The sequence below is a fragment of the Seohaeicola zhoushanensis genome, assembly GCF_014656415.1.
GTDB classification, from domain to species: domain Bacteria; phylum Pseudomonadota; class Alphaproteobacteria; order Rhodobacterales; family Rhodobacteraceae; genus Seohaeicola_A; species Seohaeicola_A zhoushanensis.
In genome coordinates this window covers 1-55,795 of the sequence record NZ_BNCJ01000005.1, presented here as the reverse complement: position 1 = coordinate 55,795, position 55,795 = coordinate 1, and the positions used below count along the sequence as shown (strand labels likewise).

Sequence of the window (55,795 nt, the reverse complement as noted above, 5' to 3'; positions counted from 1 at the left end):
CGCCTTTGATAGAACACCCATATCAATCTTTGGATTCCCGTGCGTTCTGGAAGGCTGCTGTCGCAACCAGGAACATGTTTGATATTTCCGGCCTTTACCAGCCGAAATTCAACCTGCTTCCGCGGCACAAGGTTGCCGCATATGGCTCCTGCTTCGCGCAGCACTTCGGGCGGGCACTTGCCGCGCGCGGTTACAGCTGGCTGCGCACCGAGAAGGCCCCGAGCGGCCTGAGCACCGAAAACGCGAGGTGCTTCAATTACGACATCTTCTCCTCGCGGACGGGCAATATCTATACCACTTCCCTGCTCTTGCAGTGGATGCGCTGGGCTGCCGCGAAGGCCGAAATTCCCGAGGAAATCTGGGAGAAAGACGGACGGTTCTACGATCCCTTCCGGCCGCGCGTCGAGCCGGATGGCTTCGAGAGCGTCGAAGAGTTGCGGATGTCGCAAACGCATACCGTCAGGTGCTTCGGGGAGAGCATCCGCGAGGCGTATGTTCTCGTCTTTACGCTCGGACTGACCGAAAGCTGGAAGAACGCCAGGGACAACTACGAATACCCGATGTGCCCCGGCACTGTGGCTGGGACATACGATCCGGAAGCGCATCAATTCGAGAACCAGTCATTTCCCGATATCCTGCGCAATCTCCGAGCGGCCATCCGGATTGCGCGCGGGCTGAATCCCGCGCTGAAAGTCATCCTTACGGTTTCGCCGGTTCCCTTGACGGCGACGATGTCGGGACAGCACGTATTGGTCGCCAGCAGCGCGTCGAAATCGATCCTGCGCGCGGTGGCTGATCAGGCAGTCAGCGTGATGCGTGACGTGGCTTATTTCCCGTCGTATGAAATCATCAACAGCCCGGTCTTTCGGGGCGCGTTCTTCGAGCCAAATCAGCGAGATGTAAATCAGAGAGGGGTCGCGCTGGTCATGGACCATTTCTTCGAGGGAATGTACGCGGCCTTCGGAAAGCCCAGAGCGCTTCAGCGCAAGGGGGGCGGTTCGGGAGCATCCGACGAGGACCTCGTATGTGAAGAGGCTCTGCTGGGAGCTTTCGGCTGACATGCTGATCTGCGTTCTCGGCAACAGCCACAGCGCGGCCCTCAAGCACGGCTGGGATACGAAAGTGCTGACAGGGTCAGAACCCGAACTGCATTTCTTCTCGAAGAAGGGGCAGGGTCTCGGAAATCTTCAACTCGATGGCGAAACGCTTCGCCTGGGCGGTACGGAGAACCTGCAGAGTTTTCCCGAAGCTGCGGGCCAGACCGTTCGGATCAGCCGGTATGATGCCTTCATCCTGCATGGTCTCGGTCTGCGCGCGGTTCCGCGGGATATGGGGGCCCACTTCTCCAACGCCTGCCGCGCTTGCGCGGTGGCTGATTCCATCCGGGGAACCGCTGCATGGTCCTTGCTGAACAGCATTCGCGAGGTGTCGAAAGCGCCGGTCCTGGTCGGTTCAACGCCGCTGCGCGCTGCGGAACGTGTTATGTCGCGCGGACCCGGCGAGGAGATGCGGCGGCACACGAGAACTCTGACAGCTGAATTCGGAAGCCTTGGGGCCCGGTTCGTTCCGCAACCCGACAGCACCGTGGTCAACGGCCGCGAAACGGATCCTGTCTTCAATCATGGTGTCTACGGTCTCAAAAAGGGAGCTGCGGCGGACGGCGCCGAAGCTGGCGGCGGGGACCGCGTGCACATGAACCCGGCCTACGGTCTGCTCATGATGGAGGCCTTTCTGGACGCGCTTTCGGCAATGAAGCCTGCACGGGTCAGCCTTCGAGCCGGGCTGACAGGCTAGTCTGGACCAGACCCTTCCGTGCCATTCAGGACTCGAATGGGCAAGATCACAGGTTTGCGTTTGGCGTTGGATAGCCTAAATGCCTATCCTGTGCAGAGCAAAGGGATGGATTTGCCATGGTTGAAACCCGCACCAAGATTACTCCGGTCGATCCCGTCTGGAGCCGGATCACCGCCGAAGCCCAGGAGGCCGTCCGCAAGGAACCGCTCATGGGCGGGCTGGTCCATGCCTGCATCCTGCACCACAAGACGCTGGACAAGGCGCTCTCCTATCGGATCGCCGCCAAGCTCGCCTCGAATGAGATGTCGATGGCGATCCTGCGCGAGATCGCGGACGAGGCCTATGCCCGCGCCCCGGAGATCGTCGAGGCGGCCCGCGCCGACCTTATGGCGGTCTACGAGCGTGACCCGGCCTGCCACCGGCTGCTGCAGCCGATCCTCTACTTCAAGGGCTACCTCGCAGTGCAGTCCTACCGCATCGGCCACTGGCTCTGGACGAACGACCAGCACGACCTGGCCTATTTCTTCCAGATGCGGATTTCCGAGATCTTCGGTGTCGACATCCACCCCAATGCGCGTATCGGCAAGGGCATCATGATCGACCACGCTCATTCCATCGTGATCGGCGAAACCGCGGTGGTGGGCGACAACGTCTCGATGCTGCATTCGGTGACGCTGGGCGGGACCGGCAAGGAAGACGAGGACCGCCATCCCAAGATCGCCGATGGGGTGCTGATCGGGGCCGGGGCCAAGGTGCTTGGCAATATCAAGATCGGCCATTGCTCGCGCGTGGCCGCCGGTTCGGTGGTGCTGCAGGACGTGCCGCCCTGCAAGACGGTTGCCGGCGTTCCGGCGAAGATCGTCGGCGAGGCGGGCTGCGAGCAGCCCTCGGTGGTGATGGATCACCGGCTCAAGGGCTGCACCGACTGCGGCGAGTGATCAGGCCGTCAGCTGATCATAGGCGGCGAGTGCCTTGGCCCCGTACATGAAGGCCGGCCCGCCGCCCATATACATCGTCACGGTGATGGTTTCGGCGATCTCTTCGCGGGTTGCCCCTGCCGCGATGGCGGCCTTGACGTGGAAGCCGATGCAGTCGTTGCACTGGCGTACGATGCCGATGGCAATGCACATCAGCTCTTTCTCCTTGGTGCCGAGCGCACCTGGTCCCATCGCCGCCTTGTGCATGGCCGAAAAGCCTGCTGCCCCCTCGGGCGCAGCGCGGCGATAGGCGGCGAGCATCTGGTTGGCGTCGGCGAGGTCAGCTTTCCAGTCCATGGGACAGTCCTTTGTTTGTTGCTTGCAGGACTGCTAGCGCGCCGGGGCCGGGCCGGCCTTGCGCCAAATCAAATGCGCCCCGGCCTGGACCTGGGCGCATGAGTTTCGCTCCGAGGGTCGTCGTCAGGCCAGCATGGCGACCGGGTTTTCCAGGTTATCGACGATGGCCTGCAGCAGCTGCGCGCCAAGCGCGCCGTCGATCACCCGGTGATCGACGCTGAGCGTCACCGACATCACCGTCGCCACGCCGATGGAGCCATCGGCCTCGACCACCGGCTTCTTCACCCCGGCACCCACGGCGAGGATCGCGCCATGCGGCGGGTTGATGACCGCGTCGAAGTTGTCGATGCCGAACATGCCGAGGTTCGAGATGGCAAAGCTGCCGCCCTGGTACTCATGCGGCGCGAGCTTGCGGTCGCGGGCGCGGGCGGCGAGGTCCTTCATCTCGGCCGAGAGGGCCGAGATCGACTTCATGTGGGCATCCTTCAGCACCGGCGTGAACAGCCCACCCTCGATGGCGACGGCGACCGCCACGTCCGAGGGCTTGAGCTTCAGCATCCGGTCGCCGGCCCATACGGCATTGGCATCCGGCACCGCCTGCAGCGCCAGCGCGCAGGCCTTGATGATGAAGTCGTTCACCGAGAGCTTCACGCCGCGCTTTTCCAGCTTGGAGTTCAGCTCGGCCCGGAAGGCCATCAGCGCATCGAGCTTGATGTCGCGGCGCAGGTAGAAATGCGGGATCGACTGCTTGGCCTCGGTGAGGCGGGCGGCAATCGTCTTGCGCATCCCGTCAAGCTTGACCTCTTCAAAGGCGCGGCCCTCGTACATCCGCATGACCGTATCGGCCGAGGGGCCAGTGGCGAGCGCAGGCTTGGCGGCTGCGGGCGCCTCGGCCTTGGCCGGAGTCGCGGCGGCAGGGGCTGCCGCAGGCGCTGCGCCCGGCTGGGCGCTTTCCACGTCGGCCTTGACGATCCGCCCATGCGGGCCCGAGCCTTTGAGCGCGGCGAGGTCGAGGCCCTTGTCGGCGGCGATCCGGCGGGCGAGCGGCGAGGCGAAGACGCGGCCGCCGTCCGCAGCCTTGGGCGCTGCGGGAGCCGGGGCAGCAGGGGCCGGCGCCTCGGCCTTGGCGACGGGGCTAGGGGCCTCGGCCTTGGCCGGGGCCGCCTTGGGCGCGGGCGCGGCATCGGCGCTTTCCCCCTCGGCCAGCAACACCGCGATGGGGGTGTTCACCTTGACCCCCTCGGTGCCCTCGGCCACCAGGATCTTGCCGATCACGCCTTCGTCGACGGCTTCGAATTCCATCGTCGCCTTGTCGGTCTCGATCTCGGCCAGCAGGTCGCCGGAGGAGACGGTGTCGCCCTCCTTGACCAGCCATTTCGCCAGCGTGCCCTCTTCCATGGTCGGAGAGAGGGCGGGCATCAGGATTTCGGTTGGCATGGTCTGCGCTCCTTACCTGTAGGTCACTTGCTTGACCGCCTCGATCACCTCGGCGGTGGTCACCAGCGCGAGTTTCTCGAGATTGGCCGCATAGGGCATCGGGACGTCCTTGCCGGTGCAATTGATCACCGGCGCGTCGAGATAGTCGAAGGCCTGCTGCATGATCACCGACGAGATATAACTGCCGACCGACCCCTGCGGCCAGCCTTCCTCGACCGTGACGCAACGGTTGGTCTTCTTGACCGATTCGATGATCGTCTCGGTGTCCATCGGGCGCAGGGTGCGCAGGTCGATGACCTCGGCGCTGATCCCCTCTGCCGCCAGTTTGTCGGCGGCTTCAAGCGCGTATTGCATCCCGATGCCGAAGCTGACGATGGTGACATCGGTGCCTTCGCGCCAGATACGGGCCTTGCCGAAGGGCACGGTGTAATCCGCGATGTCCGGCACGTCGAAGCTGCGGCCGTAAAGGATCTCGTTCTCGAGGAAGATCACCGGGTTCGGGTCGCGGATCGCCGATTTCAGCAGGCCCTTGGCGTCGGAAGCCGAATAGGGCATCGCCACCTTGAGGCCGGGGATCTGCATGTACCACGCGGCGTAATCCTGGCTGTGCTGCGCCGCCACCCGTGCCGCCGCGCCGTTGGGGCCGCGGAAGACGATGGGGCAGCCCATCTGCCCGCCGGACATGTAAAGCGTCTTGGCGGCCGAGTTGATTATCTGGTCGATCGCCTGCATGGCGAAGTTGAAGGTCATGAACTCGACGATCGGTTTCAGTCCGCCAAAAGCGGAACCGACGGCGATGCCGGCAAAGCCGTGCTCGGTGATCGGGGTATCGATGATCCGCTTGGCGCCGAACTCGTCGAGCAGGCCCTGGCTGATCTTGTAGGCGCCCTGATACTCGGCGACTTCCTCGCCCATCAGGTAGACGTCGCCGTCGTTGCGCATCTCTTCGGCCATCGCGTCGCGCAGCGCCTCGCGGACGGTCTGCTGCTTCATCGCGGTGCCCTCGGGCCAGTCGGGTTTGCGCTCGACCTTGGGGGCGGCGGCGGCCTTGGGCGCTTCGGCCGGGGCGGGGGCCGGGGTCTCGGCTTTGGGCGCGGTGGCCGGCGCGGCATCGGCGCTTTCGCCTTCGGCCAGCAGCGTTGCGATGAGGGTGTTCACCTTCACGCCCTCGGTCCCCTCGGCCACCAAGATCTTGCCGATGGTGCCTTCGTCCACCGCCTCAAACTCCATCGTCGCCTTGTCGGTCTCGATCTCGGCAAGGATATCGCCGGATTTCACGCTATCTCCTTCCTTCACCAGCCATTTGGCCAGGGTGCCTTCCTCCATCGTCGGGGACAGGGCGGGCATGAGAATTTCGGTTGCCATGGTCTCTTACTCCCCCTCAGGCCGCCGGTGCTTCGGCATAGATGTCGGTCCAGAGTTCGGAGACGTCGGGCTCGGGGCTCTCCTTGGCGAACTCGGCCGAGGCGTTGACGATCTCCTTGATCTCCTTGTCGATCTCTTTCAGCTGGTCCTCGGTCGCGTGCTTGCCGGTCAGCAGCATCGCGCGTACCTGCTCGATCGGGTCACGCTCCTCGCGCATCTTCTGAACTTCCTCGCGGGTCCGGTATTTCGCCGGATCCGACATCGAGTGGCCGCGATAGCGGTAGGTCTTGACCTCGAGGATGTAGGGGCCGTTGCCCGCACGGCAGTGCGCCACGGCCTTCTCGCCGGCTTCCTTGACCGCGAGCACGTTCATGCCGTCGACCAGCTCGCCGGGAATGCCGAAGGCCTCGCCGCGCTTGTGGATCTCCTCTGTCGAGGTCGACCGCTTCTGCGCGGTGCCCATGGCATACTGGTTGTTCTCGATCACGAAGATAACCGGCAGCTTCCAGAGCGCCGCCATATTGAAGCTCTCGTAGACCTGACCCTGGTTCGCCGCGCCATCGCCGAAATAGGTGAAGGTCACGCGGCCGTTGTCCTTGTAGCGGTCGGCGAAGGCGAGGCCGGCGCCCAGCGGCACCTGCGCGGCGACGATGCCGTGGCCGCCGTAGAAATGCTTCTCTTTCGAGAACATGTGCATCGAGCCGCCCTTGCCCTTGGAATAGCCACCCTCGCGGCCCGTGAGCTCGGCCATCACCCCGCCGGCGTCCATACCGCAGGCCAGCATGTGGCCGTGATCGCGATAGGAGGTAATCCGCTTGTCGCCTTCCTCGGCGGCGGCTTCCAGCCCGACCACCACGGCTTCCTGGCCGATGTAGAGGTGGCAGAAACCGCCGATCAGGCCCATACCATAGAGCTGGCCGGCCTTTTCCTCGAATCGCCGGATCAGCAGCATGTCGCGGTAATAGCCGAGCATCTCCTCGGCAGAAACGTTTGGATTCTTTGTGGTTTTACGCGCAGCCATAGGCGTGCCTCCCCCTCTCCAAAAGATAGTTTAGCTTTAAACTATCTAATAAGCGAAAATCGCCAGCAAAGCGAGAGCCTATTTGACGCGGGGGTGTGACAGGTCAGCGAATGACGAGTTCGTCCGAGCGCAGGTAACCGAGCACGGAACGGGCCTGCTGGTCGAGCAGGTCGAGGTCGAGGAAGTCGTCGGACAGGCGCCGGGTCAGGTTCTCGGCTTCGGCGATCTGGGCCTTGAGATCGGCGAGTTCACGTTTCAGCTCGCTCGCCTCGGCGGAAATCTCGACGCGCCGGAACACGCCGTAGTCGCCCTGCACCGCGGCAAAGGTGAAATAGGCACCGAGGCCGAAAGCCAAGGTAAAGAAGATAGGTCCGCCGAATCCCGGGCGTGTCGAACGGTTCACTTGCTGCCTCTTCCGGCGCTCTTTGATGGCACCTTCGGACACTATGGCACAGCCGATTCGCACTGTGAATCCCCCTCGCGGGGAATTCACGGCGATATGACGGATGTGGCCCGGAGGACTCAGCCGGCGATGGAAGCCGCGTGGATGCTGTCGATGGTGCCGGCGATGGTGCTGTTGAAGTCGGCGTCGGCCTGCTGCGCCGAAAGCCCCTCGGTCAGGGCACGACTGAACGAGGCGATGATGCCGCTGTTCTGCGCGAGGCGTGCGTTGGCCTCGTCCCGCGAATAGCCGCCCGAGAGCGCAACGACCCGCATGACGCGCGGATGGTCGACCAGCGGCTTGTAGAGGTTGGCCTTCTCGGGCAGCGTTAGCTTGAGCATGACCTGCTGGTCGGCTGGCAGGGCGTCGAGGCAGCGCAGGATCTCGGCCAGCAGGATGTCCTCGGCCTCGGCCTTGTCGGAGATCGAGATGGTGACTTCCGGCTCGATGATCGGGACGAGGCCCTTGGCCAGCACCTGGCGGCCCACGTCGAACTGCTGCTCGACGACAGCCTTGATGCCCGAGGGCGAGGCGGCGTCGATGACCGAACGCTCCTTGGTGCCGAAGATGCCCTTGGCAACCGCGCGGTCGAGCAGCGCGTCGAGGTGGGGCATCGGCTTCATCAGCTTGACGCCGTCCTTTGCCTCTTCCAGGCCCTTGTCGATCTTGAGGAAGGGCACGACGCGGCGCTTCTCCCACAGGAACTGCGCGGCCGGCATTCCTTCGATATCGCGGTCCATGGTCATCTCGAACAGGATCGCCCCGATCACCTTGTCGCCGGTAAAGGCCGGGGCGGTAGCGATACGGGCGCGCATCGCGTGGATCAGGTCGAACATCTCGGCCTCGGAGGTGTATTCGCTTTCCTCGATGCCATAGAGCTTGAGCGCCTTCGGGGTCGAGCCGCCGCTCTGATCGAGCGCGGCGATGAAGCCACCGGCGGAGGTCATTTGCTTGATCTGTTCGGCATTGGGCATTGGGGAACTCGCTCTCGGAAAAAAGGGGTGATTTCTGCGGTGTCTAGGCCAGCACGCGCGGCGTTTCAACTCGCGCGTTGGCTGTTTGCGCCAACAGCGCGCGGCTCAGCGCAGCCGGCTGGGAACGTCCTTGGCGATCCAGTCGCGCAGCACACCGTTGTCGATACTGTTGGCCTCCTTGGCCCAACCTTCCGCATCACCGCGCAGGCGCATGATCTCGCCGATCTCGTCCCGCAGGGCGGCGCTCGACGCATCGCCGGCGGCCGCCGCCATCGAGGACCAGTAATAAGCGGCGAGCCAGGACCGTGGCCGCCGCGTCCCACCAAGGAACTCGCGCGCAGCACTGCGCATCGCGGCAAGGTCGCCGTAGAGCGCATCTTCCGGGTCGCCCAGCAGGCTGCCCTGCAGCTTGATGACCTCGGCGAAGGGCACGTCACGCTCGATCCGGTCGAGCAGGGCAAGGCTGCCGGGAATGCCGCTGGCCGCGGCGCGCAGGGCGTGGCTGTAGGCATCGACCGGATTGTAAGCGGCGATTTCGGTCGCGATAAGGAAATTGGCCTCGGTATTGCCGCCGCGCGCCAGCGGCAGCAGCAGGCGGATCCCCCCGTTCGGGTTCTTGGGCGCACCGATGCCGGTGATCAGCGCGCGCCCGATCTCGAAGGCGTTCTCGGGCGGCGTCTCTGCCTTCATCGCGGCGTCGAGCTCGGCCACCGAGACCGCCGAGGCCAGTTGTGGCTGGCTGTGCGAGACGGTCGGGTTCAGCGCGTCGAACAGCGCTGCGAAGGCAGGCTCCTGCGTCAGGTCGATGCGCAGCGGGGCCTTCTCGATGGCAGTTGCGACGACGACCTGCCGGCCGGAGGTGAGGAAGCTTGCCGTCACCGCCCCGGCCGAACGGGCAAAGGCGCGCTGCTTCTCGGTTGCCGCCACACCTGGGCCATTGGCATCCTCAAGGGCCGCTTCGATCCCGGCGCCGACAACCGGGGCAAGCTCCTCGGGATTCACCTGCCCGGGCATAATGAACTTGCGGGCGATATCCCAGGCGCCCCGGTCCTGGATGGCGACGACGACCGAGTTCAGATCGACCGCACCGCGCGGCTCCGGATTCTCGCGGGCAAAGTCCATGCGGTAACTGACATAGTCGAGGTCGACGTCGGCATCGACAGTCGCGAGCCGGTCGATATCGGCGCTGACACGGGCGAAGAGGCCGCCACTGGGGTAGTCATAGGTCAGGTCGGCCTCGATCCGCCCGGCCGTCAGCTGCGGAAAGCCCAGGCCCCGCAGCATCCCGGCCGCCTCGAAGGGCAGGCAGCCAGCCTCCATCGCCACACCGTCCAGCGCGACGCGCATACGGCGCGTATCGCGCACGTCGATCGGCTGGCCGTTCATAGTGAGCCGTTCGACCCGCAGCTGGCACTGGCCGTCAGGCCGGTCGGGCAGATAGGGAGATATCCGGACGCCGGTCAGCGTGACCTTCAGCGCCACCGGATCGACGCTGACCTGGTCATAGCGGATATCGGCCAGCAGCCGCGCCCAGCTCATCACCGAATGCAGGGCAATAGTGCCGATGGCTTCGACTGTGAAGGCGTCCCAGAAGTTCGGGCGCTGGCTGTCCTGTGCGGTGGCGGGGCTCGCAATCGCCACCGCCGTGGCAAGAATCGTCAGGGGCTGTCGCATCCGGGCTCCTCCTCGATCGGGCCCGGACAGGTTAGCTCATTTCTCCAGCGCGGCAACGCCGGGGAGGGTCTTGCCCTCCATCCACTCGAGGAAGGCGCCCCCGGCGGTGGAGATATACGAGAAGTCGTCGCCTGCGCCTGCCTGGTTCAGCGCCGCGACCGTGTCGCCGCCGCCGGCCACGCTGACCAGCTTGCCGGCGCGGGTCAGTTCGGCGGCCTTCTGTGCGGCGGCATTGGTTGCGGCATCGAAAGGCTCGATCTCGAAGGCGCCGAGCGGGCCGTTCCAGATCAGCGTCTTGGCCCCCTCGAAGGCAGCGGCGATCTCGGCCACCGTCTGCGGGCCGGCGTCCAGGATCATCGCGTCGGCGGGGCAGGCGTTCGCCGGCACCGTCTCCGAGGCCGCATTCGCCTTGAACTCGCGCGCGACGACCACATCGACCGGCAGCAGGATGCGGCACCGGGCGGCCTCGGCCTTGGTCAGGATCTCGCGCGCGGTTGCGGCCATGTCGTGCTCGCAAAGCGACTTGCCAACGTCGATCCCCTGCGCGGCGAGGAAGGTATTCGCCATGCCGCCGCCGATCACCAGAGCGTCGACCTTGGCAACGAGGTTCCCCAGCAGGTCAAGCTTGGTCGAAACCTTGGCGCCGCCGACAACGGCCACCACCGGGCGCTGCGGCTTGCCAAGCGCGGCGTCCAGCGCCGAAAGCTCGGCCTGCATCAGGCGTCCGGCGCAGGAGGGCAGCAGGCGGGCGACGCCCTCGGTCGAGGCATGGGCGCGGTGCGCGGCCGAGAAGGCGTCGTTGCAATAGACATCGCCAAGCGCCGCGAACTCGGCCGAAAGGCCAGCGTCGTTCTTTTCCTCGCCGGCGTGGAAACGGGTGTTCTCGAGCAGCACCACCTGGCCCGGCGCCATCGCGCCAATGGCGGCCTCCGCGGCGGGGCCGCGGCTGTCGGCGCAGAAGATGACAGTGGTGCCAAGCGCCTTTTCCAGCGAGGGAACCAGCGGCGCGAGCGACATCTCGGGGACGACCTTGCCCTTGGGCCGGCCGAAGTGGGCCAGCAGGATCGGCTTGCCGCCCCTGGCGATGATATCGGCCACGGTGGGGGCGATCCGCACGATCCGAGTGTCGTCGGTGACGCGGCCATCCTCGATAGGCACGTTGATATCGACCCGCACCAGCACGCGCTTGCCGTCCAGGTCCATGTCGTCCAACGTGTTCCAGCCCATGTCGCGCTCCTATCCGGTTTTCAGGCGGTTTTTCCCGCAAATCGCGGCGCGGTCAATCCCGTGACTTGGCTTTCAGCCCTTGCGGGCTTAGGTATCGGCGCAAAGTGATCAGACAGGAGGGCCAGATGGCCGAGATCAAAGACCCCGAAAACACCATCCTGATCGAGCTGAAGGGCGGCACGGTCGTCATCGAACTCCTCCCGGACGTCGCCCCCAAGCACGCCGAGCGGATGAAGGAACTGGCCCGTTCGGGACAGTATGACAACGTCGCCTTCCACCGCGTGATCGAAGGCTTCATGGCGCAGACCGGCGACGTGCAGCATGGCGACATGGAAGACGGGTTCAACCTGCGCATGGCGGGTACCGGCGGTTCCGACCTACCCGACCTGCCGGCAGAATTCTCGGGCATTCCGCACGACCGTGGCACCCTGGGCGCCGCTCGTTCGCAGAACCCGAATAGCGCGAACTCGCAGTTCTTCATCAACTTCAAGGACAACCACTTCCTGAACCGGCAATACACGGTCTATGGCCGCGTGATCTCGGGCATGGAGCATGTCGATGCCATCACCCGTGGCGAGCCGCCGGCGAACCCGGACCGGATGATCTCGGTCAAGGTGGCCGCGGATGCGTAACCTCCTCGCCGCCGCGTTCCTCGTCGCGGCGACCCCGGCACTGGCCACCGGCCTCAAGATCGAGATCGAGGGCGAGGGCGCCAATGGCACCGTCGTCATCGACCTGCTGGAAGATGTCGCGCCCAAGCATGTGGAGCAGATCGCTGCGCTGGCCGCTGAAGGCGCCTATGACGGTGTGGTCTTCCACCGCGTCATCGAGGGCTTCATGGCGCAGACCGGCGATGTCGAGTTCGGCAAGATGGGCGGCGACATGCGCATGGCAGGACGCGGCGGCTCCAGCCGCCCCGACCTGCCGGCCGAGTTCTCGGATCTGCCCTTCGACCGTGGCGTCGTCGGCATGGCCCGTTCGCAGGACCCGAACAGCGCCAACAGCCAGTTCTTCATCATGTTCGACGCAGGCCACTTCCTGAACGGCCAGTACACCGTCGTCGGCAAGGTGGTCGAGGGCATGGATGTGGTCGACAAGATCAAGCGCGGGGCTGGGCCCAATGGCGCGGTGATCGGTCAGCCCGACGTCATGAAGAAAGTCACCGTCACCGAGTGACGGCGATCCAGCTTCGCAAAATCAAAGCGCCGCCGGGATGACCGGCGGCGCTTTTCGTTTCAGCGGGTGGCTGGCTCACTCTGCCTTGGCAGGGGCCGCGCCGGGGTTGCTCACGCCGGACTTGCCCTGGCGGTTGGGGTTCAGCGGGTCGTCCTGACGCTGCACCGAACCCTCGAAATGCGCACCGCTCTCGATGGCGATGGTCTTGTGGATGATGTCGCCCTCGACCCGTGCGGTTGCGGTCAGGCGCACCTTGAGGCCACGCACGCGACCGATGATGCGGCCGTTGATGACGACGTCATCGGCAATCACTTCGCCCTTGATCGTGGCCGACTCGCCGATGGTCAGCAGGTGCGCGCGGATGTCGCCGTCGACCGAACCCTCGACATTGATGTCGCCCGAGGTCTTGATGTTGCCCGTGATGTGCAGGTCGGCCGAGAGGGTCGACGCCGGCGGCTTGGGCTTCGGAGCGCTGGCCTTGAACTCGTTCGGCGAAGGCGTGCTCGCCGGAGTCGACAACGTCATCGGCGCCTTTTCCTCAGCGCTCGGCTTGGCGGGCTCGTTGATTTTGCTTTTTGAAAACATTGTTCGCAGCCTTGATGTAGATCATGGGGTTAACAGGTGTTCCGTCCACGTGCACCTCGTAGTGCAGGTGTGTGCCGGTCACTCGTCCAGTGTTACCCATATCAGCTATGTGGTCCCCGCGCGAGACCCTTTGGCCGACCTTCACCAGAATGGCCGAGCTGTGGGCATAATAGGTTTCAATGCCGAAGGCATGGCGGATCTTGACCAGCTTGCCGAAACCCGACTGCCAGCCGGCATGGGTGACGACGCCATCGGCGGTGGCATAGATGTTGGTGCCGTAGTCGCCGGCGAAATCCGAACCGTTGTGCATCCGGCGGCCGCCGGTCTTGGGGTCGCGGCGGACGCCGAAGCCGCTGGTATAGCGGACAGCGGCCTTGATCGGGCTGGCGAAGGGGGCCTTCTCGGCCGCCATCCGGTACATGTTGAGCACGTCCATCTGGTTCAGCAGCTTGTTCGCGCGCAGATCGTCTGCCGAGGGCTCTTCTCCGCGGGTCGAGATCGAGATCGGCGTCAGCGGGCCGCCCTGGCCGCTGTAGCCGCGGCGGATCTCGTTCAGCAGGCGGTCGGTCGACATGCCCGCGCTGCGGAACATCGCATCGAGCGGGGCGACCGAGACGGTCATCGCCTCTTCCAGCTGGCGGAAGATCTCGTCGTTGCGCTCCTGGAGAAGCTTGTATTCGTGTTCGATCTCGTCACGCTCGTCCATCGCGTTGCGCGCATCGGCGACGACCTGGTCCCGCTCGGCGGCGGTTTCCTCGAGCGCCTCGGACATCAGGGTCAGCGGGGCAGGGGCGGCTTCGGCAGCGGCGACCAGTGCGCCCGACTCGGCGGTCTGCTGGCGCAGTTCGGTGAGCGCGCCGCGGGCGGCTTCGCGTTCGCGGATGGTGTCACGAAGGGTCGACTGGATCACGTCGATCCCGGTCTCGGCCTCGTGGCGGCGGGTTTCCGACGTCAGCAACTCGGTCTGCATCGCCGAGATCTGCTTCAGCGCGGTGTTGAAGCGTTCCTGCGCGGAGCGGGCCTCGGCGGCGCGGGCGTCACGTTCCGCCGAGAGCTGGTTCAGGCGTTCCTCGAAGTTCTTCTGGTCCCGGATCGCCTGGTCGCGGAAGTTGGAGCCACCGATCGAGTCCATCAGCAACACGGCGGTTGCGATGATCGCCCATCCCACCACCAGGCTGACGCCCAGGTAGGCGAAGAGCTGCATTTCCGGTTTCAGGCGGATGAACCGCGTGTCCGATTCCGATTTCAGAAAAAGCCGCCGCTCCGGGAACATCCGTTCCAGCAAGGCGTGTGTCTTGATCGCCAGACGAGTCCGCACGCGTGATATTCCTGTCCCATCCCCTCGACGCCGCACAACGTCCCAAGTCCTGCAGCCCCGGCGGAAACGCATAAAGAGAGGAATCCGATCGGGCAACCAAAACACTTAACAGATGACGCTATGTGCCGGTTTTCCGCCGATTTTGGCAGATTCTTGCCGATGGCCGGATTAGCACGGATTTAACCTGTTATGCATCGGATGCAGGGCTCGTTTCCGGGCGGGTCTAATGGGCCTCGGCGAGGGGCCAGTAGAAGTCTGGCGGCAGCCCGGCCTCCGCGCGTTTTTCCTCGTTGAACGGCGGTTTGAGCGCACCATGGAAATAGTGCCGTACCAGCTCGTGAAACACATCCTTTGGGTCGCGGTCTTCGCGTCCGCACAAGAAGTGGAACCATTTGGAGCCATAGGCGACGTGGGAGACCTCTTCGGCATAGATCGTTTCAAGCGACTCGACGGCCTTGGTCTCGGCGGCCTTGCGGAACACCGCGACCATGCCCGGCGTGACATCCAGACCGCGCGCTTCGAGCACCATCGGAACCACCGCCAAGCGGCCCAAAAGGTCGATTTTCGTGTCCTCGGCGGCCCGCCACATGCCGGCATGGGCAGTCAGGGCGCCGTAGGAACTGCCCATCGCCTCGAGGCACTCGCTCACCATCACGAAGTGGCGTGATTCGTCGTCCGCCGCCCGCACCCAGTCGTCGTAAAACCCCATCGGCATTGGAACATGGGCGAAACGCGCGATGATATCCCAGTGCAGGTCGATGGCGTTCAACTCGATATGCGCCACCGCGTGCAGCAGCGCGATCCGCCCGGCGGGCGTGCCGGGGCGGCGGCGCGGAACATCGCGCGGCGCCAGCAGTTCGGGCCGATCCGGGCGCGCGGGGCGGTCGGGCGGATTGGCCCGGCCGATTTCCATCGCCGGGCCGCTGCCATCGCGCGCGGCCAGCCAGGCGGCGGCATGTTCGCGCGACAGCGCCGCCTTGGCGCGACCATCGGCGGTGCGCAGCACCGCCTCGGCCCGCTCTGCCAGCGTGAGGCTCACAGTGTCTTCACCGCGTCGAGCACCTCGGTAACGTGGCCGTCGACCTTCACCTTGGGCCAGATGCGCGAAATCCTGCCGTCGGCATCGATCAGGAAGGTGGTCCGTTCGATGCCCATGAATGTCTTGCCGTACATGCTCTTTTCCTTCCAGACGCCATAGTCCTCGCAGACCGATCCCTCGGCGTCCGACAGCAGCGGCGTTGTTAGAGAATGCTTGGCCACGAACTTGTCATGGCTGGCCACGCTGTCCTTGGATATACCGAAAACCTTCGCGCCGGCGGCCGTGAAGGCCTCCATGTCGGCCGAAAACCCGACCGATTCCTTGGTGCAGCCCGGCGTGTTGTCCTTCGGATAGAAGAACAGGACCACCGGCGCTCCCCTGAGCTCGGACAGGGTGACACTGCCGCCGCCGTCGCGGGGCAGGGTGAAATCCGGGGCGGGCTGGTTGACTTCGGGCATTGCGGGGCTCCTGCTCATGAGACAAATGTGACTGTAATGATAAGCCACTACCGGCGACAATAAAGGCGTGCAGCTGAAACGAATGCGTCCAGATAACGCGGAGGAGGATTTCCAGTCGCTCCCCCCCGTGCGGGCCGGCCACCGCCGGCACCCGCTGCGTGCCCTTTGGCACGTTCTGGCAGGCACCGCGATCGGTTTCTGCGCCATGGCGCTGGTTGTGGGCTACCTGACTCTGGGCCAGTCGGTGCGCGCGCCCACCTGGGTCAAGGAACGGATCGAGGAACGGGTCTCGGCGGGCCTCGGCAACCTCGGCCTGTCGTTCAGCGCTGTCGAATTCGTGGTGCGCGAGGGCTGGCGTCCACGCGTGCGCCTGCGCGATCTGGTGCTGAGCGATGCCGAGGGGCAACCCATTGTACGGCTCAACCAGGCGGATCTCGGTCTGGCGATGCAACCCTTGCTGCAAGGCAAGATCCAGCCGAGGCGGATCTATCTCTCGGGCGCCTACGCGACCCTGCGGCGCGGCCGCGACGGGCGGCTCGACCTCGCTTTTGTCGAGGGACGGGCAGCCATGGGCGGCGCGCCGAACCTGCCGGCGCTGCTGAAGGGCTTCGACCGGGTGCTGACATCGCCGCAGCTGAACGGTCTCACCGATATCGAGATGGAGTCGCTGACGCTGCGCGTCGAAGACCTGCGCCAGAATCGGGCCTGGACACTGGACGGCGGGCAGCTCGGGCTGACCCGCAAGGGCGACGACCTGCGGCTCTTCGCCGGCTTCGCGCTGCTGGGCGGCGGCGCAAGCGTCGGTTCCGTCGATGCGACCTACACGACGCGGCTGGGCGCCATGCGGGGCGAGTTCGGGGTCACCGTCGCCGAGATCGATGCCACGGATGTCGCCGCGCAAAGCCCGGCGTTGAACTGGCTCGAGGTGCTGCGCGCGCCGATTTCGGGCGCGATGCGCGGACGCGTCGACGAACAGGGAGCACTGGGCGCGCTGTCGGTCTCGCTGCAGATCGGGCGCGGCGTGCTTCAGCCGGACCCCCGCGCGCGCCCCATACCCTTCCGCGGAGCGCGCAGCTATTTCACCTATGACCCGGCGCAGCAGCTGCTCCAGTTCGACGAGCTCGCGGTCGACAGCGCCTGGGGATCCGGCGTGGCCGAAGGCCAGGCGGTGCTGAACGGCATTTCCGAGGGCCGCTTGAGCGAGTTGACCGGGCAGCTGACCCTGTCGGGGCTTCGGCTCAATCCCAGGGGCCTCTACCGCGAGCCGCTGACCATCGACCGCACCACCGCCGATTTCCGTCTCAAGCTCGCGCCGTTCCGGCTCGATCTGGGGCAGTTGCTGATCTCGGATGGCGACAGCCGGCTGCTTGGCAAGGGGCAGTTCGGGGTAGATGCGCAGGGATGGAAGCTGGCCTTCGACGCCGGGCTGAACCAGTTGACGCCCGAACGCCTGATGCAGCTCTGGCCAGACCGTGCGGCCCCGGTGCCGCGCGCCTGGGTGGCAGCGAACTTGAAAGGCGGCTTGCTGCGCGACGCCAATTTCGCCCTGCGTCTCGCGGCGGGAGGCAAGCCGGACATCTACGGTGACTTCAACTTCCAGGACACCGAGGTCAGGTTCCTGAACTACATGCCGCCGATCTCGGGTGCCGCAGGGCAGGCGGTGCTGGATGGCAACCGCTTCGTCGTCACCGCGACCTCGGGCTCGGTCCGGGCCGAAGAGGGCGGCAGCGTCAATGTCGCCGGCACCTCGTTCATCGTGCCCGACGTGGCGGTGAAGCCGAATACACCCGCCATCGTGCGCTTCGATCTCGGCGGGTCGGTGACGTCGATTCTGTCGCTGCTGAATCGTCCGCCACTACGGGTGCTGAAGGATACGCCGCTGCCGGTCGACCTCGCCGACGGAGTGGCCAAGGTGATCGGCACCCTGGCCGTGCCGCTGGCCCCGCGGGTGCCCTTTTCCGACATCACCTTCCACCTGCGCGGCAAGGTGAAGAATGCGGCGAGCACGGTGCTGGTGCCCGACCACCGCCTGTCCGCGAGCACGCTCGACGTGATCGCCAACCAGGATGGCATCGCGATCTCGGGCGATGGCCGTATCGACGAGGTGCCCGCAAAGGTCACATGGCGGCAGCCGATCGGAACCGGGATCGACAAGACCAGCCATGTCGAAGGCAAAGTCGAGCTGTCGAACACGCTGGTCGAGACCTTCAACTTGGGCCTGCCGAAGGGCAGCGTCTCGGGGAAGGGCGAGGGGAATTTCACCCTTGCGCTGGCACCCGGCAAGGCACCGCAACTCTCGCTTTCGTCCGACCTCGTGGGCGTTACGCTGAAAGTCCCGCAGATCGGCTGGACCAAGCCTGCGTCGACTCCGGGTACGCTCCACTTGTCCGGTGTGCTGGGCGAGCAGGCCCGCGTCGACCAGCTCGATCTTCAGGGCGCGGGACTGGCGCTGAGCGGGTCGGTGACGATCCGACCCGAAGGCGGTCTCGACCGCGCCGAGTTCAATTCGCTCAAGGTCGGCAAGTGGTTGGACGCACGGGTCGAGATGGTGGGGCGCGGCACTGCGCCGCCCGACCTGCGCATCCTTGGCGGCACCATGGACATGCGCCAGAGCGATTTCGGCTCATCCAGCGGCAGCAGCGGCGGCGCCTCGGGGGCGATGGATGTGACGCTCGACCGGCTGCAGGTCACCGACAGCATTTCGCTCACCCGGTTCAACGGTTCCTTCGGCACCGCCGCCGGGCTGAGCGGCCCGTTCACCGGGTTCGTCAACGGCGCTACTCAGGTGCAGGGTCAGTTGGTGCCGCGCGATGGACGGTTGGCGGTGCGGCTTGAATCCGACGACGCAGGCGGAGTGTTCCGCTCGGCTGGTCTGCTCGGTCAGGGCCGCGGCGGCAAGTTCAACATGACGCTTGTGCCAGCGGTCGAGCCGGGCCAGTTCGACGGCGTGCTGCGGGTCACCGGCACGCGGGTCAAGGATGCACCGGCGATTGCCGCCTTGCTGAACGCGATCAGCGTGATCGGCCTGCTCGACGAGATGTCAGGGCAGGGCATCCAGTTCACCGAGGTCGATGCCCAGTTCAAGCTCTCTGCCTCGCGGATCACCGTGCATAATTCCAGCGCGGTCGGCCCCTCGATCGGCATGTCGATGTATGGCTATTACGACATACCGAACGACCGGCTAAACATGCAGGGAGTGATCTCGCCGGTCTATCTGCTGAACGCCATAGGCTCGGCGCTCACACGCAAGGGCGAGGGGCTGTTGGGCTTCAACTATTCCCTGCGCGGAAGCGCCGATGATCCGCAGGTCAGTGTCAATCCGCTCTCGGCGCTGATGCCCGGCGGATTGCGCGAAATTTTCCGCCCGCAGAAGCCGACGCCGGAAAGCGAGAGCACGCCGCGCGAACCGGCGCCGAAACGCGACTGGGGTGAAGGAAGATGAATGGTCATTGCCGCGCGACTGGCCTATAGCGCGGCGCCATGAAACTCACCGATTTTGATTTCGACCTGCCCGAAGAGCTGATCGCGACCCGCCCGGCGGTGCCGCGCTCTTCCGCGCGGCTTCTGGTCTCGCGCCCCGAGGGCATCACCGATTCCACCGTCGGCGCCTTTGCCGACTGGCTGCGGCCCGGCGACCGCCTGGTGCTGAACGACACCAAGGTGATCCCGGCACGGCTGTCCGGCCTGCGCCGGCGTAGCGGCGCCGCCGGCGAGACCGAAGCCCGGATCGAGGCAACGCTGCTCGAACCGCGCGCCGATGGCACCTGGGCCGCTCTGGTCAAACCGCTGAAGAAGCTGAAGCTCGGCGAAGTCGTGCATTTCTCCGACCACCTGTCCGCCGAGCTGGAGGGCACCGGCGACGGGCAGGCCTACCTGCGCTTCAATCTGGAAGCCGAGGACTTCGACGCGGCGCTGGCCGAGGCCGGCGAGATGCCGCTGCCACCCTATATCGCCGCTCGCCGTCCGGCGGATGCGCAGGACCGCGCCGACTACCAGACCGCCTGGGCACGGGTCTCCGGCGCGGTCGCCGCACCGACTGCCTCGCTCCACTTCGATGCCGAGGGGCTGGAGAAGCTGCGCGCCAGGGGTGTCGAGTTTACCCATGTTACGCTGCATGTCGGCGCCGGCACCTTCCTCCCGGTCAAGGTCGAGGACGTCGAAACTCACAAGATGCACGCCGAATGGGGCGAGGTGACGGCCCAAGCCGCTGCCGAGATCGCCGCCACCCGCGCGGCGGGCGGGCGCATTATCCCCGTCGGCACAACCGCGCTGCGCGTGATCGAAAGCGCCGCGCGTGGCGGTGTCGTGGCACCTTGGCGGGGAAAGACCGACATCTTCATCTACCCGGGCTTCCACTTTCAGGCGGCCGATGCGCTGGTCACCAATTTCCACCTGCCCAAGTCGACGCTGATGATGCTGGTCGCCGCCTTCGTAGGGATGGACCGTATGCGCGAGATCTACGCCCATGCCGTGGCCGAGCGCTATCGGTTCTTCTCTTATGGCGATGCCTCGCTGCTCTTCCCGTCCGGGCAGGTGTCGAAACCGGCGGCCGATTTGTCGTAAAGCGGGCGGACGCGGTGCAACGCCTGCGTCCATACCGCGCCTGAGAACCGAAGGAGTCGCGCGATGCTGCAAGTCCTGTCCAGCGCCTGGGCCCTGTTGCTCGGCGTCGGGCTCCTGATGGTCGGAAACGGCCTTCAGGGCACGCTGCTGGGTGTGCGCGGCAACATGGAAGGATTCTCGACGCTCGAGATGTCCTTCGTGATGTCGGCCTATTTCGTCGGCTTCCTCGGCGGATCACGCATGGCGCCCGAGATGATCCGGCGGGTCGGGCATGTCCGCGTCTTCGCGGCGCTCGCCTCGTTCATCTCCTCGGTGATGATCCTCTACCCGCTGTTTGCCCACCCGATGGCCTGGGTGCTGGGTCGTGTCGTGATCGGGTTCTGCTTCTCCGGCGTCTATGTCACCGCCGAGAGCTGGCTCAACAACGCCGCCGACAACAAGAACCGGGGCAAGGCGCTGTCACTCTACATGATCGTGCAGATGGTCGGCATCGTCTCGGCGCAGGGGCTGATGCTGATCGGCGACCCTTCCGGTTTTGACAATTTCGTCATCGCCTCGGTGCTGATCTCGATCTCATTCGCGCCGATCCTGCTGTCGGTCAGCCCGACTCCCTCGTTCGAGACAACGCGGCCGATGTCGCTGAAGAAGCTGCTGCATACCTCGCCGCTGGGCTGCGTCGGCATGTTCCTGCTCGGCAGCGTCTTTGCCGCCCAGTTCGGCATGAGCGCGGTCTACGGCGCCAAGGCGGGGCTCAGCGTGGCCCAGATCTCGATCTTCATCGCCTCGATCTATATCGGTGCGATGCTGCTGCAGTATCCGCTGGGTTGGCTGTCCGACCGGATGGACCGCCGCCAGCTCATCATGGCCGTGGCCGCCGCCGGTGGCGTCGGCGCGTTGATCGGCTTCTTTCTCGGCGGCGAATTCGGCATTCTGCTCGCCGCCTCGTTCCTGATCGGCGGCACGACCAATCCGCTCTACTCGCTGCTGATCGCGCATACGAATGACTATCTCGATCATGGCGACATGGCCGCCGCCTCGGGCGGGCTGATCTTCATCAACGGAGTCGGCGCGATTGCGGGGCCGCTCATCACCGGTTGGCTGATGAACGATCACGTCTTCGGGCCGGCCGGCTACTTCGTGCTGATCGCCTTCCTGCTCTTCGCCCTCGGCCTTTATGCCGCATGGCGGATGACGCGGCGGGCGAGCATTCCGGTCGAATATGCCGGGGCGGTATCGCCGATGTCGCCGGTGGGCACGCCGATGGCCGCGGAACTGGCCAAGGATGTTGTACAGGAGCCGCCACGGCACGAACCGGAAATAGAACGAAACCAAGAGACGTGACTTTTCGTTGTAAAAAGTGAACGTGACGCTAAGGCAAACAAATCGTAGAATCTGTCCATGTGCCCGGGGGCGTGGACAAGTGGAGCAGAACCCATGATTGGCCCTGAAGATGTATTGAGTTTCTGGTTGGACGAAATCGGCCCTGACGGCTGGTACACGCAGGACGAAGCGCTGGACGCCACCATCAGAGACAAGTTTCTGAACACCTGGGAGGGCGCCTCCGAAGGCCGCCACTCGCTGTGGCTCACCTACCCCAGCGGGGCCTTGGCCTATATCATCCTGACCGACCAGTTCCCGCGCAACATGTTCCGGGGGTCGGGCAGGGCATTTGCCACCGACCGTGCTGCCCTGATTGCGGCCAAGGCCTCCATCGGCAAGGGCTGGGACATGAAGATCGACGAGCCGGCCCGGCAGTTCTTCTACCTGCCGCTGATGCATTCGGAGAACCTCTGCGACCAGGACCGCTGCGTGCGCCTGATGCGCGAGCGGATGCCCGAAACTGGCGCGCCGAACCTGCTTCATGCCCGTGCGCATCGCCAGGTGATCCGCCAGTTTGGCCGTTTTCCCTATAGAAACGAAGCGCTTAACCGGAACTCGACCAAGGGCGAGTCGGAATATGTAAGCACCGGCGGCTACGGCGAAACCGTCCGCCAACTGCAACTCGCCGGCTGAGCCGGCTTGACGGGCCGGCTGCCAGCCTTTCTGGTGCCGGCCCTCCTGGTCGTTCTGGCGGCCTGCACCCGCACCGATCACATCCAGCCTGATACACGTGTTCTCGCCATCGGCGATAGCGTGCTGGCTTGGCACGGCTTCACGCATGAGGCCCCCCCTGATGTCGTCGCGCAGTTGACCGGTCTGCCCGTCGCCAATCTTGCGGTGGCCGGCGCACGGCTCAGCGCAACCTCGCCGGCGATCATCGCCAAGGGCGGCGACATCCGTCTGCAATACCAGAGCGGTCCCTGGGACTGGGTCATCCTGAACGGCGGCGCGAACGACCTGCTGGCGGAATGCAGCTGCCGGGGCTGCGAGGCCACACTCGATTCGCTGGTCGGACCGGGCGGGCAGGGCGGCGACATTCCTGCGCTCGTGGACCGGATTGTTGCCGACTCTGCGAGGGTGGTGATCCTTGGATATTATGATGCTAACCTGCGTCTGAACCCGTTCAGCCGCTGTGCGGAGGTGGTCGACGTGCTGAACCATCGCCTGAAGGAATTGGCCCGCAAGCGTCGGGGCGTGGTCTATGTCGGTGCCGACGAGGTGATCGACCCGGCCAATCCGGCGCATTGGTATGGCGACCGCGTGCATCCTTCGCGCCTGGGGGCGGCTCTGATGGGTGAGCGCATCGCCGCCGCGATGGCGGCGTACAAGGATTGAGCGAAATGTCGCGGGCGCGGGGCATTGAAGCTTTTGTAAAAATAGTTTAACGCTAAACTAGTTTCGGAATGACATCATCCGGGGGAAACCGATGGCCGAGAAATCCTATGACGTGATCGTGATCGGGGCAGGCCCCGGAGGCTATGTCGCCGCAATCCGCGCCGCCCAGCTGGGCCTGAGCACCGCGATTGTCGAGCGCGAGCACCTGGGCGGCATCTGTCTCAACTGGGGCTGCATCCCGACCAAGGCGCTGCTGCGCTCGGCCGAGGTCTTCCACCTGATGGAGCGGGCCAAGGACTTTGGCCTCAAGGCCGACGGCATCGGCTATGATCTCGACGCCGTGGTCAAACGCTCGCGCGGTGTGGCGGGGCAGCTCTCTGGCGGCATCGGTCACCTGATGAAGAAGAACAAGATCACCGTCTTCATGGGCGCGGCGACGATCCCGGCGAAGGGTAAAGTCAGCGTAAAAACCGACAAGGGCACCGAGGAGCTGACGGGCAAGAACATCGTCCTCGCCACCGGCGCGCGGGCGCGCGAACTGCCGGGGCTCGAGGCGGACGGCGACCTCGTCTGGACCTACAAGCACGCGCTGCAGCCGCCGCGGATGCCGAAGAAGCTGCTGGTCATCGGTTCGGGCGCCATCGGCATCGAATTCGCCAGCTTCTACAACACCCTCGGGGCCGAGACGACAGTGGTCGAAGTGATGGACCGCATCCTGCCGGTGGAGGATGCCGAGATCAGCGCATTCGCCAAGAAGCAGTTCGTCAAGCAGGGCATGAAGATCATGGAGAAGGCGACGGTCAAGAAGCTCGACCGCGCCAAGGGCAAGGTCACGGCCCATATCGAGATCGGCGGCAAGACCGAGACGCAGGACTTCGACACGGTCATCTCGGCCGTCGGCATCGTCGGCAATGTCGAGAACCTCGGCCTGGAAGCTCTGGGCGTGAAGGTCGACCGCACCCACGTCATCGTCGACGAATATTGCCGCACCGGGGTCGAGGGACTTTACGCCATCGGCGACATCGCCGGCGCGCCCTGGCTGGCACACAAGGCCAGCCACGAAGGCGTCATGGTGGCCGAGCATATCGCCGGCAAGCATGTCCACGCCGTGCGCCCCGAAAGCATTGCCGGTTGCACCTATTGCCAGCCGCAGGTCGCCTCGGTCGGCTATACCGAGGCAAAGGCCAAGGAGAAGGGCTATACCGTCAAGGTCGGCAAGTTCCCCTTCATCGGCAACGGCAAAGCCATCGCGCTGGGCGAACCCGAGGGGATGATCAAGACGGTCTTCGATGCGAAGACCGGCGAGCTGCTGGGCGCGCATATGGTCGGGGCCGAGGTGACCGAGCTGATCCAGGGCTATGTCATCGGCCGCCAGCTCGAGACCACCGAGGAAGACCTGATGAATACCGTTTTCCCGCACCCGACGCTGTCCGAGATGATGCACGAGTCGGTGCTCGACGCCTATGGCCGCGTGATCCACATGTGACGTGGGCACACCGGTGCCCCTGCGGGCCCGGTGTGCATCTGCGCACCTATTCCTGACCCGCTCCGCCGTGCTAGGCCGCTGACAAGCGTCGACCTGGCGGCCGGGAACGGAGACACTCATGCAGCGCACCGCCTTTGGCGTGATCCTCGGCCTCTGGGCTGCCGGCCTCGGCGCGGCGGCGCAATTCGGCAAGGTCGCAGTCACATTCCCGATGCTGGGCGAGGTCTATGGCGGGGCAGGGGCCGCGCTGGGATTTGCCGTGTCGCTGGTCGGCTTTGTCGGCATCCTCTTCGGCGTCACCGCCGGGCTGATCGTCGCCCGCTTCGGCCCGCGCCGCTCGCTGATCGCGGCGCTGGGACTCGGGGCGCTGATGTCGGCCTTTCAGGCGACCCTGCCGGCGCTGCCGCTATTCCTGGCCAGCCGCCTTGCCGAAGGCGCCTCGCACCTCGCCATCGTCGTCGCGGCGCCGACCCTGATCGCGCAGCTGAGCCAGCCGCGCCATCGCGGGCTGACCCTGTCGCTCTGGAGCACCTTCTTCGGCGTGGCCTTTGCCATCCTCACTTGGGCCGGTCTGCCGCTGGTCGCCGCCTGGGGTGTCGGTGCGCTCTATGCCGCCCATGCCGCCTACATGACAGGGATGGCGGTGCTGGTTGGCTGGCTGCTGCCGCGCGACGTGATCGGGCCGGGACGCCGAGGCTTTTCGCTGCCGGGGCTGCTGGCCGAGCATATCCGCATCTATGCTTCGCCCTGGCTCAACGCGGCGGCGCTGGGCTGGGTGTTTTACGCCGGGGCCTTCGTCGCGATCCTCACGGTGATGCCGCCGTTCCTTCCCGAGGGGGTGCGCGCCGGTGTGATCGGGCTGATGCCGCTGGCCGGGATCGCTACCTCGATGACGCTGGGCGTCTGGCTGCTGCGGCGCGTTCCGGCAGTGAAGGTCGCCATCGCGGGTTTCGATCTTTCGCTGCTGGCCGGCATCGCGCTCTGGGCCGCCCCTTCGCAACCCTGGGCCTATATCGCCCTGGCCGCCGCGCTGGGCCTGGTGCAGGGAGCGAGCTTTGCTGCCATCCCGCAGCTGAACCCGCAACCCGAGGCGCAGGTGCAGGCCAATGGCGCCCTCGCACAAATGGGGAATGTCGGCACCACCTGCGGTACCCCGGTGCTGGTGGCGCTGACCGGAGTGGGCGGGATCCACGGCTTTCTGCTCTTCGTGCTGGTGCTCTTTCTTGGCGGCGTGGCGGTCCATCTGCTCAGCGCGCGGGCGCGGCGGTGACAGGCCTTTGCGCCTTCTGAACCGATCCTGATTGGTGCACGACGCGGGTTTCGGCTTATTTCCTGCTCTCAGCCCAGATTTGTTCCCTCTTCGTTCTCACTTTTTGATTGGAGAATCCATCGGCGCAGCCTATTTAGAAATCGTTAACCGGGGGCATCATGGCCGAGCTGAAACACATCGAGGTGCGCGGCGCGCGCGAGCACAACCTCAAGAACATCGACGTCGACATCCCGCGGGACCAGCTGGTGGTGATCACCGGCCTGTCCGGCTCGGGCAAGTCGTCCCTCGCCTTCGACACCATCTATGCCGAGGGTCAGCGCCGTTATGTCGAGAGCCTGAGCGCCTATGCCCGCCAGTTCCTCGACATGATGGAAAAGCCCGACGTCGACCATATCAGCGGCCTGTCCCCGGCAATTTCGATCGAACAGAAGACCACCAGCAAGAACCCGCGCTCGACCGTCGGCACGGTGACCGAGATCTATGACTATCTCCGCCTGCTCTTCGCCCGCGCCGGCACGCCCTTCAGCCCCGCCACCGGCCTGCCCATCGAGGCGCAGCAGGTGCAGGACATGGTCGACCGGATCATGACCATGGAGGAGGGCACGCGCGCCTACCTGCTGGCCCCGATCGTGCGTGACCGCAAGGGTGAGTACAAGAAGGAGTTCCTCGAGCTTCGCAAGCAGGGTTTCCAGCGGGTGAAGGTGAACGGCGCCTTCTATGAATTGGACGAGCCGCCGGTGCTTGACAAGAAGTTCCGCCACAACATCGACGTGGTGGTCGACCGCATCGTGGTGCGCGAGGGGTTGGAGACCCGTCTGGCCGACTCCCTGCGCACCGCGCTCGACCTTGCTGACGGGATCTGCGTGCTGGAGACCGCGCCAAGCGAGGGCGAGCCCGAGCGGATCACCTTCTCCGAGAACTTCGCCTGTCCGGTCAGCGGCTTCACCATCCCCGAGATCGAGCCGCGCATGTTCTCGTTCAACGCGCCCTTCGGCGCCTGCCCGGATTGCGACGGGCTGGGGGTGGAGCTGTTTTTCGATGAACGCCTGGTGGTGCCCGACCAGAACCTCAAGGTCTATGACGGCGCACTGGCGCCCTGGCGCAAGGGCAAGTCGCCCTATTTCGCCCAGACCATCGAGGCCATCGCCCGCCACTACGGCTTCGACAAGAATGCCAAATGGAAGGACCTGCCCGAGAAGGTGCAGCAGGTCTTCCTCTACGGTTCGGGCAAGGAAGAGATCCAGTTCCGCTATGACGAGGGCGGGCGGGTATATCAGGTCAGCCGCGTGTTCGAGGGGGTGATACCCAACATGGAGCGGCGCTATCGCGAGACCGATAGCGCCTGGATCCGCGAGGAATTCGAGCGGTATCAGAACAACCGCCCCTGCGGCACCTGCCACGGCTACCGGCTGCGGCCTGAATCGCTCGCGGTCAAGATCTCCGGGCTGCACGTCGGGCAAGTGGTCGAGAAGTCGATCCGCGAGGCCTTCGACTGGATCGAAACTGTTCCGGCCTCGCTCACCAACCAGAAGAAAGAGATCGCGCGGGCCATCCTCAAGGAGATCCGCGAGCGGCTTGGCTTCTTGAATAACGTGGGCCTTGAATACCTTACGCTGTCACGCTCATCCGGCACCCTGTCGGGCGGCGAAAGCCAGCGCATCCGTCTTGCGAGCCAGATCGGCTCGGGCCTGACGGGCGTGCTCTACGTGCTCGACGAGCCCTCCATCGGTCTGCATCAGCGCGACAACGGTCGGCTCCTGAAGACGCTGAAGAACCTGCGCGACCAGGGCAATACGGTGATTGTGGTCGAACATGACGAAGAGGCGATCCGCGACGCCGATTACGTCTTCGACATCGGCCCCGGTGCCGGGGTGCACGGCGGCCAGGTCGTCAGCCACGGCACGCCCGAACAGGTAGCCGCCGATCCGGCCTCGATCACCGGGCAGTACCTCTCCGGCACGCGCGAGATCGCAGTACCAAAAGAGCGCCGCAAGGGTAAGAAGGGCAACAAGAAAGTCACGGTGGTCAAAGCCTCGGGGAACAACCTCAAGGACGTCACCGCCGAGTTCCCGCTGGGCATGTTCGTCTGTGTCACTGGCGTCTCCGGCGGTGGCAAGTCGACCCTGACCATCGAGACGCTGTTCAAGAATGCCGCCATGCGCCTGAACGGCGCGCGCGAAACCCCGGCGCCCTGCGAGACGATCCTGGGCTTTGAACATCTCGACAAGGTCATCGATATCGACCAGCGCCCGATCGGGCGGACTCCGCGTTCGAATCCGGCCACTTACACCGGGGCCTTCACCCCGATCCGCGACTGGTTCGCCGGCCTGCCCGAGGCCAAGGCGCGCGGCTATGCGCCGGGGCGGTTCAGCTTCAACGTCAAGGGCGGCCGCTGCGAGGCCTGCCAGGGTGACGGTCTCATCAAGATCGAGATGCACTTCCTGCCCGACGTATACGTCACCTGCGAGACCTGCAAGGGCAAGCGCTACAACCGCGAGACATTGGAAATCCACTTCAAGGGCAAGAGCATAGCCGACGTTCTTGACATGACCGTCGAGGATGCCCAGCAGTTCTTCCAGGCGGTGCCCAGCATCCGCGAGAAGATGGACGCACTGGTGCGTGTCGGCCTTGGCTATATCAAGGTCGGACAGCAGGCGACGACGCTTTCGGGCGGCGAGGCGCAGCGGGTGAAGCTGTCGAAGGAACTTGCGAAACGGTCAACCGGCCGGACGCTCTACATCCTCGATGAACCCACCACGGGTCTGCATTTCGAGGATGTGCGCAAGCTGCTCGAAGTGCTGCATGAGTTGGTGGAGCAGGGCAATACGGTCATTGTCATCGAGCACAATCTCGACGTCATCAAGACGGCCGACTGGATCATCGACATCGGGCCCGAGGGTGGGGATGGCGGTGGCGAAATCGTCGCCACCGGTACGCCGGAAGAAGTGGCAGAGGAGCCCCGCAGCCACACCGGGCGCTATCTCAAGGAGATGCTCGACCCCAAGCGCGTGGCTGCGGAATAAGTCAGTTCAGCAGCCTGGAGGCGAGGCCGATGATGGCCATGACCTCGAGCGTGTCCTTGTTTACCTGGTAGATGCCGTCGCCGACGCGATAGTAGGTGCCATAGGGGTCGAGACCATAACGCTGCGGCGTCGGAACCAGCACGTAGTCGCGGGTGATCCGGTCGCCTACGCGATATCGATAGACCTGGTCGTAGCGGTCGTTGTAGCGGAACCCGTCATAGCGGTCGCGGTCGACATACACGTGGCGATCGCGGTCGTAATAGCGGTTGTGGTCCTCGTAACGGTCGCGGTCGCGGTGAACCTCGACCTGCTTCTTGGCGAGCCCCGGGGGAACGCAGGCAGGTGACTTCTTCGCCAGACCCGGCGGGCAGCCACCGGCGGACACGTGGGAATTGCCGTGATGTTTGTCCTTGGCAAGGGCGGCGTCGGGCAGTGCGAGCCCGCCCGCGGCCACGATCCCGAGCAGCGAGGCAGCGGTGAAGCGGATCAGGGAGGTGCGGGTTTTCATATCGGTTCTCCGTTTTCGTTCGTCCATATAACGTTCGCGGAGAAAGTTCCGTTCCTCTTTGAGGCGTGCTCAGCGGAAAGGCGCTGGCGCCGTCGGGCCTCTGGGCGGGAAACGGCGCAGGGCAGAGGAGGATTGCACAGGCTGTTGGGCTATGTGCGGCGCCCTGTTTTCAGCGGGCGCCGTCTGAGCGCGGCGCCCGCCGAGGTCTTCAACCGTTGCGGCCGCGCTTTTCGAAGCGGGGCAGCATGGCCGAGAAGTCCATGCCCTTGCCGTCTTCCTGCTCGACGAACTGGGCGTAAAGCGCCTGCGCCAATGCGCCCATCGGGGTGTCGGCATCGGCGCTCTCGGCGGCCTGCTGCGACAGCCGCAGGTCCTTGAGCATGAGGTCAGCCGCGAAACCGGGTTTGTAGTCATTGTCGGCCGGGCTTTTCGGGCCGACACCGGGGGCGGGGCAATAGGCGTTCATCGTCCAGGAATAGCCCGAAGACGTGGAAACCACGTCGAACATCTTCTGGCGGTCCAGGCCCAACTTGTCGGCTAGCGCAAAGGCTTCGCAGGTGGCGATCATGGTGACGCCGAGGATCATGTTGTTGCAGATCTTGGCGGCTTGGCCTGCACCCGAGGCGCCGCAATGCACCGCCTTCTGGCCCATCACGTCGAACAGTGGCTTGGCCTTGGCGAATGCCGCGTCGGAGCCGCCGGCCATGAAGGTCAGCGTGCCCGCAGCCGCGCCGCCGACGCCGCCCGAGACCGGCGCATCGACTGCAAGCAGGCCTGCGGCCTCGGCCTGTTCAGCCACCGCTCGGGCGCTGTCGACGTCGACGGTCGAGCAATCGACCAGCGCCGCGCCCTTGTCCATGGCCGGGATCACGCCTTCGGCCACCTTCCGCAGGATCGCGCCGTTAGGCAGCATGGTGATGACGACCTCGGCCCCCTTGGCGGCCTCGGCGGCGCTTGCCGCCATGCTCACGCCCTCGATCGCAACCGAAGCGGTGTCAAAGCCGGTGACATCATGTCCGGCCTTCACGAGGTTGGCGGCCATCGGCCCGCCCATGTTGCCTAGTCCGATAAATCCGATCTTCATGATCGACCTCCCTAGTGAAACGTCAGTTCGTCATCGCCCAGCGGTGCCAGCATGGCCTCGACCTCCGCCGCGCTCACCTCGGCAAGGTTGGCGTGCCGCCATTTCGGCTTGCGGTCCTTGTCGATGATCTGGGCGCGGATGCCTTCGAGGAAGTCCCCTTGCTCCATGCAGCGCCAGGTAAAACGGTATTCCAGACGCAGCGCCTCTTCCATCGAGCAATCGGGCCCGAGGCGGCGCAGTATCTCGATATGGCAGGCCACCGAAAGCGGGCAGGATCGCTCCATCGCCTTGGCTGCTGCCTGTGCCGGTTCGCTGGAGTCCGCCTTCAGCGACTCCAGGATCTCCGCCGGCGTGCCGGTGGCGAAATGCGCGGCCATCTGGCCGAGGTAGGGGCGGATCTCGCTGGCCGGCGCGCCGGCCTCGGGCACCTTCGCCGCACTCTCCGCGATCATCCGCTCCTTGGCCTCGGCCCAATCGGCCTCGGGCAGGAAACGGTCGGCAAAGCCGAAGGTCGCGTCACCCTGCGCCAGCCGGAGCCCCGTGGCCCCGATCCAGGCGCCCATGCCCGGCGCTTCGCGGTCGAGCCGGGCCAGGATCTGGCTGCCGCCGACATCCGGCACCAGTCCGATGCCGCATTCGGGCAGGGCGATGCGGCTCGACTCGCCGACGATGCGCAGCGAGCCGTGACAGCCGATGCCGACGCCGCCACCCATGGTGAAGCCCTGCAGAAAGCTGACCACTGGCTTGGGATAGGCCGCGATCATCGCGTTCATGCGGTATTCGTCGCGCCAGAAGGTGCGGCCATAGCCATAGTCGCCCGCTTTGCCCGTCTTGTAGAGCTCGGCGATATCGCCCCCGGCGCAGAAGGCCTTGTCGCCCTCGGCGTCGAACATCACCATCGCGACCTTTGGCTCGTCCCGCCATGCCTTCAGCGCCGCGTCGATGGCCATGCACATGTCATAGGTCATCGCGTTCAGCGCCGCGGGCCGGGTCAGGGTGATCCGGCCGGTGCGGTTTTCGATGCGGATGTTGATATCGCTCATCGGTTGGCCAGCATGTGGCGGGCGACGATCACCCGCATGATTTCGTTGGTACCTTCCAGGATCTCATGCACCCGGAGGTCGCGCACCAGCTTCTCGATCCCGTAGTCGGCGAGGTAGCCATACCCGCCGTGCAGCTGCAGGCACTGGTTGACGATGCGCGAGCCGGCTTCGGTCACGAACTTCTTGGCCATGGCGCAGAACTTGGTGGCATCCGGCGCCTTATGATCCAGCTTCCACGCCGCCTGGCGCAGGAAGGTGCGCGCCGCCTGCAGCTCGATCTCCATGTCGGCGAGGCGCCATTGCAGGCCCTGGAACTGGTCGATGCTCTGACCGAAGGCCTTGCGTTCACCCATGTAGGCGAGGGTCTGGTCCAGTGCGGCCTGCGCCGCCCCCAGCGAGCAGGCGGCGATGTTCAGCCGCCCGCCATCGAGGCCGATCATCGCGTATTTGAAGCCGTCGCCCTCGGTGCCGATCAGGTTGCCGGCGGACACCTGGCAGTCGTCGAACTGTACCTGCGCGGTCGGCTGCGAGCGCCAGCCCATCTTGTCCTCGTAGCCGCCGAAGGACAGGCCGGGGCTGCCGGTTTCGACATAGAGCGTCGACACACCCTTCGGCCCGTTGTCGCCGGTTCGCACCATGCAGACATAGGCGTCGGAATAGTTGCCACCCGAGATGAAGGCCTTGGTGCCGTTCAGGCTGTAGCCCTCGTTGGTCCGCTCGGCCCTTGTCTGCAAGGCGGCGGCATCCGACCCCGAGCCCGGCTCGGTCAGGCAGTAGGACAGTACCGTCTCCATCGAGACCACGCCCGGCAGCACCCGCGCCTTGAGTTCGTCGCTGCCGAAGGCATCGACCATGCGGGCGCACATATTGTGGATCGACAGGAAGGCAGCCACCGAAGGGCAGGCCATGCTCAGGGCCTCGAAGACCAGCGTGGCGTCAAGCCGGCTGAGCCCGGAGCCGCCGGCGGCTTCCGAAACGTAGAGCCCGCCAAAGCCCAATGCACCGATCTCAGGCCAGAAATCCTTGGGAATGGTGCCAGCCGCCTCCCAGGCCCTCGCGTTCGGCGCGATCCGCTCCTGCCCGAAATCCCGGGCCATGTCGAAGATGGCAGACTGTTCCTCGCTGAGGCCGAAGTCCATGGCGCGGCTCCCCCCGTTCCTGTGGTGGCGCGCAAAGCGCCCGGCGCATCCTGCCTATCGCCGGCTCCCGAGCCGATCAAGGCGGCATCGGCACAAAAGCGCTTTGCGAAAATGCAAGGCGACCAAGGGAACCTTCGGGCCGATCTTGCGTTGGAGCAGGTGTCAGGTGGAGTGTTGCCAGTTCGGAGAAGGGTATCGAGCGCATTGATCCCAAAGCCGAGACGCTTTGTATCCCAAGTGGAACTAATGCCTGCAAAACGCTGAATTTAGTTGCAATAACTGAAGGTACTAGCCAAGATGATCGAAGTCATACCTGTAACCAGTAGGGAGCGATAGAATGAGACGAGCAGTTATCGCAATAGTTGCCGCGGCGCTCACCAGCGCGGCCGGTGCAGCATCTGCAGCTACGGTTGAAGCGACGGATTCCGCGCTCATCAAGGGGAATGACGCCAGGAAGGTTGGCCTCGCCCGCTTCACGCGCTGGGTCGGTAACCTTGACCTCTATGAGGAAGGCTTCACGGTCTACAAGATCGAGCGTCTCGCCAAGAGGAAGAAGAGCGCTGGCGATTTCTCGGTCAGCTACGATCAGAAGAAGCGTCGGAGCGGCAGCTGGAGCTGGGAAGGCGAGGACGAAATCTCCTTCGTGGCCTATCATGCCAAGAGCTATTTCACGGCCCAGTACTTCGAGCCGGGGATCTACGGCAACAGCTTCACTTCTGCAGATCTGGGCATGACCAATGGTGCGGGCAAAGGCCGCCGCATCAAGCACATCACCCTCTTTGGTGTCGACGGGGTGCTCAAGGACCGAACTGCTTCGGCAAGCTTTGTGGTGGACGAGCCGGAACCGGTTCCGCTTCCCGCTGGCGCGCTTCTGTTGATTAGTGGCCTCGGCCTGATGGCGCTGCGTCGCCGCACCTGATCTCGGATAGATATCGAAATGAAGAGGTGGCCTCTCGGGCCACCTTTTTTGTTCGGGGCGCGGGTCAACGCCTGGGCGCCGCCTTGCGCAGAGGTTTTGAGCTGACCCGATAGGGCCGGCCTGAATAATATTCTGTTCTTCGAATTTAGATTCGCGGATTGGTGTTCGCTGTTTTGAAAAATGAAACAATGTGTAGTGTTTGTTTCCCGTGCTGCTGATGTCGTGCCGCGTCACCGTGGATTTCTACAACCTATACGTGTTTATTGAATTGAGTACAAATTATTTCGATTGAAAATATTATCATTCAATTGGAATCCATTGCGCAATTGGTTTTATTAGGGTTAATGGTGCCTCCGGGGGTAAGTCGCTAGTTTTTTCGGTGACCTGTGCCTTGGGATTGCACTTTGGGCCTGAACTTGCAGGTTTCTCTGCCGGGCAAGGTGCGTGTTCATGATTGAAAAGGGGAAATCGTAATGAAAAATTCAATTACCGCTGCGGCAGTTGCCGCTTTTGCGGTTATCGGCGGGGCAGCAATGGCTGCGCCGATGACGGTCACCGACACGATCTGGTTCGGTGGTAACGCCGGCCAGCTGGGTGTTGGTGCGACCATGACCTTCGGCACGTCGCCGACTGTGACTGCCTCGGGCCATTCGCTGAACAGCAACGGATCGATCGGCGCAAATCAAGCTCTGGGTCAGTGGGACGTGGGTCTTGGCGTTTGCAGCAGCCTCAAGTGGAACGGCAGCTGCAACGAAAACCACATGGTTGACAGCGATGGCCCGGAAGTCATCAAGCTGGAGTTCAGCCAGTCGGTGACCATCAAAAAGCTGTGGTTCTCGTACGTCGATGGCGATGACGACTTCTCGTTCTCGGTCTACGACTCCTCGGGCGTCGTCGCGAACTACGGCAATATCGACATTCTCGGCAGCGGTTACGGCAGCTATACCTTCAACCAGGAATGGACCGCGCAGTCCTTTGGCGTCGGTGCACAGTCGCAGACTTGCAGCTGGTACTTTGGCAGCTATACCTGCGACACGAACGACGCCTTCAAGCTGAAGGGGGTTGAGTTCAGCTACACCCGCGATGACGGCGAGGGCAACGGCGAACCCGAGCCGGTTCCGCTGCCGGCCTCCGGTCTGCTTCTGATCGCCGGGCTTGGCGCCGTGGCCGGCATGAAGCGCCGCCGCAAGGCCTGAGTTGGAAACATGCAATGAAAGGGCGGCTCCGGCCGCCCTTTTTCATTGGCTTCATGCCGCGACTTCCAGAAGCTCGGCGATGCTGCTCTCGCGCTGCCCCAGAAGCGCCAGGACCTCGGCTTCTTCCTGCTGGACAAGGGCAATCACCGAGGGCAGGTCGGCCCAAGAGCGGGTGACGAGCTGGCACATCCTTTGGGCCGCTTCGCTGGGGGCGTAATAGACCACGAGGGTCTGGCCCGCGCCCGTCACGAAAGCTTCCGCCTTGAGCGCCTGCAGGCTGAAGAGCTTGGTGTAGTCGCGCTCGAAGCCGGTCACTCGGGACAGGTCGACAAGTTGCTTCTGCCCCGGACGGAAGTCCGGGTGGTGCATGTATTCACCAAAGGCGGTGAAGGAGGATGCCAGCTCGACGTGACCCTCGTAGCGGACATAGACCAGACCCCGCGAGGGGAGAATTCTGAACGAGACGGACATAGGCAAGTTCCCCGGTTGTCTATCCCCTGCACGGGTCGGGCCTAGAAATCAACCGTAACGTTCGGGCAAAACGCGTTCGCCGGAGTGCCGTTTTCCTTGCGGTTGTACCGAGCTTTGCATGCGCAATTAAAAATTGACTTGTGAATTTGGAATGTGAAGTGGTGCGTCCGGGATTAATATCTATCGGAAATGGAATGTAAGACCTTGCGGCCGGATCTTGGCTTCTATTTCCATTTCTCGAGCGCAGCTTTTCTTAATTATGCAGGAAATTTCATAGCCAACTTTTGGGTTAACTAAATCGGCTGACCACCAAGCACTCTCCGCCGAAGCCGGAAACGGAAAGGGCGGCCGAAGCCGCCCTCACACTCAACTCATGCGGGAATTCGAATGTGACCCGCCGGAGAATATCAATCCATCGGCTTGAAATGGAACTCGCCGCCTTCCTTCAGCCCGCTCGGCCAGCGCGCGGTGACCGTCTTGGTGCGGGTGTAGAACTTGAAGGCGTCGGGTCCGTGCTGGTTGAGGTCGCCGAAGACCGATTTCTTCCAGCCCCCGAAGGTGTGATAGGCCAGCGGAACCGGGATCGGAACGTTGATGCCCACCATGCCGATGTTGATCCGTGCCGCGAAATCGCGGGCGGTGTCGCCATCGCGGGTGAAGATCGCGGTGCCGTTGCCGTATTCGTGGTCCATCGCCAGGCCAAGCGCCTCTTCATAGGTCTTGGCGCGCACGGTCGACAGGACAGGCCCGAAGATCTCGTGCTTGTAGATGTCCATGTCGGGCGTGACGTTGTCGAAGAGGTGCGGACCGACGAAGAAGCCATCCTCGTAGCCCTGCAGCTTGAAGCCGCGGCCATCGACCACCAGCTTGGCGCCCTGGTCGACACCCGACTGCACCAGGCGCTCGATATTGGCCTTGGCGGCTGCGGTGACCACCGGGCCGTAATCGACGTCCTTGCCACCGGTATAGGGGCCGACCTTCAGCTTCTCGATGCGCGGCACCAGCTTCTCGATCAGCGCATCGGCTGTCTTGTCGCCGACCGGAACCGCAACCGAGATCGCCATGCAGCGTTCGCCTGCCGCACCATAGCCGGCGCCCACCAGCGCATCGGCTGCCTGGTCCATGTCGGCGTCGGGCATGATGATCATATGGTTCTTGGCGCCGCCGAAGCACTGCACCCGCTTCCCGTTCGCGCAGCCGGTCGAGTAGATGTACTGCGCGATCGGGGTCGAGCCGACAAAGCCGATCGACTGGATCACCGGATCGTGCAGGATCGCGTCCACCGCGACCTTGTCACCGTTCACCACCTGCAGGATGCCCTTGGGCAGGCCGGCTTCCTCGGCGAGTTCGGCGAGCATCAGCGGCACCGAGGGATCGCGCTCGGACGGCTTCAGGATGAAGGCGTTGCCGCAGGCAATGGCCGGGGCGAACATCCACATCGGGATCATGGCGGGGAAGTTGAACGGCGTGATGCCGGCGGTGACGCCCAGTGGCTGGCGCATCGAATACATGTCGATGCCGGGGCCGGCGCTGTCGGTGAACTCGCCCTTCAGCATCTGCGGCGCGCCGATGCAGTATTCCACGACTTCCAGGCCGCGCTGCACGTCGCCGGCGGCGTCGGGCAGGGTCTTGCCGTGTTCGCGGCTCAGCGCCTCGGCCAGCTTGTCCATGTCGCGGTTCAGCAGGTTGACCAGCTTCATCAGCACGCGGGCGCGGCGCTGCGGGTTGGTCGCGGCCCAGGCCGGCTGTGCCTTGGCGGCGATCTCGACGGCCTTGGCGACTTCGGCTTCCGAGGCCAGCGGCACCTTGGCCTGCACTTCGCCCGTGGCCGGGTTCATGACGTCGGCAAAGCGGCCAGACGTGCCCTTCACATGTTCGCCACCGATGTAATGCGTGAGTTCCTTCATTGCCTCGTTCCTCCGGCTTCTCAGGTCGGGCGCAGGATAGGCTTGCAGAAATCCCATGAACAGGGGCAAGAAATCAAAAGAGTTTTGCGAAACTGCAAAGGGGGCGGGATGGAGCCGCAATGGGATGATCTTCGCGTGTTTCTCGCCGTCGCGCGGGAAGAAAGCCTCTCGGGGGCAGGGCGCGTCCTGCGGATGGACCCGGCGACCGTGGGCCGGCGCGTCGCCCGGCTCGAGGCGGCGCTCGAGGTACCACTCTTCGTGAAGTCGCCGCAGGGCTACGCGCTGAGCGCCGCGGGCGAGCGGCTGCTGACCCATTCCGAGGCGGCCGAGCAGGCCATGCGGGCCGGCCTTGATGCGCTGACCGGCCCGTCGGAGAGCCTGACCGGCAGTTTCCGCATCGGCGCGCCGGATGGTTGCGCGAACTATCTGCTGCCGCAGATCTGCGCGGCGATCAGCGCCGAGAACCCCGATCTCGACATCCAGATCGTCGCGTTGCCGCGGGTGGTGAACCTCAGCCGGCGGGAGGCCGACATGGCGATCACCGTCAGCCCGCCAACCGCCGGGCAGCTGCTGGTGCAGAAGATCACAGACTATCACCTGCACCTGGTGGGCGAGGCGGGGCAGGTGGAGGCCCTGGGCGAACTCACCGACGTTGCCCAGCTGCGCGATGTGCGCATGGTCGGCTATATCCCCGAGATGATCTTCGACGCCGAACTCGACTATCTCGCCGAGCTGGGCCTGGCGCGGGTGCCGCTGGCCTCGAACTCGGTCCCGGTGCAACTGCGGCTGGCCGAACATGGGGCCGGGTTCTGCGTGGCCCACGACTTTGCGCTGCCCTCGCATCCGGGGCTGGTCAAGGTTCTCGCCGACCGGATCGGCTTCCGCCGCAGCTTCTATCTCGTGCGGCACCAGGGCGACCAGCGCAGCGCGCGGCTGAACCGGCTGGCGGCTCGGCTGAGCGAGGCGGTGCGCGAGGAAGTCGCTCGTCTGGAAGCGCTGACTTGACTTGACGTAACATTGCGACGACGCTGGACTTATTGAAACTTTCTTTCGGAGGTCGCCCGATGTTGGTTCAGCAAATCCTCAAGTCCAAAGCGAAGCCCGGTGTGCTGACGATCACGTCGGCCGCGACCGTGGCGGAGGCGGCCAGGATACTGGCCGCGAACCGGATCGGTTCGCTGGTGGTGTCCGACGATGACGGCAAGACGGCGATCGGGATCCTCTCCGAGCGCGACATCGTGCGCGAGCTGGCGCAGGTCGGGGTGGTCTGCATGGAGAAACCGGTCAGCGAATACATGACCCGCAAGCTGGTGACCTGTACTGGTGACACGACTGTTCAGGAGCTGCTGACCCAGATGACCGAGGGGCGGTTCCGCCATATGCCGGTTGTCGAGGAGGGGCAGCTGGTGGGGCTGGTGACCCAGGGCGATGCGGTGAAGGCGCAGCTTTCCGAGCTCACCATGGAGAAACGCGCGCTGGAAGGCATGATCATGGGGCACTGACCGGGCGCGGCCTTGCAATTTTCTTTCGTCTGGTGTTTTCAGGCTCGGGAAAAACGAGGCGGCAGGAGGGTGCCATGCGGGTAGGGCTTTATCCGGGGACGTTTGACCCGATCACTTTCGGGCATACCGACATCATCCGGAGGGCGACCGTGCTGGTCGACAAGCTGGTGATCGGTGTGGCGATCAACCGCGACAAGGGGCCGCTGTTCAGCCTGGAAGAGCGTGTCGGGATGATCGAGGCGGAATGCGGGGAACTGGCCCGCCAGACCGGCTGCGAGATCGTGGTGCATCCCTTCGAGAACCTGCTGATCGACTGTGCCAACGATGTGGGCGCGCAGATCATTATCCGGGGGCTGCGGGCCGTGGCGGACTTCGAGTATGAATTCCAGATGGTCGGCATGAACCGGGCGCTGGATGACAAGGTCGAGACGGTCTTCCTGATGGCCGATGCCAAGCGGCAAGCGATTGCCAGCAAGCTGGTGAAAGAGATCGCGCGGCTGGGGGGCGATGTGTCGAAATTCGTGCCCGCGGCGGTCCATCAAGCACTCAAGGAACGGCTCGGCGTATAGCGTCCCAGCTAGGACGGGGGGGCAAGTATCTGAATATGCTTGGCTTTCGGAGGGAGTGCTCCCGGGACACGCTTTTTGCGCCTGATCTGGCCTGAGACTTCGCGGCAGCGGGCCCTTGCACCTAGGGCCTTTCCCAACCCGAAAAACGACGCGGCGGTGCGCAATGCGCCCGCCTGTGACCCTGTGCCCTGCGCGGGTCAGGCTGCGCGCCTCAGCGCCAGAAGGCGACCCAGTCGAGCAGCTGGAACAACTTCTTGCCAAGAAAGATGAAGTGCTGCGAGCCGTAGAAGACGGCGTCGATCAGCGCGGCGAGGCAGATCAGGATTGCCAGTATCAGGGCGAGCTTGTTGGTCATGTCGCCTCAAACGATTGCGCCTCCCCCGGTATGCCCGAAGGGAGGCGCGCTCACAAGCTTGCAGCTGCGGGCAGGATCAGTCCTGCAGGCGGCCCATCACCACGGCGACGTCGGCCATGCGGACCGAGAAGCCCCATTCGTTGTCATACCAGGCCAGCACGCGCACCATGCGGTCGCCGACAACGCGGGTCTGGTCGGGGGCGAAGATGCAGCTTTCCTCGGTGTGGTTGAAGTCGATCGAGACCTTCGGCTCGGGGTCATAAGCCAGCACCTTGCCCATCGAGCCCTTGGCGGCCGCGGCCACGGCGGCGTTCACCTCTTCGGCGGTCACATCGCGGCTGGCGCGGAAGGTGAGGTCGACGGCCGAGACGTTCGGCGTCGGCACGCGGACGGCGGAGCCGTCGAGCTTGCCCTTGAGGTTCGGCAGCACCTCGCCAAGCGCCTTGGCGGCGCCGGTCGAGGTCGGGATCATCGCCATCGCCGCCGAGCGGGCGCGGTAGAGGTCGGAGTGACGGCGGTCCAGCGTCGGCTGGTCGCCGGTGTAGCTGTGGATCGTGGTCATGATGCCGTGTTCGATGCCGAAGGCCTCGTCGAGCACCTTGGCCAGCGGCGCCAGGCAGTTGGTGGTGCAGGAGCCATTCGACACCATGTTGTCGGCGCGGGTCAGGGCATTGTGGTTGACGCCGAAGACCACGGTCTTGGAAACATTCTTGGCGGGGGCCGAGATCAGAACCGACTTGGCGCCGCGCTCCAGGTGGGCGCTGGCCTTGTTGCCGTCGTTGAAGTTGCCGGTGCATTCCAGGACGACGTCGCAGCCCGACCAGTCGAGCTCGTCCAGCTTGTAGGTCGACATCACCTCGATCTCGCCGCGGCCGAGGTCCATCGTGCCGTTGCCGACGCGGATGTCATGGGGGTAGCGGCCGTGCACGGAGTCGTAGCGCATCAGGTGGGCGGCGGTTTCGATCGGGCCGGTTGCATTGACCTTGACCACGCGAATGTCGTTGCGCCCGCTGGATGCGATGTGAGACAGGGTGCAGCGGCCGATGCGGCCGAATCCGTTGATACCGACATTGATGGTCATGACAAGCGACTCCGAAACAGCTGGATTGTGGCCGATATAGCCGGGCTTGGCGTGACCCTAAAGCAGAAAAGCGACGCATTTATAAGATGTTAGCGCAAACTTGCCGAGGTTGCGCTAACGGTTGCCGTGTTCAGCGAATAGATTAGGTTGAATGAAGGATATTGAACCGTTCCGCGAAACGGAAAGCAAGAGGATAAGCTCATGAGTGGTCTGCTGGCGCTGCTGGACGACGTGGCCGGAATCGCCAAGGTGGCGGCGGCCTCGGTCGACGATATCGCGGGGCAGGCGGCCAAGGCGGGGGCCAAGGCGGCGGGCGCGGTGATCGACGACGCGGCGGTGACGCCGAAATACGTGCATGGCTTTGCCGCCAGCCGCGAGTTGCCGATCATCTGGAAGATCACCAAGGGAAGCCTGAAGAACAAGCTGGTGTTCCTGCTGCCGGCGGGGCTGCTGCTGACCACCTTCGCGCCCTGGCTGATCTCGCCGCTGCTGATGCTCGGCGGGGCCTATCTGTGTTTCGAGGGGGCCGAGAAGATCTGGCACGCGTTGTTCCCCTCGGACCAACACGAGGTGTTTCCCGAGGACAAGCCGGGCGATCCGGCGCATCTGGAGGAGGAGAAGGCCGCCGGTGCGATCAAGACGGATTTCATCCTCTCGGCCGAGATCATGACCATCGCGTTGGCGGCGATCCCGCCGAGCAACATCTGGATGGAGGCCGCGACGCTTGCGCTGGTTGGTATCGGGATCACGGTGGTGGTCTACGGCTCGGTCGCGCTGATCGTGAAGATGGACGACATCGGGCTGCATCTGGCCGAGGTTGGGCGGCTGGGGTTGACGCGCAGTCTGGGGCGCGGGATCGTCAAGGCGATGCCGGTGCTTATGAAGGTGCTGAGCGTGGTGGGCACGGCGGCGATGCTCTGGGTCGGCGGGTCGATCATCATACACGGGGCGGGCGAGCTGGGCTGGCACGCGCCCTATGACTGGATCCACCATGTCGCCGAGGCGGCGGCTCAGGCGGTGGGGCAGGCGCAGGGCTTCGTGCAATGGGCGGTCACGGCAGCCTTCGACGGCGTCTTCGGCGTGGCGCTGGGGCTGCTGCTGATCCCGGTGGCAACCAAGGTGCTCGTGCCGCTCTGGGGCCTGGTCACCGGGAAAGGCGCGCCGGCGGCGCATTGAGCGGCCATCTTGGCGCCATATTTCGGCGTCAGGCTGGGGGCCTTCCACGTGCGAGGCCCGACGATGTCCGAAGATCCTGCACTGCGCGCTGCCGACCGGCTGAGAAGTTGCCTTGTCGCCGGCATGGGGTTCGCCCTGGGCGGGCTGTTCTGGCTGGCCTGGGCCGAGGAACGCGCCGAGGTGCAGGGCGCGGTGGCACCGGCGGTGTTCTGGATCGGCCTGGCGCTGAGCGTGATGGGCTGGGGGTTATGGCGCTACCTGGTTCGACCGCTGCGGGCGCTGGTGGCTGTGCGCGGGCCGGCGGCGACAGCGCGGCTGGTGGCGCGGGTCGCGGTGGTCTGCCTGCCGTATGGCGTGATCTGCGGCGTGATGCTCGCGCCGTTGGGCGCGGATGTCCCGATTGCGGTGCAGGCGATGATCCTGCTGGCGCTGATCTGGGGTTGGGACTGGATGAAGGCGCGCAGCCAGCCGGGGCTGGCTGCGGCCGTGCCCGAGCTTAGCCGAGCAGTTCCTTGACCTTGGCGACGGTTGCCGCCGCGGTGATGCCGAACTTTTCGTAAAGCGTGCCGGCCGGGGCAGAGGCGCCGAAACCGGTCATCCCGATGAAGCCCGACTTGGTGTCGCGCCCGCCTTCACCGCAGAGCCAGCGGTCCCAGCCCTGCTGGACCGCGGCCTCGATGCCGACGCGGACGGGGCCGGTGGGCAGCACCTTGCGGCGGTAGGCCTCGTCCTGCTGGGCGAAAAGTTCCATGCAGGGCATCGAGACGACGCGGGTGGCGATGCCTTCGGCCTGCAGGGTCTTCTGTGCCTCGAGCGCGATGGAGACCTCGGAGCCGGTGGCGATCAGGATGGCCTGGGCCTTGCCCTCGGAGGGGGAGAGCACATAGGCGCCCTTGGCGGTCAGGTTGTCACGCTTGTGCTCGGTGCGGACGGTGGGCACGTTCTGGCGGGTGAGCGAGAGGACCGAGGGGGTCTCGGTCGAGGTCAGCGCCAGTTCCCAGGCCTCGGCGGTCTCGACGGTATCGGCGGGGCGGAAGACCCAGGTGTTGGGCGTCGCGCGGGAGATCGCCAGGTGCTCGACCGGCTGGTGGGTCGGGCCGTCTTCGCCCAGGCCGATGCTGTCGTGGGTCATCACGAAGACGGTCGGGATCTTCATCAGCGCGGCGAGGCGCATCGAGGGGCGGGCGTAGTCGGTGAAGCACATGAAGGTGCCGCCGTAGGGCCGGACGCCGCCGTGCAGGACCATGCCGTTCATCGCCGCCGCCATGCCGTGTTCGCGGATGCCGTAGTGGATGTAGCGGCCCTTGCGGTTCTCGGGCAGGAAGATGCCGAGATCGGCGGTCTTGGTGTTGTTCGAGCCGGTGAGGTCGGCCGAACCGCCGACGGTTTCCGGCAGGATCGGGTTGACCACCTCGAGCACGCGCTCCGAGCTGGTGCGGGTGGCGATCTTGGGCGCCGTTTCGCTGGCCTGCTTCTTCAGCGCGTTGATCGTCGCGGTGAGCTTCTTGGGCACTTCGCGGGCGAAGATGCGGTTGAACTCGGCCTGGCGGCGTTCGCCCTGTTCGGCAAGGCGGGCCTGCCAGTCGGCATGGGCGGCGGCGCCGCGCTTGCCGATGGCTTCCCAGGCGGCCTTGGTCGCGGCCGGCACTTCGAAGGGGCCGGTGGTCCAGCCGTAGGCGGCCTTGGCGGCGGCCATCTGGCCCGCGTCGGTCAGCGCGCCGTGGCCCTTGGAGGTGTCCTGCGCGGCGTGGCCGAGGGCGATATGCGTCTTGCAGGCGATCATGGTCGGCTTCTTCGAGGCCTTGGCCTTTGTCAGCGCGGCGTCGATCTGCTCGGGGTCATGGCCGTCGATCGAGATCACCTGCCAGCCCGAGGCGCGGAAGCGCGCGACCTGGTCGGTGGCATCGGCGATATCGACCGAGCCGTCGATGGTGATGTTGTTGTTGTCCCAGAGCACGATCAGCCGCGACAGGCGCAGGCGGCCGGCGAGCGAGATCGCCTCCTGGCTCACGCCTTCCATCAGGCAGCCGTCACCGGCGATCACATAGGTATAATGGTCGACCAGCTTGCGGCCGAAGCGGGCGCGCTGGATCTCTTCTGCGATGGCGAAGCCCACCGAATTGGCGATGCCCTGGCCCAGCGGGCCGGTTGTCGTCTCGATCCCCGGCGCATGGCCGTATTCCGGGTGGCCGGCGGTGATCGCGCCCCACTGGCGGAAGTTCTTGATCTGGTCGAGCGTCATCTCCGGGTAGCCGGTGAGGTAGAGCAGCGAATAGAGCAGCATCGAGCCGTGGCCGGCGGAGAGGATGAAGCGGTCGCGGTCCGGCCAGTTCGGCGCGGAGGCGTCGAATTTCAGATGTTTTTCAAAGAGAACCGTGGCGACATCGGCCATCCCCATCGGCATGCCCGAGTGCCCCGAATTGGCGGCATGCACCGCATCCAGCGTCAGCGCGCGGATGGCGGTCGCCTTGGCCCAGTGGTCGGGATGGGCGGCGGCAATGGCAGTGAGATCCGGCTTGGTGTCCACGGCAGCGGTTCCTTCGTGGTTGTGTTTGGGTCGCTGGGTGAATAGCAGCCGCCAGCCAAAGATCAAGCAATAGGCGGATGCCCGCCGGATGCGACTTGAGGAGCGCGGCGCAAGCCCCTGAATTCTAAAGAGCAGAAATTTGCGGAGCAGGTCGATAGACTGCTACAAATTGTGCAGAACACCGATTCGGCGCAGGGATCCCACGGGGCTGGCGCGAAGGGCGGGAGACGGGGCATGAAAGATATCGAAGACCTTCAACACCGGCTGGCGGCCGCGATGGACCGTATCGCCGCCGGGGTCGAGCGGCTGGACAAGGCGCAGGACGGCGGCAGCGTCGAGTCGCTGACCGAGGCGCTGGAGGAGGAGAAGCTGGCCAATGCCCAGCTGAAGGAGCGGCTGCGGGCGCTCAACATCAAGCATTTCGACGAGATCGGCGCGCTGAAGGAACAGCTGGCCGATACCTCGGAGCGGGACAAGCTGCAGGCGCGGCTCGACGCGCAGGACGCGGCGATGGCGCGGCTCGACATGGATATCCAGCGGCTGCGGCAAGCCAACGACCAGCTGCGCAGCTCGAACGCGGCGCTGCGCGCGGCCAACGAGGCCGGCGTGGGCGAGCCGCATCTCATCAACAAGGCGATGCTGGCTGAACTCGAGGCGCTGCGCGCCAGCCGCGCGGCGGATGCCGCCGAGGCGGCGGCGGTGCTGGCCAAGCTGGAGCCGCTGCTCGAGGCGGCGCAGGTGAACGGGGAGGGCGCGTGATGCCGGAGGTGACGATCCATATCGGCGGGCGGTCCTTCGATGTCTCGTGCCAGGAGGGCGAGGAGAGCTACCTGCAGTCGGCGGCGCGGATGCTAGATGACGAGGCGCAGGTGCTGTCCGACCAGATCGGCCGGATGCCCGAGAGCCGGATGCTGCTGATGGCGGGGCTGATGCTCGCCGACAAGACGGCGGCCAGCGAGGACCGGATCCGCGAGCTGGAGGCGAAGCTGGCCGAGCGGCAGGCGGAACTGGAACAGCTGCGCGACACCGAGGTGCCGGTGCAGAAGATCGAGGTGCCGATCGTGCCGCCGATGGTGGCCGAGACACTGGCCGAACTGGCCGCGCGGGCCGAGGCGCTGGCGGCCTCGGTCGAGGAAAAGGCCGCCGACTGAGGCGCTCCCGCCCCCTGGCGCGGCATCTGGCGATGCCACGCCAGGCCTTGGGCCGGGCGCCGCGCTGACGCGCGGCGCAGCGCACGCGAAGAAAGACCGCGCACTTGGGCTTCTTCTCTTTCCAAATACTCCAAAGCACCGGCCCGTTCCGGGTACAACAGCAGGATAGTGCGCCGACCGCGCCGCGCGCGAGCGCGGCGCCGGGCCCAAGCAAGAACGGCTGCCTCGCAGGAGGCAGCCGTTTCAGGCGCGGGAGCGCGTCGGTGAGGCTCAGCCGTTGGCTTCGCGGATCTTGTTGGCGGCGTCCTTGTCGTAGGAGACGCCCTTGGCATCGAACAGCGTGTCGAGTTCGCCGGAGAGTGTCATCTCGGTGACGATGTCGCAGCCGCCGACGAATTCGCCCTTGACGTAGAGCTGGGGCACGGTCGGCCAGTCGGAAAAGTCCTTGATGCCCTGGCGGAGGTCGGCGTCGGCCAGGACGTTCACGTCCTTGAAGTTCACGCCCATGTAGTTGAGCACGCCGGCGACACGGCTGGAGAAGCCGCATTGCGGCATTTCCTTGGTGCCCTTCATGTAGAGCACCACGTCGTTGGCGGCGATGGTTTCGGCGATCTGGGTGGTGGTATCGGTCATGATGGTCTCCGGTGGCGCGGTTGCGCCGGTGGTCTGGTGTCTCAGTCCGGCGCCTTGGTGGTCAGCGCCAGCGCGTGAAGGTCGCCCGAGGGCCCGTCCATCCGGCCCTTGAGCGCGGCGTAGACGGCGCGCTGCTGCTGGACGCGGTTGAGGCCACGGAAGCTCTCGTCGATCACTTCGGCCGCGTAGTGGTTCCCGTCGCCGGCCAGATCGGTGATTGTGATCCGGGCCGAGGGGAAGCTCGCGCGGATGAGATCCTCGATCTCGTGGGCTTGCATGGCCATATGGCGGGTCTCCTTGCGGTCTTGTGACAAAATGTAAGCCTGCGCGCGCGGGGGCGCAAGGGAGGCTCAGAGATCGAGTTCGACCCAGACCGGCACGTGGTCGGAGGGTTTCTCGCCGCCGCGCACCTCCTTGTCGATGCCGGCGTCGAGCAGCAGGTCGGCGCATTGCGGTGTCAGCAGGAAGTGGTCGATGCGGATGCCGTCGTTGCGGTTCCAGGCGCCGGCCTGGTAGTCCCAGAAGCTGTAGTGGCCAGGGCCGGGAGTGCGGGCGCGGAAGGCCTCGGTGAAGCCGAGGTTCTGGATGCGATGGAAGGCGGCGCGGGATTCCGGGCGGAACAGCGCATCCTCGCGCCAGGCCTCGGGGCGGGCGGCGTCCTCGGCCTGGGGGATGATGTTGTAGTCGCCGGCCATCAGCGCGACCTCTTCATTGGCCAGCAGATCCTTCGCGCGGTGGCGCAGGCGCTCCATCCAGGCCAGCTTGTAGTCGAACTTGGGCCCTGGCGCCGGGTTGCCGTTGGGCAGGTAGAGCCCGCAGAGGCGCAGGGCGGTCTTGCCGACCACGGTGGCCTCGATCCAGCGGGCGTGGTCGTCCTCGTCGTCGCCGGGCAGGCCGCGGCTGACGTCCTCGAGCGGCAGCTTCGACAGGATGGCCACGCCGTTGAAGGACTTCTGCCCATGGGTGGCGACATTGTAGCCGCGGTCCTCGAACAGCTCGGTCGGGAAGGCCTCGTCGACCGATTTGATCTCTTGCAGCAGCACCACGTCGGGCTGCGTCGCGTCCAGCCAGTCGGGCAGCGCTTGGGCGCGGGCCTTGATGCCGTTGATGTTGAAGGTGGCGATCTTCATGGGCGTCGTCCGGCTGGAGGGAGGTGCCCGATCTATCGCCCATGAGGGGGGCGGGGGCAAGCACTCCCTTCCCGCCGATTCGCGTCAGGCACGGTACGATTCGGGGTCGGGCGCCCCCTCTGGCGCGTCGAACAGGGGCCGGGAGCGCATGACTTCGCATCAGAAATGCCGCTGCGCCGACACAAAATGCACTGTGGATAAGAATTTTTTAACGGTCCTTCCAGAATCTGGAAGAGTGCAGCGAGGCGAATTTGGTCCGCGATTCTGATGTGGATAACTCGTTCGGATCACACCCCTGAGTAGAAATTTTATCTTGAGTTTCTCGTCTGGGATGAAAGCGTGAATGGCGCTTAACACCAAACCTGGGGATTTTCACCATGACTGCACTTCGCAAATTCGCTTTCGAACTCGATGCTTCCGTCGCCCGTGGCGCCAGCCTGCTTGATGGCGATGCCACCCAGCTCTTCACCTCCGGCTCGGCCCCGCTGGCTGCCACCAGCGCGCTGTCGGGCGACCTGTCCGGCCTGTTCACCTCGGGTTCGGCTCCGGCGGACACCGCGATGAGCGCCGGCGAGGGCACCCAGCTGTTCACCTCCGGTTCGGCTCCGACCGGTTCGGCGGTTGCGGCGGGTGAGGGCACGCAGCTCTTCACTTCCGGTTCGGCTCCGACCGGTTCGGCGGTTGCGGTGGGTGAGGGCACGCAGCTCTTCACTTCCGGCTCGGCTCCGACCGGTTCGGCGGTGGCGGCGGGCGAAGGCGTGCAGCTCTTCACTTCCGGTTCGGCACCGACCGGTTCGGCGGTTGCGGCGGGTGAAGGCACGCAGCTCTTCACTTCCGGTTCGGCTCCGACCGGTTCGGCGGTGGCGGCAGGCGAAGGCGTGCAGCTCTTCACTTCCGGTTCGGCACCGCAGGCGGCAGCCGGCGAAGGGACCCAGCTCTTCACCTCCGGCTCTGCCCCCTCGACCAGCGCGGTCGAGGCCGGCGAGCGCACCGAGCTGTTCACTTCGGGCAGCTGATAGCGCGCGTGGTCCAGGAGCGGTCCTGGACCTGGGGGGCGTTTGGTTGGCGCCGTTGGACGGGAGCAATTCCATGACAAATGTGATCCGGCTGAATGTCCCCTCGCCGCGGCAGGGCCGCGAGGGGCGCATTGCGCACCTGGTCGACTGCTTTGCCAGTCATCGCCGGGGCACGGACGATGTCTTCTGGCTGAAGGAGAACGCCGAGCTTCTGAACATCCTCGAATGCACCGGGGTCCGCCCCGGTGCCGGGGTGCTGGAGCCGCATCGCGACTTCTACGAGCGGATCGAGAAGCGGCTGGGCTTCTTCCCGCAATATTACCGCTTCCTGCTGTCGATCTGCCTCGATCTCGAGGATCTCGGGATCGGCGGCGGCAAGGGCGAGGCGCTGGCGGCCTGGGTGGCGCGCGAGGGGCTGGCCGAGGCGGAGATGTCGGACCTGCAGCGCGCCGAGGCGCGGCGGCTGACGCTGCGGCGCGGGGTCGACGCGCTGCCCGAGGATGCCGGGCTGACCGAGCGGCTCCATCGTTTCGCCGAACGGTCCGCCACTTTCGCCATGCCCAACAAGAAAGCCGCCTACGAACTCACCCATATCGTCTTCTATCTCAGCGAATACGGGCGGCGTGATCCGGGCCTTTCGGCGGCGGCGCTGGAGAGCCTCGAATACGCCGGGTTGCTGGCCTATCTCGACCAGAACGCCGACCTGCTGGCCGAAATCTGCGTGGCGCAGCGCTTTGCCGGGGCGGTGCCGCCGGCAATCTGGGAGCACTGGCTGGAGGGCGAGACCCACCGCTTTGGCGCCGAATGCGGGCCGCAGGCGGGGCTGGGCGACGATTACCACGACTACCTCGTCTGCAATTGGGCGATGGCCGTGGCGGGGCGGGACACGTTCCGCCAGCGGACCGCGCCGGGGCGGATGGCCTTTTATCGCGGCATGGCGGCACCGGGGCCGTTGCGGGTGATGTCGGAATGCATGTTGGGGCTGGAGGACGCGCGTTCCGACGACTGGGGGGCGATGCGCCGCCACGTCGAGGCGCGGCTGAGCGAGGCCGGGCATGACATCCTGGTCTTGGCCGAGGCCAGCAGCCCGCGTTTCGGCGCCTTCTTTGCCGGCTTCGCGCGCACCGGCCTGCAGGGGGTGGCAATATGAACGGCGCGCTGCTGGGCGCCGGGCTGGTCGTTCTCTACACCGGGCTGATCGCCCTGGCCGATGCGATCACCAAGCAGATCGCGCATTCCTACGCCGCGCCGCAGCTCTTCGCGCTGTCGGGCGCGGTGGTGGTCTTGCTGACCCTGGCCACGGCGCGCTGGCGCGGGCAGGGGCTGGCCACCGCGCGACCGAAGGCGATGGCGCTGCGCGCGGTGATGACGGTGGCGGCGGCGGTGGCCTTCTTCCAGGCCTTCCGCCATCTGCCCTTTGCCGAGGTCTTCCTGTTCATCGGGCTGATGCCGATCCTTGCCGGGCTGATGTCGGGGCCGATCCTGGGCGAGCACGTCCGCCCGGCGGCCTGGGCGGCGCTGGCAGCGGGGTTCGTGGGGATGTTCTGCCTGTTCCCGTCGGGGCTGCACACGGCGAGCGAGGGGCATGCCTGGGCGCTGGGGGCGGCGGTTTCGGGCACGCTGTCGATGGTGCTGGCGCGCCGCATCGGGCAGGTCGAGAGCAACACGCTGGCGCAGGTCTTCTGGCCCAACCTCGCGCTCTGCCTGGGGATGGCGGCGGCGCTGCCCTTCGTCTGGCAGCCGATGCCGGTGGCCGACCTGGCGCTGGCGGGGGTCTATGCGGTGCTGCTCTTCGGGGCGCGCTGGCTGACCGTGGTGGCGCTGCGGCTGCTGCCGGCCTACACGGTGACGCCGCTGATGAACCTGCAGTTCGTCTGGATGGTGGCCCTGGGCGCGCTGGTCTTCGGCGAACGGCCGGACTGGGAGATGCTGCTGGGCGTGGCGATCGTGATCGCCTCGGGCAGCTACCTGGTCTGGGACCGCTTCGCGCCGGACGCGGTGCGCCGCCTTCCCGGCCGGTTCCGCACCGACCCCTGAGGTCGACGGTCGTGGCGGCCGGGGGGTGGGGGCCCAGTCCAACCGCCATGTGCAGTGCCCCCGACGCGAGACGCCGCGGCCAGGTAAGACATCGCCCCCATTCTCAAGGGAAAGTGCAAATGACAGAGGCGGATGGGGGCGCTGCCCCCGCCGCCTTCGGCGGCCCCCCCCGGAGATATTTTTGAAGAAGAGAAGCCGGGGGCGTTCTGCGGCGTCATTCGACGGTGACGGATTTCGCCAGGTTCCTCGGCTGGTCGACATCGGTGCCCTTGGCCACCGCCGCGTGGTAGGCGAGCAACTGCGCGGGCACCGCGTAGAGGATGGGGGCCAGCAACGGGTGGATGGCTGGCATCCGCACCGTGGCCCAGGTGCCCTCCTGCGCTTCGGCGATACCGGCCTCGTCGGAGATCAGCACCACCTTGCCCTTGCGCGCCATAACCTCCTGCATGTTGGAGACGGTCTTGTCGAAGAGGTCGTCGTGCGGCGCCATGACCACCACCGGCATCTGCTTGTCGATCAGCGCGATAGGGCCGTGCTTGAGTTCGCCGGATGCGTAACCTTCGGCGTGGATATAGCTGATTTCCTTGAGTTTCAACGCGCCTTCCAGCGCCAGGGGATACATCGCGCCGCGGCCCAGGAAGAGCACGTCGCGGGCCTCGGAGAGGCGTTGGGCGGCGGCGCGGATCTCGTCGTTGCGGTCGAGCGCGGCGTTGATCGCCTGGGGCAGGCCGCGCAGGTCGGCGATGCGGTCGGCGCGCTCCTCTGGGGAGATGGTGCCGCGGTCGGCGGCGGCCTTGAGCGCCAGCATCAGCAGCACGCTCAGCTGGCAGGTGAAGGCCTTGGTCGAGGCGACGCCGATCTCGACGCCGGCATGGATCGGCAGGGCGAGGTCGCTTTCGCGCGCGATCGAGCTTTCGGGGACATTGACCACCGAGACGATCTGCGCCGCCTTGTCCTGGCAGTAGCGCAGGGCGGCGAGAGTGTCGGCGGTTTCACCCGACTGGCTGACGAAGAGCGCCAGGGTGCCGGGGCTGACCGGCGGCTCGCGGTAGCGGAACTCCGAGGCGATATCGACCTCGACCGGCAGGCGGGCGAGCTGTTCGAACCAGTATTTGGCGGTGAGGCAGGCGTAGAAGGCGGTGCCGCAGGCCACCATGGTCAGCCGCTCGACGCGCGAGAAGTCGATGCCTTCGCCCGGCAGCACGACCGCATCGCCGCCGGCGGGCAGGTAGTGGTTCACCGCCTCGCCGATCACCTGGGGCTGCTCGGCGATCTCCTTGGCCATGAAGTGCTTGTGGCCGGCCTTGTCGACGCGGGTGTTGTCGATGTTGATCTGGCGCATCGCCCGGTTGGCCAGCGCACCGCGAGCGTCGCGGATCTCGACGCCCTTGCGGGTGACGACTGCGCGGTCGCCCTCTTCGAGGTAGGTGATGCGGTCGGTCAGCGGCGCCAGGGCGATGGCGTCGGAGCCGACATACATCTCGCCGTCACCGTGGCCGATGGCCAGCGGCGAGCCCTTGCGGGCGGCGACGATCAGGTCATCCTCGCCATCGAAGAGGAAGGCGAGCGCGAAGGCGCCCTCGAGCCGGTCGAGCGTCTTGAACACCGCCTCGACGGGGCCGAGGCCCTGGGACATGTGGTATTCGGTCAGCAGCGCCACTGTCTCGGTGTCGGTCTCGGTGGTGAAGGGCACGCCGAGCGCAGCCAGTTCGGCGCGCAGCTCGCGGAAGTTCTCGATGATGCCGTTATGCACTACGGCGACCCGCCCGGCGCGATGCGGGTGGGCGTTGCCGATGGTGGGCGCGCCATGGGTGGCCCAGCGGGTGTGGCCGATGCCGGCCTTGCCGGCGAGCGGCTCGTGCACCAGCAGGTCGGAGAGGTTGACCAGCTTGCCGACCGCGCGGCGGCGGTCGAGCGCGCCGCCGTTGATGGTGGCGATGCCGGCGCTGTCATAGCCGCGATACTCGAGCCGCTTGAGCGCCTCGACGAGGATCGGCGCGGCCTCGTGGTCGCTGAGGACCCCTATAATTCCGCACATTCTGCTCAGCCTTTCTGCTGTTTGGCCTTTCTGGCCTTTAACATTTCGAACATCTTGACCGCGAAGCCCGGTTTGTTGACCTGCTCGGTGCGACCGATGGCCATGGCACCGTCGGGAATGTCCTTCGTCACCACGGTGCCGGTGGCGGTCATCGCGTTGTGACCGACGCGGACCGGGGCGACCAGCAGGGTGTCCGACCCGATGAAGGCGTTCGCGCCGATCTCGGTGCGGTGCTTGAAGACGCCGTCGTAATTGCAGGTGATGGTGCCCGCGCCGATGTTACTCTTTTCGCCGACCGAGGCATCGCCGATGTAGCTGAGGTGGTTGACCTTGGCGCCTTCGGCGATGGTGGCGTTCTTGATCTCGACGAAATTGCCGATGTGCACGTCCTCGGCCAGTTCCGCGCCGGGGCGCAGGCGGGCGAAGGGGCCGACGGTGGCGCCGCGGCTGACGTGGCAGCCTTCGAGATGGCTGAAGGCGCGGATGCGGGCGCCGGATTCCACCGTGACCTCGGGGCCGAAGACCACGTTGGGCTCGATCACCGCGTCCCGCCCGATCACCGTGTCGAGCGCGAGGTAGACCGTCTCGGGCGCCATCATGGTGACGCCGGTCTCGAGCAGCTCGGCGCGGGCGCGGGCCTGGAAGGCGGCCTCGGCGGCGGCGAGTTCGGCGCGGGTGTTGATGCCCAGAGTCTCGGCCTCGTCGCAGGTCACCGCGGTGACCGAGAGGCCGCGCGCATTGGCCAGGGCGACCACATCGGTCAGGTAGTATTCGCCCGAGGCATTGGCATTGCCCACTTCGGCGATCAGCGAGAACAGCGTGGCCGCATCGCAGGCCATCAGCCCGCTGTTGCAGAAGGTGAGGGCGCGCTCGGCCTCGGTGGCATCCTTGAACTCGACGATGCGCGCGAGCCGGTCACCATCCATCACCAGGCGGCCATAGCGGCCGGGGTCGGCGGCCTCGAAGCCCAGCACCACCAGGTCGGAGCCCTGGCGCGCGGCGGCCATGCGCTCCAGCGTCTCGGGGCGCAGGAAGGGCGTGTCGCCGAAGAGCACGACGATATCGCCCTCGAAGCCTTCCAGCGTCGCGCGGGCCATGTCGACGGCATGGGCGGTGCCATGCTGTTCGTCCTGCAGCACCACCTCGGCGCGCTCGTCGATGCGGGCCACCGCGGCGCGCACCTCGTCGGCGCCATGGCCGGCGACGACCACGGTGCGGACCGGATCCAGCGCCGCGCCCGCGCTCATGGCATGGGCCAGCATCGGGGCATGGGCGATCGGGTGCAGCACCTTCGGCAACTCCGAGTTCATCCGTGTGCCTTTTCCGGCAGCCAGGATGACAAGTGCGATGTCCATGAGTGATTTCTCTTTGAATTTGGATTTCGCCCGTTTTATCCGCTGAACGGAAAGGCGCAAGCCGGGCGGCAATCAAACTGTTTTGCAGTCTGCAACAGCGCGGGGCGGAAAGACGCCGAGAGGAGCAGGCAATGCGCACGGTCATCTTCGATCTGGACGGCACGCTGGCGGATACATCCAAGGACCTGATTGCGGCGGCGAACCACTGCTTTCGCCTGATGGGGCTGGGCGACGTGCTGAACCCCGAACTGGATGCCGGCGTCGCGCTGCGCGGCGGGCGGCGGATGCTGAGCGAGGGGCTGGACCGGCTGACGCTCTTCGATGCGAGCACGGTCGACCAGTACTACCCGGTGCTGCTCGAGGCCTATGCCGAGGCGATCGACACCCATACGGTGCTCTATCCCGGCGCGATGGAGGCGGTGGAAGCGCTGCGTTCGGGCGGCATCGGCGTCGGCATCTGCACCAACAAGCCCGAGGCGCTGGCCGAACTGCTGCTGACGCGCCTCGGCGTGCGCGGCGCCTTCGCCTCGCTGGTGGGGGCCGATACGCTGCCGGTCAGGAAGCCCGACCCCGAGCCGCTGCGCGAGGCGGCGCGGCGGGCGGGCGGCGATCCGGCGCGCTGCCTGCTGGTGGGCGACAGCGACACCGACCGCAATACCGCGCGGGCGGCGGGGGTGCCTTCGGTGCTGGTGACCTTCGGGCCGTCGGGTGACGACATGGCGGCGCTGCAGCCCGAGGCGCTGATCGCCTCCTTCGACGAGCTGCCGGACGTCGTGGCGCGGCTGCTGGGGCCTTGACCGCGCCGCGCGGCGGGCGCAGACAGTCGGCATGAGCGAGCGGTTCACCGGCGTTTTCACGCAACAGGAGCCGATCCCCGAGGCGGGGATCGAAGCGGCCATGGCCGTGCTGCGGCACGGGCGGCTGCACCGGTATAACACGGTCGGCGGCGAGATCGCCGAGGCGGCGCGGCTGGAAGAGGAATTCGCCGCCTTCACCGGGGCGAAATACTGCCTCGCGGTTTCCTCGGGCGGCTATGCCATCGCCACCGCGCTGCGGGCGGCGGGGGTCCGGCCGGGCGATCCGGTGCTGACCAATGCCTTCACCCTGGCCCCGGTGCCCGGCGCCATCGCCTCGCTGGGGGCGGTGTCGGTCTTTGTCGGGGTCAGCGAGGCGCTGACCATCGATCTCGACGACCTCGCCGCCAAGGCGGGGCAGGCGCGGGTGCTGCTGCTGTCGCACATGCGCGGGCATATCTGCGACATGGAGCGCCTGATGGCGATCTGCGATGCGGCCGGGGTCCGCGTGATCGAGGATTGCGCTCATACCATGGGGGCCAGCTGGAATGGCGTGCCCTCCGGGCGGCACGGTCTGGCGGCGGCCTATTCGACGCAGACCTACAAGCACATGAACTCGGGCGAGGGCGGGCTGTTGGTCACCGACGACGAGGACCTGGCGGCGCGGGCGGTGATCCTCTCGGGCTCCTACATGCTCTACGACCGTCACCGCGCGGCGCCGGGCCCCGAGGCCTTCGAGCGGGTGAAATACGTCACCCCCAATATCTCCGGGCGGATGGACAACCTGCGCGCGGCGATCCTGCGGCCGCAGCTGCGCGACCTGGCTGCGCAGGTGGAACGCTGGAACGAGCGCTACCGCGTCCTCGAGGCGGGGCTGCGCGGCACACCGGGGCTGACGGTGATCGAACGCCCCGAGGCCGAGCATTTCGTCGGCTCCTCCTTCCAGTTCCTGCTGCTCGACTGGCCCGAGACCCGCGTCGCCGAGGTGGTTGCGCGCTGCGCCGCGCGGGGAGTGGAGCTGAAATGGTTCGGCGAGGCCGAGCCGAAGGGCTTCACCTCGCGCTACGACAGCTGGCGCTACGTCGAGGCGCCGCGGATGCCGGAATCGGACCGGGTGCTGGCGGGGATCCTCGATCTGCGGGTGCCGCTGACATTCAGCCTCGATGACTGCGCGCTGATCGCCCGCATCATCGCCGCCGAGGTCGGGGCGGTCTACCAGTCTGCCTGAACCGCTGCCTGCTTCTCTTCTTCCCAAATACCTCCCGCCTGTCTATTCCGGCCTGTGCTATTGTTGATCTGCGGGTGGCATCCCGACCTCCCCCG

Annotated in this window: 53 protein-coding genes; 27 read left to right on the top strand and 26 right to left on the bottom strand. The window is 65.6% G+C overall.

Annotation, left to right across the window (positions count from 1 at the left end):
- Positions 1-74: 74 nt before the first annotated feature.
- The 3 genes from IE266_RS11305 (at position 75) to cysE (ending at position 2,732) form a co-directional block, all read left to right on the top strand.
- Positions 75-1,058: a GSCFA domain-containing protein gene (locus IE266_RS11305; protein WP_229864043.1), complete on the top strand. Its 984-nt coding sequence runs from the start codon at positions 75-77 to the stop codon at positions 1,056-1,058.
- A gap of 1 nt (position 1,059) precedes the next feature.
- Positions 1,060-1,794 carry a hypothetical protein gene (locus IE266_RS11300; RefSeq protein WP_189680199.1) on the top strand — a complete coding sequence of 245 codons (735 nt, stop codon included), beginning with the start codon at positions 1,060-1,062 and terminating at the stop codon, positions 1,792-1,794.
- A gap of 116 nt (positions 1,795-1,910) precedes the next feature.
- Positions 1,911-2,732 (top strand): serine O-acetyltransferase, encoded by an 822-nt coding sequence (cysE, locus tag IE266_RS11295; RefSeq protein ID WP_189680198.1) that lies wholly within the window; start codon positions 1,911-1,913, stop codon positions 2,730-2,732.
- Here cysE and IE266_RS11290 read toward each other — a convergent pair whose 3' ends face one another.
- The 8 genes from IE266_RS11290 to IE266_RS11255 all read right to left on the bottom strand — a co-directional run bounded on the left by IE266_RS11290 (position 2,733) and on the right by IE266_RS11255 (position 11,208).
- The gene (locus tag IE266_RS11290) at positions 2,733-3,068 is read right to left on the bottom strand and encodes a carboxymuconolactone decarboxylase family protein (protein ID WP_189680197.1); all 336 of its coding nucleotides are present in this window, start codon (positions 3,066-3,068) and stop codon (positions 2,733-2,735) included. It abuts the gene before it with no gap.
- 123 nt (positions 3,069-3,191) lie between these two features.
- A complete protein-coding gene (locus IE266_RS11285; protein WP_189680196.1) occupies positions 3,192-4,505 on the bottom strand; it encodes a pyruvate dehydrogenase complex dihydrolipoamide acetyltransferase in 1,314 nt (437 codons plus the stop codon).
- 12 nt (positions 4,506-4,517) lie between these two features.
- Positions 4,518-5,870: a pyruvate dehydrogenase complex E1 component subunit beta gene (locus IE266_RS11280; protein ID WP_189680195.1), complete on the bottom strand. Its 1,353-nt coding sequence runs from the start codon at positions 5,868-5,870 to the stop codon at positions 4,518-4,520.
- A gap of 16 nt (positions 5,871-5,886) precedes the next feature.
- Positions 5,887-6,891: a pyruvate dehydrogenase (acetyl-transferring) E1 component subunit alpha gene (pdhA, locus tag IE266_RS11275; protein ID WP_189680194.1), complete on the bottom strand. Its 1,005-nt coding sequence runs from the start codon at positions 6,889-6,891 to the stop codon at positions 5,887-5,889.
- A 103-nt stretch (positions 6,892-6,994) separates the two neighbouring features.
- Entirely contained in the window at positions 6,995-7,294 is a 300-nt protein-coding gene (locus IE266_RS11270) for an FtsB family cell division protein (RefSeq protein WP_189680193.1), read from the bottom strand.
- Positions 7,295-7,413: 119 nt separating this feature from the next.
- Positions 7,414-8,307, bottom strand: coding sequence for a fructose bisphosphate aldolase (locus IE266_RS11265; RefSeq protein WP_189680192.1), 894 nt, complete (start codon positions 8,305-8,307; stop codon positions 7,414-7,416).
- 105 nt (positions 8,308-8,412) lie between these two features.
- A complete protein-coding gene (locus IE266_RS26845) occupies positions 8,413-9,981 on the bottom strand; it encodes a hypothetical protein (RefSeq protein WP_229864041.1) in 1,569 nt (522 codons plus the stop codon).
- 36 nt (positions 9,982-10,017) lie between these two features.
- Positions 10,018-11,208, bottom strand: coding sequence for a phosphoglycerate kinase (locus IE266_RS11255; RefSeq protein ID WP_189680191.1), 1,191 nt, complete (start codon positions 11,206-11,208; stop codon positions 10,018-10,020).
- A gap of 125 nt (positions 11,209-11,333) precedes the next feature.
- Here IE266_RS11255 and IE266_RS11250 point away from each other — a divergent pair, with 125 nt between their 5' ends.
- Both IE266_RS11250 and IE266_RS11245 read left to right on the top strand, forming a co-directional pair.
- The gene (locus tag IE266_RS11250; protein WP_189680190.1) at positions 11,334-11,840 is read left to right on the top strand and encodes a peptidylprolyl isomerase; all 507 of its coding nucleotides are present in this window, start codon (positions 11,334-11,336) and stop codon (positions 11,838-11,840) included.
- A complete protein-coding gene (locus IE266_RS11245; RefSeq protein ID WP_189680189.1) occupies positions 11,833-12,384 on the top strand; it encodes a peptidylprolyl isomerase in 552 nt (183 codons plus the stop codon). The genes IE266_RS11250 and IE266_RS11245 overlap by 8 nt, the downstream gene beginning before the upstream one ends.
- Before the next feature lie 75 nt (positions 12,385-12,459).
- Here IE266_RS11245 and IE266_RS11240 read toward each other — a convergent pair whose 3' ends face one another.
- The 4 genes from IE266_RS11240 to IE266_RS11225 form a co-directional block, all read right to left on the bottom strand.
- Positions 12,460-12,969 (bottom strand): bactofilin family protein, encoded by a 510-nt coding sequence (locus IE266_RS11240; RefSeq protein ID WP_189680188.1) that lies wholly within the window; start codon positions 12,967-12,969, stop codon positions 12,460-12,462.
- Positions 12,923-14,287 carry a M23 family metallopeptidase gene (locus IE266_RS11235; protein ID WP_189680187.1) on the bottom strand — a complete coding sequence of 455 codons (1,365 nt, stop codon included), beginning with the start codon at positions 14,285-14,287 and terminating at the stop codon, positions 12,923-12,925. Before IE266_RS11235 ends, IE266_RS11240 begins: the two co-directional genes overlap by 47 nt.
- A 223-nt stretch (positions 14,288-14,510) precedes the next feature.
- Positions 14,511-15,326, bottom strand: a complete 816-nt coding sequence (locus IE266_RS11230) for a ferritin-like domain-containing protein (protein ID WP_189680186.1) — start codon at positions 15,324-15,326, stop codon at positions 14,511-14,513.
- Complete coding sequence (locus IE266_RS11225) at positions 15,323-15,784, bottom strand: peroxiredoxin (RefSeq protein ID WP_189680185.1); 462 nt, start codon at positions 15,782-15,784, stop codon at positions 15,323-15,325. The genes IE266_RS11230 and IE266_RS11225 overlap by 4 nt, the downstream gene beginning before the upstream one ends.
- 205 nt (positions 15,785-15,989) lie before the next feature.
- Here IE266_RS11225 and IE266_RS11220 point away from each other — a divergent pair, with 205 nt between their 5' ends.
- The 8 genes from IE266_RS11220 (at position 15,990) to uvrA (ending at position 28,841) form a co-directional block, all read left to right on the top strand.
- Entirely contained in the window at positions 15,990-19,226 is a 3,237-nt protein-coding gene (locus IE266_RS11220) for a YhdP family protein (RefSeq protein WP_189680184.1), read from the top strand.
- Positions 19,227-19,264: 38 nt separating this feature from the next.
- Complete coding sequence (gene queA / locus IE266_RS11215; RefSeq protein WP_189680183.1) at positions 19,265-20,347, top strand: tRNA preQ1(34) S-adenosylmethionine ribosyltransferase-isomerase QueA; 1,083 nt, start codon at positions 19,265-19,267, stop codon at positions 20,345-20,347.
- A gap of 63 nt (positions 20,348-20,410) precedes the next feature.
- A complete protein-coding gene (locus IE266_RS11210) occupies positions 20,411-21,688 on the top strand; it encodes an MFS transporter (RefSeq protein ID WP_189680182.1) in 1,278 nt (425 codons plus the stop codon).
- A 93-nt stretch (positions 21,689-21,781) separates the two neighbouring features.
- Positions 21,782-22,360, top strand: a complete 579-nt coding sequence (locus IE266_RS11205; protein ID WP_189680181.1) for a DUF924 family protein — start codon at positions 21,782-21,784, stop codon at positions 22,358-22,360.
- A 6-nt stretch (positions 22,361-22,366) separates the two neighbouring features.
- Positions 22,367-23,062 (top strand): SGNH/GDSL hydrolase family protein, encoded by a 696-nt coding sequence (locus tag IE266_RS11200; RefSeq protein ID WP_189680180.1) that lies wholly within the window; start codon positions 22,367-22,369, stop codon positions 23,060-23,062.
- A 91-nt stretch (positions 23,063-23,153) separates the two neighbouring features.
- Positions 23,154-24,548: a dihydrolipoyl dehydrogenase gene (gene lpdA / locus IE266_RS11195; RefSeq protein WP_189680179.1), complete on the top strand. Its 1,395-nt coding sequence runs from the start codon at positions 23,154-23,156 to the stop codon at positions 24,546-24,548.
- 118 nt (positions 24,549-24,666) lie between these two features.
- Positions 24,667-25,818 (top strand): MFS transporter, encoded by a 1,152-nt coding sequence (locus IE266_RS11190; RefSeq protein ID WP_189680178.1) that lies wholly within the window; start codon positions 24,667-24,669, stop codon positions 25,816-25,818.
- A 158-nt stretch (positions 25,819-25,976) separates the two neighbouring features.
- A complete protein-coding gene (uvrA, locus tag IE266_RS11185; RefSeq protein WP_189680177.1) occupies positions 25,977-28,841 on the top strand; it encodes an excinuclease ABC subunit UvrA in 2,865 nt (954 codons plus the stop codon).
- 1 nt (position 28,842) lies between these two features.
- Here uvrA and IE266_RS11180 read toward each other — a convergent pair whose 3' ends face one another.
- From IE266_RS11180 to IE266_RS11165, 4 genes are all read right to left on the bottom strand, one after another.
- The gene (locus IE266_RS11180; RefSeq protein WP_189680176.1) at positions 28,843-29,349 is read right to left on the bottom strand and encodes a hypothetical protein; all 507 of its coding nucleotides are present in this window, start codon (positions 29,347-29,349) and stop codon (positions 28,843-28,845) included.
- Between the two features lie 208 nt (positions 29,350-29,557).
- Entirely contained in the window at positions 29,558-30,433 is an 876-nt protein-coding gene (mmsB, locus tag IE266_RS11175; RefSeq protein WP_189680175.1) for a 3-hydroxyisobutyrate dehydrogenase, read from the bottom strand.
- A gap of 11 nt (positions 30,434-30,444) precedes the next feature.
- Entirely contained in the window at positions 30,445-31,476 is a 1,032-nt protein-coding gene (locus IE266_RS11170) for an enoyl-CoA hydratase/isomerase family protein (RefSeq protein WP_189680174.1), read from the bottom strand.
- Positions 31,473-32,615, bottom strand: a complete 1,143-nt coding sequence (locus tag IE266_RS11165) for an acyl-CoA dehydrogenase family protein (protein ID WP_189680173.1) — start codon at positions 32,613-32,615, stop codon at positions 31,473-31,475. Before IE266_RS11165 ends, IE266_RS11170 begins: the two co-directional genes overlap by 4 nt.
- A gap of 337 nt (positions 32,616-32,952) precedes the next feature.
- Here IE266_RS11165 and IE266_RS11160 point away from each other — a divergent pair, with 337 nt between their 5' ends.
- Both IE266_RS11160 and IE266_RS11155 read left to right on the top strand, forming a co-directional pair.
- Positions 32,953-33,534, top strand: coding sequence for a VPLPA-CTERM sorting domain-containing protein (locus IE266_RS11160; protein WP_189680172.1), 582 nt, complete (start codon positions 32,953-32,955; stop codon positions 33,532-33,534).
- A 473-nt stretch (positions 33,535-34,007) separates the two neighbouring features.
- Positions 34,008-34,730 carry a VPLPA-CTERM sorting domain-containing protein gene (locus IE266_RS11155; protein WP_189680171.1) on the top strand — a complete coding sequence of 241 codons (723 nt, stop codon included), beginning with the start codon at positions 34,008-34,010 and terminating at the stop codon, positions 34,728-34,730.
- A 51-nt stretch (positions 34,731-34,781) separates the two neighbouring features.
- On the opposite strand, the gene IE266_RS11150 is transcribed toward IE266_RS11155, so the two are convergent.
- Together IE266_RS11150 and IE266_RS11145 are read right to left on the bottom strand one after the other, a co-directional pair.
- Entirely contained in the window at positions 34,782-35,201 is a 420-nt protein-coding gene (locus IE266_RS11150) for a hypothetical protein (RefSeq protein WP_189680170.1), read from the bottom strand.
- A gap of 407 nt (positions 35,202-35,608) precedes the next feature.
- Positions 35,609-37,108, bottom strand: coding sequence for a CoA-acylating methylmalonate-semialdehyde dehydrogenase (locus IE266_RS11145; RefSeq protein ID WP_189680169.1), 1,500 nt, complete (start codon positions 37,106-37,108; stop codon positions 35,609-35,611).
- A 108-nt stretch (positions 37,109-37,216) separates the two neighbouring features.
- Here IE266_RS11145 and IE266_RS11140 point away from each other — a divergent pair, with 108 nt between their 5' ends.
- The 3 genes from IE266_RS11140 to coaD all read left to right on the top strand — a co-directional run bounded on the left by IE266_RS11140 (position 37,217) and on the right by coaD (position 39,179).
- Positions 37,217-38,113: a LysR family transcriptional regulator gene (locus IE266_RS11140; RefSeq protein ID WP_189680168.1), complete on the top strand. Its 897-nt coding sequence runs from the start codon at positions 37,217-37,219 to the stop codon at positions 38,111-38,113.
- Between the two features lie 59 nt (positions 38,114-38,172).
- Entirely contained in the window at positions 38,173-38,610 is a 438-nt protein-coding gene (locus tag IE266_RS11135) for a CBS domain-containing protein (RefSeq protein WP_189680167.1), read from the top strand.
- A 74-nt stretch (positions 38,611-38,684) separates the two neighbouring features.
- Positions 38,685-39,179, top strand: a complete 495-nt coding sequence (coaD, locus tag IE266_RS11130; RefSeq protein WP_189680166.1) for a pantetheine-phosphate adenylyltransferase — start codon at positions 38,685-38,687, stop codon at positions 39,177-39,179.
- 211 nt (positions 39,180-39,390) lie between these two features.
- Here the strand turns inward: coaD and IE266_RS11125 are convergent, their stop codons facing one another.
- On the bottom strand, positions 39,391-39,534 hold the full coding sequence (locus tag IE266_RS11125) for a hypothetical protein (RefSeq protein WP_189680165.1): 144 nt from the start codon (positions 39,532-39,534) through the stop codon (positions 39,391-39,393).
- Between the two features lie 76 nt (positions 39,535-39,610).
- Entirely contained in the window at positions 39,611-40,615 is a 1,005-nt protein-coding gene (gene gap / locus IE266_RS11120; protein WP_189680164.1) for a type I glyceraldehyde-3-phosphate dehydrogenase, read from the bottom strand.
- Positions 40,616-40,816: 201 nt separating this feature from the next.
- Here gap and IE266_RS11115 point away from each other — a divergent pair, with 201 nt between their 5' ends.
- Positions 40,817-41,791 (top strand): DUF808 domain-containing protein, encoded by a 975-nt coding sequence (locus IE266_RS11115; protein ID WP_189680163.1) that lies wholly within the window; start codon positions 40,817-40,819, stop codon positions 41,789-41,791.
- Between the two features lie 63 nt (positions 41,792-41,854).
- Positions 41,855-42,307 (top strand): hypothetical protein, encoded by a 453-nt coding sequence (locus IE266_RS11110; RefSeq protein ID WP_189680162.1) that lies wholly within the window; start codon positions 41,855-41,857, stop codon positions 42,305-42,307.
- On the opposite strand, the gene tkt is transcribed toward IE266_RS11110, so the two are convergent.
- Positions 42,288-44,318 carry a transketolase gene (gene tkt, locus IE266_RS11105; RefSeq protein WP_189680161.1) on the bottom strand — a complete coding sequence of 677 codons (2,031 nt, stop codon included), beginning with the start codon at positions 44,316-44,318 and terminating at the stop codon, positions 42,288-42,290. The two genes, IE266_RS11110 and tkt, sit on opposite strands and share 20 nt — an antisense overlap.
- A 234-nt stretch (positions 44,319-44,552) precedes the next feature.
- Here tkt and IE266_RS11100 point away from each other — a divergent pair, with 234 nt between their 5' ends.
- The gene (locus IE266_RS11100; protein ID WP_189680160.1) at positions 44,553-45,077 is read left to right on the top strand and encodes a hypothetical protein; all 525 of its coding nucleotides are present in this window, start codon (positions 44,553-44,555) and stop codon (positions 45,075-45,077) included.
- Positions 45,077-45,469, top strand: a complete 393-nt coding sequence (locus IE266_RS11095; protein ID WP_189680159.1) for a cell division protein ZapA — start codon at positions 45,077-45,079, stop codon at positions 45,467-45,469. The genes IE266_RS11100 and IE266_RS11095 overlap by 1 nt, the downstream gene beginning before the upstream one ends.
- A gap of 270 nt (positions 45,470-45,739) precedes the next feature.
- Here IE266_RS11095 and grxD read toward each other — a convergent pair whose 3' ends face one another.
- The 3 genes from grxD to xth form a co-directional block, all read right to left on the bottom strand.
- On the bottom strand, positions 45,740-46,102 hold the full coding sequence (gene grxD, locus IE266_RS11090; RefSeq protein ID WP_189680158.1) for a Grx4 family monothiol glutaredoxin: 363 nt from the start codon (positions 46,100-46,102) through the stop codon (positions 45,740-45,742).
- A 41-nt stretch (positions 46,103-46,143) separates the two neighbouring features.
- Positions 46,144-46,386 carry a BolA/IbaG family iron-sulfur metabolism protein gene (locus IE266_RS11085; RefSeq protein WP_189680157.1) on the bottom strand — a complete coding sequence of 81 codons (243 nt, stop codon included), beginning with the start codon at positions 46,384-46,386 and terminating at the stop codon, positions 46,144-46,146.
- Between the two features lie 66 nt (positions 46,387-46,452).
- Positions 46,453-47,232: an exodeoxyribonuclease III gene (gene xth / locus IE266_RS11080; protein WP_189680156.1), complete on the bottom strand. Its 780-nt coding sequence runs from the start codon at positions 47,230-47,232 to the stop codon at positions 46,453-46,455.
- Positions 47,233-47,609: 377 nt separating this feature from the next.
- Between xth and IE266_RS11075 the strand changes: the two genes are divergently transcribed.
- The 3 genes from IE266_RS11075 (at position 47,610) to IE266_RS11065 (ending at position 50,285) form a co-directional block, all read left to right on the top strand.
- Entirely contained in the window at positions 47,610-48,248 is a 639-nt protein-coding gene (locus IE266_RS11075; RefSeq protein ID WP_189680155.1) for a DUF6749 family protein, read from the top strand.
- 73 nt (positions 48,249-48,321) lie between these two features.
- Positions 48,322-49,398 (top strand): DUF6902 family protein, encoded by a 1,077-nt coding sequence (locus tag IE266_RS11070; protein ID WP_189680154.1) that lies wholly within the window; start codon positions 48,322-48,324, stop codon positions 49,396-49,398.
- Positions 49,395-50,285: a DMT family transporter gene (locus tag IE266_RS11065; protein WP_189680153.1), complete on the top strand. Its 891-nt coding sequence runs from the start codon at positions 49,395-49,397 to the stop codon at positions 50,283-50,285. The genes IE266_RS11070 and IE266_RS11065 overlap by 4 nt, the downstream gene beginning before the upstream one ends.
- A gap of 214 nt (positions 50,286-50,499) precedes the next feature.
- Here the strand turns inward: IE266_RS11065 and glmS are convergent, their stop codons facing one another.
- Together glmS and glmU are read right to left on the bottom strand one after the other, a co-directional pair.
- The gene (glmS, locus tag IE266_RS11060; protein ID WP_189680152.1) at positions 50,500-52,323 is read right to left on the bottom strand and encodes a glutamine--fructose-6-phosphate transaminase (isomerizing); all 1,824 of its coding nucleotides are present in this window, start codon (positions 52,321-52,323) and stop codon (positions 50,500-50,502) included.
- Positions 52,324-52,328: 5 nt separating this feature from the next.
- Positions 52,329-53,678, bottom strand: a complete 1,350-nt coding sequence (glmU, locus tag IE266_RS11055; protein WP_189680151.1) for a bifunctional UDP-N-acetylglucosamine diphosphorylase/glucosamine-1-phosphate N-acetyltransferase GlmU — start codon at positions 53,676-53,678, stop codon at positions 52,329-52,331.
- Positions 53,679-53,809: 131 nt separating this feature from the next.
- Between glmU and IE266_RS11050 the strand changes: the two genes are divergently transcribed.
- Positions 53,810-54,475 carry an HAD-IA family hydrolase gene (locus tag IE266_RS11050; protein WP_189680150.1) on the top strand — a complete coding sequence of 222 codons (666 nt, stop codon included), beginning with the start codon at positions 53,810-53,812 and terminating at the stop codon, positions 54,473-54,475.
- Positions 54,476-54,506: 31 nt separating this feature from the next.
- Positions 54,507-55,700 carry a DegT/DnrJ/EryC1/StrS family aminotransferase gene (locus tag IE266_RS11045; protein WP_189680149.1) on the top strand — a complete coding sequence of 398 codons (1,194 nt, stop codon included), beginning with the start codon at positions 54,507-54,509 and terminating at the stop codon, positions 55,698-55,700.
- The last annotated feature ends 95 nt before the right edge of the window (positions 55,701-55,795 follow it).

Excerpts from the sequence above, each read along its gene's own strand:
- IE266_RS11180 (WP_189680176.1), bottom strand. The coding sequence starts at position 29,349 with ATGAAAACCCGCACCTCCCTGATCCGCTTCACCGCTGCCTCGCTGCTC.
- glmU (WP_189680151.1), bottom strand. The coding sequence starts at position 53,678 with ATGGACATCGCACTTGTCATCCTGGCTGCCGGAAAAGGCACACGGATG.
- IE266_RS11255 (WP_189680191.1), bottom strand. The coding sequence starts at position 11,208 with ATGGGCTGGAACACGTTGGACGACATGGACCTGGACGGCAAGCGCGTG.
- uvrA (WP_189680177.1), top strand. The coding sequence starts at position 25,977 with ATGGCCGAGCTGAAACACATCGAGGTGCGCGGCGCGCGCGAGCACAAC.
- IE266_RS11135 (WP_189680167.1), top strand. The coding sequence starts at position 38,173 with ATGTTGGTTCAGCAAATCCTCAAGTCCAAAGCGAAGCCCGGTGTGCTG.
- IE266_RS11070 (WP_189680154.1), top strand. The coding sequence starts at position 48,322 with ATGACAAATGTGATCCGGCTGAATGTCCCCTCGCCGCGGCAGGGCCGC.
- cysE (WP_189680198.1), top strand. The coding sequence starts at position 1,911 with ATGGTTGAAACCCGCACCAAGATTACTCCGGTCGATCCCGTCTGGAGC.
- mmsB (WP_189680175.1), bottom strand. The coding sequence starts at position 30,433 with ATGAAGATCGGATTTATCGGACTAGGCAACATGGGCGGGCCGATGGCC.
- xth (WP_189680156.1), bottom strand. The coding sequence starts at position 47,232 with ATGAAGATCGCCACCTTCAACATCAACGGCATCAAGGCCCGCGCCCAA.
- IE266_RS11115 (WP_189680163.1), top strand. The coding sequence starts at position 40,817 with ATGAGTGGTCTGCTGGCGCTGCTGGACGACGTGGCCGGAATCGCCAAG.
- IE266_RS11205 (WP_189680181.1), top strand. The coding sequence starts at position 21,782 with ATGATTGGCCCTGAAGATGTATTGAGTTTCTGGTTGGACGAAATCGGC.
- IE266_RS11305 (WP_229864043.1), top strand. The coding sequence starts at position 75 with ATGTTTGATATTTCCGGCCTTTACCAGCCGAAATTCAACCTGCTTCCG.
- lpdA (WP_189680179.1), top strand. The coding sequence starts at position 23,154 with ATGGCCGAGAAATCCTATGACGTGATCGTGATCGGGGCAGGCCCCGGA.
- IE266_RS11145 (WP_189680169.1), bottom strand. The coding sequence starts at position 37,108 with ATGAAGGAACTCACGCATTACATCGGTGGCGAACATGTGAAGGGCACG.
- IE266_RS11245 (WP_189680189.1), top strand. The coding sequence starts at position 11,833 with ATGCGTAACCTCCTCGCCGCCGCGTTCCTCGTCGCGGCGACCCCGGCA.
- grxD (WP_189680158.1), bottom strand. The coding sequence starts at position 46,102 with ATGACCGATACCACCACCCAGATCGCCGAAACCATCGCCGCCAACGAC.
- IE266_RS11265 (WP_189680192.1), bottom strand. The coding sequence starts at position 8,307 with ATGCCCAATGCCGAACAGATCAAGCAAATGACCTCCGCCGGTGGCTTC.
- IE266_RS11210 (WP_189680182.1), top strand. The coding sequence starts at position 20,411 with ATGCTGCAAGTCCTGTCCAGCGCCTGGGCCCTGTTGCTCGGCGTCGGG.
- IE266_RS11240 (WP_189680188.1), bottom strand. The coding sequence starts at position 12,969 with ATGTTTTCAAAAAGCAAAATCAACGAGCCCGCCAAGCCGAGCGCTGAG.
- IE266_RS11165 (WP_189680173.1), bottom strand. The coding sequence starts at position 32,615 with ATGGACTTCGGCCTCAGCGAGGAACAGTCTGCCATCTTCGACATGGCC.
- IE266_RS11065 (WP_189680153.1), top strand. The coding sequence starts at position 49,395 with ATGAACGGCGCGCTGCTGGGCGCCGGGCTGGTCGTTCTCTACACCGGG.
- IE266_RS11190 (WP_189680178.1), top strand. The coding sequence starts at position 24,667 with ATGCAGCGCACCGCCTTTGGCGTGATCCTCGGCCTCTGGGCTGCCGGC.
- pdhA (WP_189680194.1), bottom strand. The coding sequence starts at position 6,891 with ATGGCTGCGCGTAAAACCACAAAGAATCCAAACGTTTCTGCCGAGGAG.
- coaD (WP_189680166.1), top strand. The coding sequence starts at position 38,685 with ATGCGGGTAGGGCTTTATCCGGGGACGTTTGACCCGATCACTTTCGGG.
- IE266_RS11100 (WP_189680160.1), top strand. The coding sequence starts at position 44,553 with ATGAAAGATATCGAAGACCTTCAACACCGGCTGGCGGCCGCGATGGAC.
- IE266_RS11170 (WP_189680174.1), bottom strand. The coding sequence starts at position 31,476 with ATGAGCGATATCAACATCCGCATCGAAAACCGCACCGGCCGGATCACC.
- queA (WP_189680183.1), top strand. The coding sequence starts at position 19,265 with ATGAAACTCACCGATTTTGATTTCGACCTGCCCGAAGAGCTGATCGCG.
- IE266_RS11095 (WP_189680159.1), top strand. The coding sequence starts at position 45,077 with ATGCCGGAGGTGACGATCCATATCGGCGGGCGGTCCTTCGATGTCTCG.
- glmS (WP_189680152.1), bottom strand. The coding sequence starts at position 52,323 with ATGTGCGGAATTATAGGGGTCCTCAGCGACCACGAGGCCGCGCCGATC.
- IE266_RS11220 (WP_189680184.1), top strand. The coding sequence starts at position 15,990 with ATGGCGCTGGTTGTGGGCTACCTGACTCTGGGCCAGTCGGTGCGCGCG.
- IE266_RS11250 (WP_189680190.1), top strand. The coding sequence starts at position 11,334 with ATGGCCGAGATCAAAGACCCCGAAAACACCATCCTGATCGAGCTGAAG.
- IE266_RS11285 (WP_189680196.1), bottom strand. The coding sequence starts at position 4,505 with ATGCCAACCGAAATCCTGATGCCCGCCCTCTCTCCGACCATGGAAGAG.
- gap (WP_189680164.1), bottom strand. The coding sequence starts at position 40,615 with ATGACCATCAATGTCGGTATCAACGGATTCGGCCGCATCGGCCGCTGC.
- IE266_RS11050 (WP_189680150.1), top strand. The coding sequence starts at position 53,810 with ATGCGCACGGTCATCTTCGATCTGGACGGCACGCTGGCGGATACATCC.
- IE266_RS11300 (WP_189680199.1), top strand. The coding sequence starts at position 1,060 with ATGCTGATCTGCGTTCTCGGCAACAGCCACAGCGCGGCCCTCAAGCAC.
- IE266_RS11085 (WP_189680157.1), bottom strand. The coding sequence starts at position 46,386 with ATGGCCATGCAAGCCCACGAGATCGAGGATCTCATCCGCGCGAGCTTC.
- IE266_RS11045 (WP_189680149.1), top strand. The coding sequence starts at position 54,507 with ATGAGCGAGCGGTTCACCGGCGTTTTCACGCAACAGGAGCCGATCCCC.
- IE266_RS11155 (WP_189680171.1), top strand. The coding sequence starts at position 34,008 with ATGAAAAATTCAATTACCGCTGCGGCAGTTGCCGCTTTTGCGGTTATC.
- IE266_RS11290 (WP_189680197.1), bottom strand. The coding sequence starts at position 3,068 with ATGGACTGGAAAGCTGACCTCGCCGACGCCAACCAGATGCTCGCCGCC.
- IE266_RS11150 (WP_189680170.1), bottom strand. The coding sequence starts at position 35,201 with ATGTCCGTCTCGTTCAGAATTCTCCCCTCGCGGGGTCTGGTCTATGTC.
- IE266_RS11110 (WP_189680162.1), top strand. The coding sequence starts at position 41,855 with ATGTCCGAAGATCCTGCACTGCGCGCTGCCGACCGGCTGAGAAGTTGC.
- IE266_RS11125 (WP_189680165.1), bottom strand. The coding sequence starts at position 39,534 with ATGACCAACAAGCTCGCCCTGATACTGGCAATCCTGATCTGCCTCGCC.
- IE266_RS11280 (WP_189680195.1), bottom strand. The coding sequence starts at position 5,870 with ATGGCAACCGAAATTCTCATGCCCGCCCTGTCCCCGACGATGGAGGAA.
- IE266_RS11075 (WP_189680155.1), top strand. The coding sequence starts at position 47,610 with ATGACTGCACTTCGCAAATTCGCTTTCGAACTCGATGCTTCCGTCGCC.
- IE266_RS11140 (WP_189680168.1), top strand. The coding sequence starts at position 37,217 with ATGGAGCCGCAATGGGATGATCTTCGCGTGTTTCTCGCCGTCGCGCGG.
- IE266_RS11160 (WP_189680172.1), top strand. The coding sequence starts at position 32,953 with ATGAGACGAGCAGTTATCGCAATAGTTGCCGCGGCGCTCACCAGCGCG.
- IE266_RS11225 (WP_189680185.1), bottom strand. The coding sequence starts at position 15,784 with ATGCCCGAAGTCAACCAGCCCGCCCCGGATTTCACCCTGCCCCGCGAC.
- IE266_RS26845 (WP_229864041.1), bottom strand. The coding sequence starts at position 9,981 with ATGCGACAGCCCCTGACGATTCTTGCCACGGCGGTGGCGATTGCGAGC.